Source organism: Bradyrhizobium sp. CCBAU 11357 (assembly GCF_028128865.1).
Lineage (GTDB): Bacteria > Pseudomonadota > Alphaproteobacteria > Rhizobiales > Xanthobacteraceae > Bradyrhizobium.
The window spans coordinates 171,567-229,237 of sequence record NZ_LBJW01000113.1 but is presented as its reverse complement, the minus strand read 5'-3'; the positions used below and the strand labels follow the sequence as shown (position 1 = coordinate 229,237).

General features: G+C 65.1%; 45 protein-coding genes (3 of these 45 running past the window's edge). 16 read left to right on the top strand and 29 right to left on the bottom strand.

All coding sequences use genetic code 11. From position 1 onward, the window contains the following. Positions 1-1,238, bottom strand: the 5' portion of a protein-coding gene (locus tag XI05_RS36910) for an efflux RND transporter periplasmic adaptor subunit (RefSeq protein WP_212259666.1). Its footprint begins 13 nt before the window's first position; the window shows 1,238 of its 1,251 coding nt (coding positions 1-1,238); its start codon is at positions 1,236-1,238; its stop codon lies off the left edge, out of view. Between the two features lie 145 nt (positions 1,239-1,383). After that, positions 1,384-2,784, bottom strand: a complete 1,401-nt coding sequence (locus tag XI05_RS36905; RefSeq protein ID WP_271510893.1) for a CoA transferase — start codon at positions 2,782-2,784, stop codon at positions 1,384-1,386. A gap of 53 nt (positions 2,785-2,837) precedes the next feature. Between XI05_RS36905 and XI05_RS36900 the strand changes: the two genes are divergently transcribed. Next, positions 2,838-3,125 carry a hypothetical protein gene (locus XI05_RS36900; protein WP_212251384.1) on the top strand — a complete coding sequence of 96 codons (288 nt, stop codon included), beginning with the start codon at positions 2,838-2,840 and terminating at the stop codon, positions 3,123-3,125. A gap of 165 nt (positions 3,126-3,290) precedes the next feature. After that, the gene (locus tag XI05_RS36895) at positions 3,291-4,061 is read left to right on the top strand and encodes an SDR family NAD(P)-dependent oxidoreductase (RefSeq protein ID WP_271510891.1); all 771 of its coding nucleotides are present in this window, start codon (positions 3,291-3,293) and stop codon (positions 4,059-4,061) included. Between the two features lie 254 nt (positions 4,062-4,315). Here the strand turns inward: XI05_RS36895 and XI05_RS36890 are convergent, their stop codons facing one another. Genes XI05_RS36890 through XI05_RS36880 form a run of 3 tightly spaced genes read right to left on the bottom strand, consistent with a single transcriptional unit; the run spans position 4,316 to position 10,054 of the window. Continuing rightward, positions 4,316-7,777, bottom strand: a complete 3,462-nt coding sequence (locus XI05_RS36890) for an error-prone DNA polymerase (protein ID WP_271510889.1) — start codon at positions 7,775-7,777, stop codon at positions 4,316-4,318. Continuing rightward, positions 7,774-9,369 (bottom strand): Y-family DNA polymerase, encoded by a 1,596-nt coding sequence (locus XI05_RS36885; RefSeq protein WP_271510888.1) that lies wholly within the window; start codon positions 9,367-9,369, stop codon positions 7,774-7,776. The genes XI05_RS36890 and XI05_RS36885 overlap by 4 nt, the downstream gene beginning before the upstream one ends. Next, entirely contained in the window at positions 9,266-10,054 is a 789-nt protein-coding gene (locus XI05_RS36880; RefSeq protein WP_271510886.1) for an ImuA family protein, read from the bottom strand. The genes XI05_RS36885 and XI05_RS36880 overlap by 104 nt, the downstream gene beginning before the upstream one ends. A 162-nt stretch (positions 10,055-10,216) precedes the next feature. On the opposite strand from XI05_RS36880, the gene XI05_RS36875 reads away from it, so the two are divergent. The 3 genes from XI05_RS36875 (at position 10,217) to XI05_RS36865 (ending at position 14,640) form a co-directional block, all read left to right on the top strand. Beyond that, positions 10,217-11,452 (top strand): putative DNA modification/repair radical SAM protein, encoded by a 1,236-nt coding sequence (locus tag XI05_RS36875; protein WP_271510885.1) that lies wholly within the window; start codon positions 10,217-10,219, stop codon positions 11,450-11,452. Then, complete coding sequence (locus tag XI05_RS36870) at positions 11,452-12,894, top strand: UdgX family uracil-DNA binding protein (protein WP_271510883.1); 1,443 nt, start codon at positions 11,452-11,454, stop codon at positions 12,892-12,894. Before XI05_RS36875 ends, XI05_RS36870 begins: the two co-directional genes overlap by 1 nt. Positions 12,895-13,011: 117 nt before the next feature. Next, positions 13,012-14,640 (top strand): inorganic phosphate transporter, encoded by a 1,629-nt coding sequence (locus XI05_RS36865; protein WP_271510882.1) that lies wholly within the window; start codon positions 13,012-13,014, stop codon positions 14,638-14,640. 150 nt (positions 14,641-14,790) lie between these two features. On the opposite strand, the gene XI05_RS36860 is transcribed toward XI05_RS36865, so the two are convergent. After that, positions 14,791-15,963 carry a M20 aminoacylase family protein gene (locus XI05_RS36860; RefSeq protein WP_271510881.1) on the bottom strand — a complete coding sequence of 391 codons (1,173 nt, stop codon included), beginning with the start codon at positions 15,961-15,963 and terminating at the stop codon, positions 14,791-14,793. Between the two features lie 172 nt (positions 15,964-16,135). Here XI05_RS36860 and XI05_RS36855 point away from each other — a divergent pair, with 172 nt between their 5' ends. The 5 genes from XI05_RS36855 (at position 16,136) to XI05_RS36835 (ending at position 20,697) form a co-directional block, all read left to right on the top strand. Next, on the top strand, positions 16,136-17,755 hold the full coding sequence (locus XI05_RS36855; protein ID WP_271510879.1) for a GMC family oxidoreductase: 1,620 nt from the start codon (positions 16,136-16,138) through the stop codon (positions 17,753-17,755). Between the two features lie 223 nt (positions 17,756-17,978). After that, the gene (locus tag XI05_RS36850; RefSeq protein ID WP_271510877.1) at positions 17,979-18,923 is read left to right on the top strand and encodes a metallophosphoesterase family protein; all 945 of its coding nucleotides are present in this window, start codon (positions 17,979-17,981) and stop codon (positions 18,921-18,923) included. 19 nt (positions 18,924-18,942) lie between these two features. Next, on the top strand, positions 18,943-19,278 hold the full coding sequence (locus tag XI05_RS36845) for a cupredoxin domain-containing protein (protein ID WP_271510875.1): 336 nt from the start codon (positions 18,943-18,945) through the stop codon (positions 19,276-19,278). Between the two features lie 109 nt (positions 19,279-19,387). Next, positions 19,388-19,933 (top strand): sigma-70 family RNA polymerase sigma factor, encoded by a 546-nt coding sequence (locus XI05_RS36840; protein ID WP_271510873.1) that lies wholly within the window; start codon positions 19,388-19,390, stop codon positions 19,931-19,933. Then, positions 19,930-20,697 (top strand): anti-sigma factor family protein, encoded by a 768-nt coding sequence (locus tag XI05_RS36835; protein WP_271510872.1) that lies wholly within the window; start codon positions 19,930-19,932, stop codon positions 20,695-20,697. Before XI05_RS36840 ends, XI05_RS36835 begins: the two co-directional genes overlap by 4 nt. A gap of 110 nt (positions 20,698-20,807) precedes the next feature. On the opposite strand, the gene hpnO is transcribed toward XI05_RS36835, so the two are convergent. Further along, complete coding sequence (gene hpnO / locus XI05_RS36830; RefSeq protein ID WP_271510870.1) at positions 20,808-22,199, bottom strand: aminobacteriohopanetriol synthase HpnO; 1,392 nt, start codon at positions 22,197-22,199, stop codon at positions 20,808-20,810. Between the two features lie 141 nt (positions 22,200-22,340). Here hpnO and XI05_RS36825 point away from each other — a divergent pair, with 141 nt between their 5' ends. Beyond that, positions 22,341-22,994, top strand: coding sequence for a DUF2147 domain-containing protein (locus tag XI05_RS36825; protein WP_271510868.1), 654 nt, complete (start codon positions 22,341-22,343; stop codon positions 22,992-22,994). Here the strand turns inward: XI05_RS36825 and XI05_RS36820 are convergent. Beyond that, positions 22,962-25,550 (bottom strand): MMPL family transporter, encoded by a 2,589-nt coding sequence (locus XI05_RS36820; protein ID WP_271510866.1) that lies wholly within the window; start codon positions 25,548-25,550, stop codon positions 22,962-22,964. The two genes, XI05_RS36825 and XI05_RS36820, sit on opposite strands and share 33 nt — an antisense overlap. A gap of 454 nt (positions 25,551-26,004) precedes the next feature. On the opposite strand from XI05_RS36820, the gene ispH reads away from it, so the two are divergent. Together ispH and hpnH are read left to right on the top strand one after the other, a co-directional pair. Next, complete coding sequence (gene ispH / locus XI05_RS36815) at positions 26,005-26,931, top strand: 4-hydroxy-3-methylbut-2-enyl diphosphate reductase (RefSeq protein ID WP_271510865.1); 927 nt, start codon at positions 26,005-26,007, stop codon at positions 26,929-26,931. A gap of 36 nt (positions 26,932-26,967) precedes the next feature. Continuing rightward, positions 26,968-28,128: an adenosyl-hopene transferase HpnH gene (hpnH, locus tag XI05_RS36810; protein ID WP_036006086.1), complete on the top strand. Its 1,161-nt coding sequence runs from the start codon at positions 26,968-26,970 to the stop codon at positions 28,126-28,128. A 1,031-nt stretch (positions 28,129-29,159) separates the two neighbouring features. On the opposite strand, the gene XI05_RS36805 is transcribed toward hpnH, so the two are convergent. The 6 genes from XI05_RS36805 to XI05_RS36780 all read right to left on the bottom strand — a co-directional run bounded on the left by XI05_RS36805 (position 29,160) and on the right by XI05_RS36780 (position 35,319). Further along, on the bottom strand, positions 29,160-29,909 hold the full coding sequence (locus tag XI05_RS36805; RefSeq protein ID WP_271510864.1) for a phosphorylase: 750 nt from the start codon (positions 29,907-29,909) through the stop codon (positions 29,160-29,162). After that, complete coding sequence (shc, locus tag XI05_RS36800; RefSeq protein ID WP_271510863.1) at positions 29,906-31,858, bottom strand: squalene--hopene cyclase; 1,953 nt, start codon at positions 31,856-31,858, stop codon at positions 29,906-29,908. The genes XI05_RS36805 and shc overlap by 4 nt, the downstream gene beginning before the upstream one ends. Before the next feature lie 64 nt (positions 31,859-31,922). After that, positions 31,923-33,179, bottom strand: a complete 1,257-nt coding sequence (hpnE, locus tag XI05_RS36795; protein WP_271510862.1) for a hydroxysqualene dehydroxylase HpnE — start codon at positions 33,177-33,179, stop codon at positions 31,923-31,925. Next, on the bottom strand, positions 33,179-34,018 hold the full coding sequence (hpnD, locus tag XI05_RS36790; RefSeq protein WP_271510861.1) for a presqualene diphosphate synthase HpnD: 840 nt from the start codon (positions 34,016-34,018) through the stop codon (positions 33,179-33,181). Before hpnD ends, hpnE begins: the two co-directional genes overlap by 1 nt. Beyond that, the gene (gene hpnC, locus XI05_RS36785) at positions 34,008-34,892 is read right to left on the bottom strand and encodes a squalene synthase HpnC (protein ID WP_271510860.1); all 885 of its coding nucleotides are present in this window, start codon (positions 34,890-34,892) and stop codon (positions 34,008-34,010) included. Before hpnC ends, hpnD begins: the two co-directional genes overlap by 11 nt. A 193-nt stretch (positions 34,893-35,085) precedes the next feature. Continuing rightward, positions 35,086-35,319, bottom strand: coding sequence for a hypothetical protein (locus XI05_RS36780; RefSeq protein ID WP_025035011.1), 234 nt, complete (start codon positions 35,317-35,319; stop codon positions 35,086-35,088). A gap of 455 nt (positions 35,320-35,774) precedes the next feature. Between XI05_RS36780 and XI05_RS36775 the strand changes: the two genes are divergently transcribed. Beyond that, positions 35,775-36,272: a hypothetical protein gene (locus XI05_RS36775; protein ID WP_271510859.1), complete on the top strand. Its 498-nt coding sequence runs from the start codon at positions 35,775-35,777 to the stop codon at positions 36,270-36,272. A 93-nt stretch (positions 36,273-36,365) separates the two neighbouring features. Next, positions 36,366-37,199 (top strand): hypothetical protein, encoded by an 834-nt coding sequence (locus XI05_RS36770; RefSeq protein WP_442869348.1) that lies wholly within the window; start codon positions 36,366-36,368, stop codon positions 37,197-37,199. A 28-nt stretch (positions 37,200-37,227) separates the two neighbouring features. On the opposite strand, the gene XI05_RS36765 is transcribed toward XI05_RS36770, so the two are convergent. The 4 genes from XI05_RS36765 to XI05_RS36750 all read right to left on the bottom strand — a co-directional run bounded on the left by XI05_RS36765 (position 37,228) and on the right by XI05_RS36750 (position 43,716). Continuing rightward, positions 37,228-39,594: an efflux RND transporter permease subunit gene (locus XI05_RS36765; RefSeq protein ID WP_271510856.1), complete on the bottom strand. Its 2,367-nt coding sequence runs from the start codon at positions 39,592-39,594 to the stop codon at positions 37,228-37,230. A gap of 206 nt (positions 39,595-39,800) precedes the next feature. Then, positions 39,801-40,586, bottom strand: coding sequence for an ethanolamine ammonia-lyase subunit EutC (gene eutC / locus XI05_RS36760; protein WP_271510855.1), 786 nt, complete (start codon positions 40,584-40,586; stop codon positions 39,801-39,803). Between the two features lie 6 nt (positions 40,587-40,592). After that, positions 40,593-42,179, bottom strand: coding sequence for a B12-binding domain-containing radical SAM protein (locus XI05_RS36755; protein WP_271510854.1), 1,587 nt, complete (start codon positions 42,177-42,179; stop codon positions 40,593-40,595). Between the two features lie 154 nt (positions 42,180-42,333). Beyond that, positions 42,334-43,716, bottom strand: coding sequence for an ethanolamine ammonia-lyase subunit EutB (locus XI05_RS36750; protein ID WP_271510852.1), 1,383 nt, complete (start codon positions 43,714-43,716; stop codon positions 42,334-42,336). A gap of 236 nt (positions 43,717-43,952) precedes the next feature. Here XI05_RS36750 and XI05_RS36745 point away from each other — a divergent pair, with 236 nt between their 5' ends. After that, a complete protein-coding gene (locus XI05_RS36745) occupies positions 43,953-45,692 on the top strand; it encodes a methyl-accepting chemotaxis protein (protein WP_271510851.1) in 1,740 nt (579 codons plus the stop codon). Positions 45,693-45,913: 221 nt separating this feature from the next. On the opposite strand, the gene XI05_RS36740 is transcribed toward XI05_RS36745, so the two are convergent. Next, positions 45,914-47,371 carry a hypothetical protein gene (locus XI05_RS36740; protein WP_271510850.1) on the bottom strand — a complete coding sequence of 486 codons (1,458 nt, stop codon included), beginning with the start codon at positions 47,369-47,371 and terminating at the stop codon, positions 45,914-45,916. 348 nt (positions 47,372-47,719) lie between these two features. Continuing rightward, entirely contained in the window at positions 47,720-48,691 is a 972-nt protein-coding gene (locus tag XI05_RS36735; protein WP_271510848.1) for an ABC transporter substrate-binding protein, read from the bottom strand. A 213-nt stretch (positions 48,692-48,904) separates the two neighbouring features. After that, entirely contained in the window at positions 48,905-50,122 is a 1,218-nt protein-coding gene (locus tag XI05_RS36730; protein WP_271510846.1) for an acyl-CoA dehydrogenase family protein, read from the bottom strand. A gap of 200 nt (positions 50,123-50,322) precedes the next feature. Next, positions 50,323-51,534 (bottom strand): ABC transporter substrate-binding protein, encoded by a 1,212-nt coding sequence (locus XI05_RS36725; RefSeq protein WP_271510845.1) that lies wholly within the window; start codon positions 51,532-51,534, stop codon positions 50,323-50,325. Between the two features lie 123 nt (positions 51,535-51,657). Beyond that, positions 51,658-52,233: an HdeD family acid-resistance protein gene (locus XI05_RS36720; RefSeq protein ID WP_271510842.1), complete on the bottom strand. Its 576-nt coding sequence runs from the start codon at positions 52,231-52,233 to the stop codon at positions 51,658-51,660. 127 nt (positions 52,234-52,360) lie between these two features. Further along, a complete protein-coding gene (locus XI05_RS36715; protein ID WP_271510840.1) occupies positions 52,361-53,884 on the bottom strand; it encodes an FAD-dependent oxidoreductase in 1,524 nt (507 codons plus the stop codon). A gap of 27 nt (positions 53,885-53,911) precedes the next feature. Then, the gene (folE, locus tag XI05_RS36710) at positions 53,912-54,538 is read right to left on the bottom strand and encodes a GTP cyclohydrolase I FolE (RefSeq protein WP_271510838.1); all 627 of its coding nucleotides are present in this window, start codon (positions 54,536-54,538) and stop codon (positions 53,912-53,914) included. A gap of 169 nt (positions 54,539-54,707) precedes the next feature. Next, entirely contained in the window at positions 54,708-55,601 is an 894-nt protein-coding gene (locus XI05_RS36705; RefSeq protein WP_271510836.1) for an alpha/beta fold hydrolase, read from the bottom strand. A 112-nt stretch (positions 55,602-55,713) separates the two neighbouring features. Continuing rightward, entirely contained in the window at positions 55,714-56,541 is an 828-nt protein-coding gene (locus XI05_RS36700; RefSeq protein ID WP_172784107.1) for an HD domain-containing protein, read from the bottom strand. A 252-nt stretch (positions 56,542-56,793) separates the two neighbouring features. Further along, a protein-coding gene (locus tag XI05_RS36695; protein ID WP_271510835.1) for a transglutaminase family protein crosses the window boundary here: on the bottom strand, positions 56,794-57,671 show its 3' portion. It continues 1 nt past the right edge of the window; only the last 878 of its 879 coding nucleotides appear in the window; its start codon straddles the right edge of the window (only 2 of its three bases are visible, at positions 57,670-57,671); it ends in the stop codon at positions 56,794-56,796. Next, positions 57,669-57,671, bottom strand: partial view of a circularly permuted type 2 ATP-grasp protein gene (locus tag XI05_RS36690; RefSeq protein WP_271510833.1) — the end only. 2,523 nt of this gene lie beyond the right edge of the window; only the last 3 of its 2,526 coding nucleotides appear in the window; its start codon lies beyond the right edge, outside the window; its stop codon occupies positions 57,669-57,671. The genes XI05_RS36695 and XI05_RS36690 overlap by 4 nt, the downstream gene beginning before the upstream one ends.

Here is a 57,671-nt window from a genome sequence, read left to right as displayed (position 1 = left end):
GCCGCACGGTCGATGAACAGACTGCCTTTGGTGACGATCTGCTCGCCGGGCTTCAGATTGCTGGTGACCTCGACGAGATTGCCGTTGATGAGACCGGTCTTGATCTGGCGCAGCTCGACCGACTTGTCCTCACGCGCGACCCAGAGGCGGACCTTGTCGGCCTCGTAGATCAGCGCCTGCTTCGGCACCGCCGGCGCGGCGCGGTCGCCGGCCGAATAGATCGTGACGTTCGCGAACATTTCCGGCTTGAGCAGCCCGTCCTTGTTGTCGATCGTGGCGCGGACCAACAGGCGGCGGGTGGCGGGGTCGATCGCGGCGGCAACGTAGTTGATCTTGGCGCTGAACGGACGGCCCGGCAGTGCCATCACGTTGACGGTGATGTCCTGCCCGATGCACACCGCGGCCGCATCGCTCTCGCGCACGAAGGCGGTGAGCCAGACCGTGGAGAGGTCGCCGACCACGAAGACCGGATCGCTCGCGCCGGAATTGACGTATTGGCCCGGGCCGATCTTGCGCTGCACGACCGTGCCGGAGATCGGCGAATAGATCGTGATCTCCCGGTCGATGACGCCTTTTTCCTGGAACGTCCTGATCGCCTCGTCGGTGAAGCCGAGGATGCGCAGCTTGTTGCGCGCGGCTTCCAGCGCCGTCACAGAAGAGCGCATGTCGTTGCGCGCCTGCACCTGGGCCGCTTCCGCCTGCTGGTAATCCTTCAGCGGAATGGCATGGCCCTCGTAGAGGTCCTTGGCGCGCTTGAACTGGATGTCGGAAAGCTCGAGCGCCGACTTCGCCTTGTTCTGCGAAGTCATCGCCGCTATGAAATCGTTCTGGGCCTGCACGGTGTCGGCGGCCTCGATCGTAAACAGCGGTTGACCTTGCTTCAGCGTCTCGCCCGGCTTTGCGAGCAGCTTGGTGACACGGCCTGCGTAGGGCGAGAACACCGGCGTCGAGCGGTCCTCGTCGACTGCGACCTTGCCCTCGGTGACATACTCGGCGCGGAAGCTCCTGGCGGCGACCGGCTCGATCGTCAGCGTCGCCCATTCGGACGGCGTCGGCGTGAAGGTCTGCGCATTCCTGCGCGACTGGCTGGAGATTTCGGAGTGCTTCTTTTCCTTCGCCCCCGAAGAGAAGAAGCCGTACGCTCCGGCACCGGCGCCGGCGAGAGCTAGTAAAACTACGGATGCGATCACCCGTTGTTTTGTAAGCACCTGCAATCGCTTGGTATTCTCAACTACCATGGGGCCCGGTCGTGTCTGCGACGATCTCGGCAAATGACGGCCTGATCGGTCGCGCTAATAGTGCCGAATTGGGAGTTCAAACAACCTAAAAAACGCCTCGCCCCTTTCCGTTTGCGTTAAAATTTTGCGACACGTCAGCTTCATGTCAGCTTCGCGCCGGCCAGTGTGCCGGATGACTGCCGAGCGGCATCGCCGGACGGCTCCATTGCGCCGGCGTCTTCGACAGCAGTGCGGAATGCTGCACCGCCTTCAACGTGCCGAAGCCAGATTGCATGCGTTCTATGAACGCAGCATGTACGGCCTCGCCCGTAAGATCCGGGGTATTCAATCCGCCCTCGAGCCGGCCGAGATTCCACAGCCAGCGCCCCGTCTGCGCCAGCGACACGCGCACGTGCCAGCTGCCGCCTTCGTACGCTTGGCGTGCCTTGGCCATCATCGCGCCGAACGCCATCAGATAGCCGGTGGCGTGGTCGAGCATCTGTGCCGGCAATTCCTTGGGGCCATCGATGCCGGCGGCCTGGCCTTCGGCATGGTTGAAGCCCGTCGTGGTCTGCACCAGGGAGTCGAAGCCGCGCCGCTCGGCCCAGGGGCCGGCCTGGCCATAGGCCGACAGCGTGACATAGACGATGCCGGGATTGATCTGCGCTGCGTGCTCCGGCGCAAAGCCGAGCGCGGCGAGCGCGCGCGGACGATAGCCTTGCGAGAAGATGTCGGCGTCCTTCAACAGCCCGCGCAGCTGCGCCCTGCCGGCCTCGCTCTTCAGTGCGATGAAGGTGGTGAGCTTGCCGCGGCCGGTGTCGATGGTGAGCCAGTCGATCGCGGGCAGATCCGGGCCTGACACCAGCAGCACGTCCGCACCGTGCGCAGCGAGCGTGCGGCCGGCGACGGGGCCGGCGATGACGCGGGAGAGATCGAGCACGCGAAGACCTGAGAGCGGACGATCGCCTCTTGGCCACGGCTTTGGCGGCGCCTCGCCGATCTTCTCGATCGAGAGCAGCGGCAATTGGGCGAGCGCGCGCGCCTGCGGGTGCGCGGACCATTCGTCGTAGGAGCGCATCAAGGCGACGACGCCGCCCGCGGCATAGGCCGCGCTTTCGAAGTCCTCGCCCTTCCACTGCATCAATGCGGCCTGTACTTTCTCGCGCTCGGGCTCGCAGTCGAGCACCTTGCAGACGGCGTCGCGGTGATGCGGAAAGTTGGTGTGGCAGCGAACGAAGCGGCCATCGCCGGTTCTGTAGACGCCGGCGATGGCGTCCCAAGCCGGTGGCGGCGGCTTGTCGTCGCGGCGCAGATAACGCTCGGAACGGCATTCGGCGACGGCATGGCGCATGTCGACGGAGACGTCCTGCGCCTCGCCGCTGCGCAGCTTCCAGATCTCGGCGGCGGCAAGGCCGGCCGCCGCGATCGTGGTCTGGCCGGCGACGGCAACGCGAAACGAGGACGGGATTTGCGGCTCCTCGCCGGTCAGTTGCACGCGTTCGAGCGCGGCCGCGTCACCACCGGCAGAGGTCCAGATATCCCTAAGAATATCGGCGGGGCTTTGCATCACCCTTCTCTCCCTTTAGCCTTCAGCACCCTATTAGCACATAAGGAAATGCAATGGCCGCCATCGACCCTCTCACCGCAGGTGCCGTGTTCATCGCAACGGCGGCCACAGACGCGGTGTATGTCATGTTCACCTCGGCCGTGATCGCGCGCAAGCGCATGTCAGCGGCGAATTGGAGCGCAGTCTGGTACATGCTCTCCTCCTACGCCGTGATCAGCTACACCGAGAACCCGTTCTATGTCGCTTTCGCCGCGATCGGCTCATGGGCCGGCGCCTACGCCTCGCTGACCTTCCTGCACCGGCCGCCCGGCGGCCCGCCGGTGGGGGCTGCGCCGGAGTGAGGTCTCTCCCCGTCATTGCGAGGAGCCCTTGCGACGAAGCAATCCAGACTGTTTCCGCGGATGCATTTCTGGATTGCTTCGCTGCGCTCGCAATGACGACGTGGAGGCTTCTGGGCGTCTTGCGAAACAGCTACAGTATCTCCGACCAACAAAAAGGAGCCAACAATGGATCTCGGTCTCAAGGGCAAGAACGCCGTCGTGCTCGGCGGCACGCGCGGCATCGGGCGGGCGATTGCGGCGACGCTGGCCAGTGAAGGTGCCAATGTCGCGGTGTGCGCGCGCAACGCCGATCAGGTTGCGGCAACCGTCGCGGAGTTGAAGGCGAGCGGCATCGACGCCACCGGCGGCACGGTCGACGTCACCGACGGCGCGGCGCTGAAAAGCTGGATCGAGACGGCTGGAAAAGCGCTCGGCGGCATCGACCTGCTGTTTTCCAATGCCGGCGCAATGGCGCAAGGGCACGATCCCGCATCCTGGGAGCAGAATTTCCGGCTCGACGTGCTCGGCGCCGTGCACGCCTTCGACGCGGCACGGCCGTTTCTCGAGGCAAGCGGCGCCGAAGGCGGCGATGCGGCCTTCGTGATCGTCTCGTCGATCGCCGCGGCGCAGGCGGACACGGCGAGCTCCTACGGTCCGATCAAGGCCGCGCTGATCCACATGGCCAAGGGACTGGCGCGGCAATATGCGAAGGAGAAGATCCGGGTCAACGTGGTCTCGCCCGGCACCGTCTACTTCAAGGGCGGCGTCTGGGAGATGATCGAGAAGAACATGCCGGAGCGGTACCAGGACGCGATGAAGCGCAACCCGACCGGCCGCATGGCGACGCCGCAGGAAATCGCGAACGCGGCGGTATTCCTGGCAAGCCCGGTGTCGGGATTCACCACGGGTTCGAATCTCGTCGTGGATGGTGCGATCTCGAACCGGGTGAATTTTTGAGGGGCGGCATCATCATCGACGAACTTGTAGGGTGGGCAAAGCGAAGCGTGCCCACCGCTTTCGCGACGAGATCCCAGAAGGTGGGCACGGCGCTTACGCGCCTTTGCCCACCCTACGGCAGCTGAGAGTGTGGCGCGCGATCGCGTCAGCAAACTCGTCATTGCGAGCGTAGCGAAGCAATCCAGCATCTTTCCGCGGGGACAGTCTGGATTGCTTCGCTGCGCTCGCAATGTCGGCGTGGTGGGCAGCCCGCCTCAATGAAAATCCCGCGACGGTGGCAGGATGCGGACGTTGCGGGGGTGACGGATTTTTTGCGCTGGGCTATCCGCGAGGGCGCGGGGGTCTTCGTTGAGCGGCTCCACGACGGTGGCGCCCGCGGGCACCGGATGTTTGCGGCTTAGCGCATCGTTGGCCAATCCGACCAGATCGTGCGAGCGGTCGACCATGCGCTGGGCGATGAGATGCGTCACCTTCTCCGGGCTGCTCTGGATGTAGCCCTCGACCAGGATGAGGCGCGCGCCCATCACCTCTTTCCGGTACTGCTCCATGATCTTGGGCCACACCACGACATTGGCGATGCCGGTTTCGTCCTCCAGCGTCATGAACACGACGCCGCTGGCGCTGCCCGGCCGCTGCCGCACCAGGACCACACCGGCGCAGCGGACGCGCCGCCGCTCGTTCTCATGGCTGATCTCCTTGCAGGCGACGATGCGCTCGCGCGTCAACATCTCGCGCAGGAATTCCATCGGGTGGCCCTTCAGCGACAGCCGGATGGTCTGGTAGTCCGCGACCACCTGCTCGGCGCGCGGCATCACCGGCAGCGGTTTTGCGCCTTCGTCCGGCTGCTCGCGCGCGGTCGCCGCCTCGAACAGCGGCAGCGGCACGTCGTCGGGCAGCCGCCGCACCTGCCACAGCGCCTCTCGGCGGTCGAGCCCGAGCGAGCGGAACGCATCGGCATCCGCCAAGAGGATCAGCGCGCGCTTGGGCAGCCCGGTGTCGCGGGCGAAATCTTCCAGCGTGGTGAAGGGACGGCGGTTGCGGGCGGCGACGATGCGGTCGGCCCAATCCTGGGTCTTCTCGACATCGTCATTCCGGGGCGTCGCGTCAGCGACGAACCCGGAATCCATTTCGCCAGGCGTAAGCGGCCCGATGGATTCCGGGTTCGCGCTTTGCGCGCCCCGGAATGACGATTGGGAGCGCTTCAGCCTCTCTTCATCCTCGTCCAGCCAGTGAAATCCATCAATCTGGCGAAAGCCCAGGCGCACGGCGCAGTATTTTCCGTCAGTGTCCTCCAGCGTGTTCTGCGCAAAGCTGTAGGACACGTCGATGTCGCGCACCTCGACGCCGTTCTTGCGGGCATCGCCGACGATCTGCGCCGGCGCATAAAAGCCCATCGGCTGCGAGTTCAACAGACCGCAGCAGAAGGCGTCGGGATGATAGTGCTTCAGCCACGACGAAATGTAGACCAGCTGCGCAAAGCTCGCGGCATGGCTCTCCGGAAAGCCGTAGGAGCCAAATCCCTTGATCTGGTCAAAGCAGCTTTTAGCGAAATTGGGATCGTAGCCGCGGGCGACCATGTTGCCGATCAGCTTCTCCTCGTACTGGCCGATGGTGCCGACGTTGCGGAAGGTCGCCATCGAGCGGCGCAGGCCGTTGGCTTCCTCGGAGGTGAAATGTGCGGCCTCGATCGCAATGCGCATCGCCTGCTCCTGGAACAGCGGGACACCGAGCGTCTTGTGCAGCACCTTGTAGAGTTCGTCCTTGTCGCCATGCTCGGGCGACGGCGAGGGATAGCTCACCTTTTCCAGCCCGTTCCGCCGCCTTAAGTAGGGATGCACCATGTCGCCCTGGATCGGCCCGGGGCGCACGATCGCGACCTCGATGACGAGATCGTAGAAGGTCCGCGGTTTAAGCCGCGGCAGCATGTTCATCTGCGCGCGGCTCTCGACCTGGAACACGCCAAGCGATTCCCCGCGGCACAGCATGTCGTAGACGTTGGGATCGTCTTGGGGAACGCTCGCAAGCACAAAACGCTCGCCCTTGTGCTGGTCGATGAGATCGAAACATTTCCTGATGCAGGTCAGCATGCCCAGCGCGAGCACGTCGACCTTCATCATATGAAGCGCGTCGACGTCGTCCTTGTCCCATTCGATGAAGGTGCGGTCGTCCATCGCGGCATTGCCGATCGGCACATAGGTATCGAGCCGGTCCTGGGTCAGCACATAGCCGCCGACATGCTGGGAGAGATGGCGCGGGAATTCGATCAGCTCGGTCGCAAGCTCGACCGCGAGGTTGATCATGGGATTTTGCGGATCGAGCCCGGCCTGGCGGACCTGCATGTCGTTGAGGCCCTTGCCCCAGCTGCCCCAGACGGTGTCGGCGAGCGCGGCGGTGACGTCCTCGGTCAGGCCCAGCGCCTTGCCGACGTCACGGATGGCACTGCGCGGGCGGTAGTGGATGACGGTGGCGATGATCGCGGCGCGGTGGCGGCCGTAGCGGCGATAGACATATTGCATCACCTCCTCGCGGCGCGAATGCTCGAAATCGACGTCGATGTCGGGCGGCTCCAGCCGTTCCTTGGAAATGAAGCGTTCGAACAACAGATCGACCTTGGTCGGATCGACCGAGGTGACGCCGAGCACGTAGCAGACGGCCGAGTTCGCCGCCGAGCCGCGGCCCTGGCACAAAATGTTCTGGCTGCGCGCGTATTGGACGATGTCGTGCACGGTGAGGAAGTAATGCGCGTATTTCAGCTCGGCGATCAGCGCGAGCTCCTTGTTCAAGGTCGCGCGCAGCTTGTCGTCGATCTTGCCGCCGAAATATTTGTCGACGCCCGCCCAGGTCAGGTCCTCCAGATGCCCCTGCGCGGTCTTGCCCGGCGGTACCGGCTCGTCGGGATATTGGTACTTGAGCTGATCGAGCGAGAACTCGATTGCGTCCGCAAAGCGCATGGTCTCTGCGATCGCCTCGGGAAAATCGCGGAACAGCCGCGCCATTTCGCGCGGCGTCTTCAGGAAGCGCTCGGCATTGGCTTCGAGCTTCCGCCCAATCGCCTCGATCGTGGTCTTTTCCCGGATGCAGGTCAGCACGTCCTGAAGCGGACGGCGGCGGGGATCGTGATACAGCACCTCATTGGTCGCGAGCAGCGGCACCTTGGCCTTTGCGGCGAGATCATCGAGCCGCGAGAGGCGCCGCTTGTCGTCGCCGCGATAAAGCAGGCTCGCCGCCAGCCACACGCCTTCGGCACGGCTATCCCTAAGCTTTGCGAGAACATCCAGCGCCCGCGCCGGCTCGAAACGATGCGGCAGCGTCAGGATCAGGAGCTGGCCTTCCGAGAATTCCAGGAGATCGGCGAAGGTGAGACGGCACTCGCCTTTCTCGATCCGCGTGATGTCGTCGCCGCGCTTGCCCCTTGTGAGGAGCTGACACAGCCGGCCATAGGCGGCGCGGTCGCGTGGATAGACCAGGATGTCGGGCGTGCCGTCGATGAAGACGATGCGGGCGCCGATCAACAGTTTCGGCTTGTGCAACACCTCGTCATTGTCGAGCTCGTTCCAGGCGCGCACCACGCCGGCGAGCGTGTTGTGGTCGGCGATGCCGATCGCGGGAATCCCGAGCTTGCTCGTCTGATGCACATAGGCGCGCGGATCCGAGCCGCCGCGCAGGAACGAGAAGTTTGTGGTGATGCCGATCTCGGCATAGCCAAGCGTGTTCATGCGAAGAGACCGTGCACATACCAGCCGGGAGACGCAGGCTTGCCGTCACCGTCGAACACCTCGCCTTCATAGAGACCGTCGCGAAAGATCCAGAACCGCAGGCCTTCGGCATCCTCGATGCGGAAATAATCCCGCGTCAGCTGCTTGCCGTCCTGCCGCCACCATTCCATCGCGATGCGCTCGGGGCCCTCCACCCGCACCACCGCATGCAGCGCGCGGCGCCAGGTGAATTGATGCGGCGGGCCATCGGGCACGGTCGCGAACGGCACCTTGATCGGCTCCGGCTTGTCGAACAGCCGCAAGGGGCGCAGCGGCGGCTCGCTCTCGGCACGAACAGGCCATTCCGCCTGCATGGCGGCGGTGAGATGATGCTGCGCCGATGCGGCCAGCACCGCGCTTTCGGGGACATGGGTATCCTGCGGCAGGTGCACGACGACGCGTTTTCCCCCGATGCGCGCGGCGATGCGGTCGATCAGCGCGGCGAGCTCGTCATTGTCGTGGACATGGGCATCGAGATCGCGCTGCTCCTGCACCACGATCTCGGTGCGGCTCGCCGACAACCGCACCATGTCGAAGCCGAAGCCGGGATCGAGGGGATCTGCGAGTGCATCGAGCCGCTCGCGGAACAGGCGGTCGATCACGGCGCTTCGCGTCACCGGACGCCCGGTCTCGACCGTGATCGCGCGCACCACACCATCGGTGCGGAAGAATGCCGCTTCAAGTCGCCGTGCGCCTTTGCCCTGCTTCTCCATGGACGCGATCAACGTGTCGGCCAGCCGCGACAGCGTCATCGCGATCATGGTGTCGGTCGCGATCGGCTCGGCAAAGCGTTTTTCCACGATGTAATCGGGCAGCGGTTTTCGCGGGCTAATCGGCGCATCGCCCTGCCCCAGCGCATGGGCGAGCAGCGTGGAGAAGCGCTCGCCGAACCGCGCCGTGATTTCGGAGGCGCTGCGCGAGGCGACGTCGCCGATGCTCTTCAGCCCGGCGCGACGCAGGCCGGTGGTGATGGCTTCACCTGCACCGAGCGCGGAGACTGGAAACGACCTGATCGCCTCCGCCTCGCCGCCATCGGCAACGATGGTGCCGGATGCCTGCCGCGTCAGCGTGCGGGCGCAGATCGAGGTGCCGGCGATCGCCGCGCTGACGGCAAAGCCTTGCCGACCGAGCGCGCGGACCAGCGTCTTGAGCAGCGCGGCCTCGCCGCCGAACAGATGGGCGCAGCCGGTGATGTCCAGGAACAGCCCGTGCGGCGCATCGAGCGCCACCAGCGGCGTGAAACGGTCACACCAGTCGGCGATATCGCTGAGCGTCTTCGCATCGGCGACAGGGTCGGCGTCGAACACACGCAGGTCCGGACACATCGCCCGCGCATTGGCGAGCGGCTGGCCGATATACAGGCCGAAGCGCTCGGCTGCCTCGTCCAGCGCATGGATCACCAGCGCATTGTTGTCCTTGATGACGACGATATCAGGCTCATGATTGGTTTTACCCAGCCCGGCGCTGCCAAGGAACCGCTGGATCCTGTCGATGGGCAGGCGCGGCAGCCACAGGCTGAGGATACGTCGACGGTTCACTGAACTGGCACTCATCACAATTCCATCCCATGATCCACCGGCCGCACGGGCCATGACGATTGCGCAAGAGCTCGGCATCGAACACCGGCGCGCCCCAGGCACTCCACACCGAGCCCGGCGGCGAATGCGCCGCCCGCAGCATCCATCGTGTTTCCGCGGTCGAAGGCAGCGGCTGCGCCGCCATCCGCAGCAAGAGGCCGGTAACGCCCGAGCCTTGCGCGGCCAGCGTCAACTTGCGGCTTGCCACGAGATCGAACTGTCTGGTCTCGCCCCACAGCTCGAGCACGACGGCGCCCAGCGCATCGCAGGCGAGCGCATCGGCCGAGGTGCGCAACGCGCTCTCGACATCGGCCGCGCGCACCATCACCAGGCGGCGCGGATCGAGGCCGAGTTCGGCAAGCCCGCTCATCGACAGCGCACCGGCTTCGAGCTCTGAAAAATCCTGTCGCACCCACAGCAGCGGCCGACGCGCGCTCACGCGTCCCGCAAGCCCCATGACAAAGCCCGTCGCGGCCGCGCCCTGGCGCCCCTCGCAAAACACCTCGTGGATCGCCGCGCGCGCGAGCCCGCCCTTCAGCGCGCTGTCGGCCTCGCTGTGGCCGAGCGCGACGCGATCGTGTTGATGCACGACCTCCGCCGTCTCGATGCGCTCGATCTGGCTGCGCAAGGTCGCAAGCGCGCTGATGCGTGCGCCGCTCATGCTCGCCGCTCCTTCAGGAATTGGTGCCGTGGTCTTCAAAAGAAGAACCAACGGCTGGCTCATTTGTTCATGATATGTTCTAATATAAAGCTAACGGTGCTCGAAGAGTCAATCGAATTGGCGCGCTGTCGGATTCATGAGTTGAATCAAAGGGATTCCCAAATGGACGTGCAACGCAAACTGGAGATTCTGGCGGACGCCGCCAAATACGACGCATCCTGCGCCTCCAGCGGCACCGAGAAGCGGGATTCCAGCGACGGCAAGGGCATGGGCTCGACTGCGCCTGGCATGGGCATCTGCCATTCCTACGCGCCGGACGGACGCTGCATCTCCCTGCTCAAGGTGCTGCTGACCAACGCCTGCAATTACGATTGCCTCTATTGCGTCAACCGCGCGTCCTCGAACGTAGCACGCGCCCGCTTCACCATCGACGAACTGGTCAAGCTCACGCTCGACTTCTACCGGCGCAACTACATCGAGGGCCTGTTTCTCTCCTCCGGCATCATCCGCAGCCCCGACTACACGATGGAGCAAGTGGTGAGCGTCGCGCGCAAACTGCGCGAGGAGCATCACTTCCGCGGCTACATCCACCTGAAGACCATTCCCGAGGCCGACGATGCGCTGATCGCGGAGGCCGGCAAATATGCCGACCGCCTTTCGATCAACATCGAGATGCCTGAGGAGGCGAGCCTGCAGCAATTCGCGCCGGAGAAGGACGTGCGCGCGATCCGCCGCACCATGGGCCGGCTGCGGCTGAAGCTGGACGAGGCCGAGGAGAACCGCACAACGAAAACAAAGGCCAAGCCGCAGCGCTTCGCGCCCGCCGGACAAAGTACGCAGATGATCGTCGGCGCAGATAGCGCCTCCGATCACACCATTCTCCACACCAGCGCCAACCTTTACGGCGCCTACCGGCTGCGGCGCGTCTATTACTCCGCCTTCAGCCCGATCCCCGATGCCAGCCGCGCACTGCCCATGCGCGCGCCGCCGCTGCTGCGCGAGCACCGGCTCTACCAGGCCGACTGGCTGATGCGGTTCTACGGCTTCGATGTCGGCGAGATCGTCGACGACAGCGCGATGCTGCCGCTCGACATCGATCCCAAGCTCGCCTGGGCGCTGCGCCACCGCGATCGCTTCCCGCTCGACGTCAACCGCGCCAGCCGTGAGGAACTGCTGCGCGTTCCGGGCTTCGGCACCAGGACGGTCGACCGCATCATCGCAACAAGGCGCACCACCACGATCCGCCTCGCCGATCTCGCGCGGCTGCATGTGCCACGCAACAAGGCGCTGCCGTTCATCGTCCTCAGCGATCACCGCCCCTCATCGCATCGTCTCGATTCCGCCGGGCTGATCGAACGGTTCAAGCCGAAGGCAACGCAACTGGGATTTGGCTTCTGATGCAGTACATCACCCTCGACACCGAAACCGATTTCGACGGCTGGCGCAAGGCCGCGCGGAGCCTCGTGCTTCACCACGTGCCGCCCAGCGATATCACCTGGACCGTGCAAGGCGGCGAAGCGGAGTTGTTCGCGCCGCCCGCGCCGTCTCCGATCCTCGAGGTGAACGACGGCACCTTCAACGTATCAGGCAAATTCGTCGAGCTCGCCAAGGCGGCGATCCTGCATCGTGACGGCGAGCGCTTTGCGATCCTCTATCGCCTGCTGTTCCGGCTGAAGGACAACCACGATCTCATCGAGGTCGCGACCGACCCCGATGTCGCGCAAGTCACGGCCATGGCGAAAGCCGTCTATCGCGACGAGCACAAGATGCACGCCTTCGTGCGCTTCCGCGAGATCGGCCGGGAACGCCAGGCGCATTACGTCGCATGGTTCGAGCCGGAGCATCTCATCGTCGAACTCGCCGCGCCGTTCTTCGCCAAGCGCTTTGCCGACATGCCCTGGTCGATCCTGACCCCGGACCTCTGCGCGCATTGGGACGGCCATGCGCTCTCGTTCACGCCGGGCGTCAGCAAGAGCGAGGCGCCGGGCGAAGACCGTCTCGAGGAAACCTGGCGGCGTTACTACGCCAGCATCTTCAATCCGGCCCGGCTCAAGGTGAAGGCGATGCAGGCCGAGATGCCGAAGAAATATTGGAGGAACCTGCCCGAGGCTTCGATCATTAAGCCCTTGATCGAGGACGCCGAACGCATGACCGGTGCCATGATCGCCAATGCCGCAACCGATCCGCATAAGCCTCAGAAGCGGCCGGAGGCTCCGATGAAACGCAAGCCAGCTGCCGACGATCTCGAAACGCTCCGCGAGGAGGCCGCGCATTGCCGCGCCTGCCATCTCTACAAGGACGCGACGCAGACCGTGTTCGGCGAAGGCCCGAAGAATGCCAACATCATGCTGGTCGGCGAGCAGCCCGGCGACAAGGAAGACCTCGCCGGTCATCCCTTCGTCGGCCCGGCCGGGCAGATGCTCGACCGCGCGCTGGAGGAGGCCGGCGTCGACCGCAAGAAGGTCTATGTCACCAACGCGGTGAAGCACTTCAAATTCGTGCCGCGCGGAAAGATCCGCCTGCACCAGAAGCCGAACACCCCGGAGATCCGGGCGTGCCGGCAATGGTATGAGCGGGAAGTTTCGGCAATCCAGCCCGATCTCATCGTGGCGATGGGCGCAACTGCAGCGCAGAGCGTGTTCGGCAAGATCACTCCCATCGGCAAGAACCGCGGCCGGTTGATCGATCTTCCCGACGGGCGCAAAGCGCTCGTGACGGTGCATCCGTCCTATCTGCTGCGGCTGCCCGATCCCGAAGCCAAGGTGCTGGAGTATCGACGCTTTGTCGAGGATCTGAAGATCGCCGCCGGCTTGCAGAAGAAGGCCGCACGCGCCGCCTAAGCGCTGACAGGACAACGGCATACTTGCAGGAAAACGGCTTTCGCGCCTCGGTTGTCATCCAGGGTTCAAATCCATCGCGGACAATGCCTTGACCTGAAAGTTAAGGGGCGTCCAGACATGACCGATGTTGCATTCGACCGCGCGGTAGCAGATCCCGCGCCCGTCCAGCCGGCCTCGCGGCCAAATCTCGACAAGGGCTTCAATCCGCTGACGATGATCCTGTTCTTCGGCATCCTTGCCGCAGGCCTGCTGTTCGTCGCCTACAGCATCTATGTCGACGTCAATGCCACCGGCGCGCGGGTGACGACCTATCTGCCCTACATCCTCCTGTTCATCGCGCTCCTGATCGCGCTGGGCTTCGAATTCGTCAACGGCTTTCACGACACCGCCAATGCGGTGGCGACCGTGATCTACACCCATTCGCTGCCGGCCGAGGTCGCGGTGATGTGGTCGGGCTTCTTCAACTTCCTCGGCGTGCTCCTGTCCTCCGGCGCGGTCGCCTTCGGCATCGTCTCGCTGCTGCCGGTCGAACTGATCCTCCAGGTCGGCTCCAGCGCCGGCTTTGCCATGGTGTTCGCGCTGCTGATCGCGGCGATCCTGTGGAATCTCGGCACCTGGTTCTTCGGCCTGCCCGCCTCCTCCTCGCACACGCTGATCGGCTCGATCATCGGCGTCGGCGTCGCCAACGCCGTCATGCGCGGCCGCGACGGCACCTCGGGCGTGGACTGGACCAAGGCGACCGAGATCGGCTACGCGCTGCTGCTGTCGCCCCTGTTCGGCTTCATCTGCGCCGCCACGCTGTTGCTCCTGCTCAAGTTCATCGTGCGCAACCCGGCGCTCTATTCCGCGCCGGAAGGCAACAAGGCGCCGCCGCTGTGGATCCGCGGCCTCTTGATCGCGACCTGCACCGGCGTCAGCTTCGCGCACGGCTCGAACGACGGCCAGAAGGGCATGGGCCTGATCATGCTGATCCTGATCGGCACCGTGCCGACGGCCTACGCGCTCAACCGCGCGCTGCCGGAATCGCAGGTCGTCCAGTTCCAGAACACCTCCGATGCCGCCGCCAAGGTGATCTCGGCGAAGGGCGCCGGCCACAGCATCATCGGCGATCCCCGCCCCGCCGTGACGCAGTACATCACGCTGCGCCACATCAACGAGGGCACCTATCCCTCGCTTGCCGTGCTGGTGAAGGACGTCGGCGACCAGGTCGCCAAATATGGCACGCTGAACAAGGTGCCCGCGGAAGCCGTCGGCAACACCCGCAACGACATGTACATGACCTCCGAAGCGATCCGCTTCCTGATGAAGGACAAGGAGAACGATCTCAACAAGGAGGAGATCGCGACCCTGAACGCCTACAGGGGATCGCTCGATGCCGCCACGAAGTTCATCCCGAACTGGGTGAAGATCGCGGTCGCCATCGCGCTCGGCCTCGGCACCATGATCGGATGGAAGCGCATCGTCATCACGGTCGGCGAGAAGATCGGCAAGAGCCATCTCACCTACGCGCAAGGAGCGTCCGCCGAGCTCGTGGCCGCCGCCACGATCGGCGCGGCCGACGTGTTCGGCCTTCCGGTCTCCACCACGCATGTGCTGTCGTCGGGCGTCGCCGGCACCATGGCGGCGAACGGTTCGGGCCTGCAATGGTCGACGATCCGCAACCTGCTGATGGCCTGGGTGCTGACGCTGCCGTGCGCGATCATGCTGTCGGCGACGCTCTATGTGATCTTCTCGCGGATGTTCTGAGAGCCTCTCCCTCTCCCCGTTCTTACGGGGAGAGGGCTGGGGTGAGGGGCTCCATCCGAGAAAATAGTGACAGATGGACTCGCGGAGAGTCCCCCTCACCCGGCGCTTCGCGCCGACCTCTCCCCGCAAGCGGGGCGAGGTGACGAAAAGCTAAGACGCAGCGAGCTGCTCCTCGACCAGCTTCACCCAATAGGACGTACCGTAGACGATCGCCTCGTCGTTGAAATTGTAGGCGGGGTGATGCAGGCCGGCGCTGTCGCCGTTGCCGCAGAAGATGAAGGCGCCGGGCCGCGCTTCCAGCATGTAGGCGAAATCCTCGCCGCCCATCAGCGGCGCCATCTCGTGCACATGGGACTCGCCCGCGACCTGCGTGGCGATGCGCCGTGCCACCTCGGTTTCCGCCGCATGGTTGTTCACGACGGGATAGTTGCGCTTGTAGTGCAGGTCGATCTTGGCGCCGGTGATCTGCGCCACGCCCGCCACGACCTCATGCACGCGCTTCTCGACCAGCTTGCGCACCTCCGGCGTCAGCGTGCGGATGGTGCCTCTCAGGATCGCGGTCTGCGGAATGACGTTGCGAGCGTTGCCGGCGTGGAACTCGCAGATCGAGATCACCGCCGATTCCAGGGGATCGACGCTGCGGGAGACGATCGACTGCAGGGCCGTGATTACCTGCGCGCCGACCAGCACGGAATCGACGCATTTGTGCGGACGCGCGGCGTGGCCGCCGAGGCCTTCGATCATGATGTCGACCTCGTCGGTCGCCGCCATGATGGGGCCGGGCCGGATCGCGAACGAGCCGACCGGGATGCCCGGGCCGTTGTGCATGCCGTAGACCTGCTCGATGCCGAAGCGCTCCATCAGGCCGTCCTTGACCATGGCCGCGCCCCCGGCGCCGCCCTCCTCGGCGGGCTGGAAGATCACCACGGCATCGCCGGCAAAATTGCGCGTCTCGGCGAGATAGCGGGCCGCCCCGAGCAGCATCGCGGTGTGGCCGTCATGACCGCAGGCGTGCATCTTGCCGGGTGTCTTGGAGGCGTAAGGCAGATTGGTCTGCTCCTCGACCGGCAGCGCGTCCATGTCGGCACGCATGCCGATCACCTTGAGCCCCTCGCCGGCCGGCTTGTTGCCCTTGATCACGCCGACGACGCCGGTTTGGCCGAGGCCGGTCACGACTTCATCGCAGCCGAACTCCCGCAGGCGGTCCGCAACGAATGCTGCGGTGCGGTGGACGTCGTACAGCAGCTCGGGGTGCTGATGGATGTCCCGCCGCCAGGCCTGGATATCGGGTTGAAGGTCGGCGACGCGGTTCACGATGGGCATGGAAGGTCTCGAGCTGGTTGGAAATACAGGACTGTCTACCATGCAAGCGTCGGTCCACCCAACCGCCGGCAATCGGGGTCTAGCCCTGTTCACCCGGCATGGCCGGGCTTGTCCCGATCGGCTGCGTCGGCCTATTAGACGAACGCAAAGAGACCATTCGGGTGGAAGCAGAATGCCGAGGCGGCTTGAAGGTGAGTTTGACTACATTGTCGTCGGAGCCGGTACCGCGGGCTGCATCATCGCCAACCGGCTGTCGGCTGCCCCAAGCAACCGCGTTCTCATCCTCGAAGCCGGCGGCGACGACAATTGGATCTGGTTCCACATCCCGGTCGGCTATCTCTTCGCCATCGGCAATCCGCGTTCGGACTGGCTGTTCAAGACCGAGGCCGAGCCCGGCCTGAACGGCCGTTCGCTGGCCTATCCGCGCGGCAAGGTGATCGGCGGCTGCTCGGCGATCAACGCCATGATCTCGATGCGCGGACAGGCTGCAGACTACGACCACTGGCGCCAGCTTGGCCTGACCGGCTGGGGCTATGACGACGTGCTGCCGCTGTTCAAGCGCCTCGAGGACCACTTCCTCGGCGCCAGCGAGCATCACGGCGCCGGGGGCGGTTGGCGTATCGAGGCGCCGCGGCTGTCATGGGCCATTCTCGATGCCGTCGGTGACGCCGCCGAGGAGATGGGCATCAAGCGCATCCCGGATTTCAACACCGGCGACAACGAAGGCACCAGCTATTTCCACGTCAACCAGAAGCGCGGCCGGCGCTGGTCGTCGGCGCGCGGCTTCCTCAAGCCCGCGCTCAACCGTCCGAACCTGCGGCTCGAGAAGCACGTGCTGGTCGATCGCCTCATCATCGAGCAGGGCCGCGCCGTCGGCGTGCGCTTCATCCAGAACGGCGAGATCATCGAGGCGCGCGCGAAGCGCGAGGTGGTGCTCTCGGCAGGCTCCATCGGCTCGGTACAGGTGCTGCATCGCTCCGGCATCGGCCCTGCCGACTGGCTGTCGCCGCTCGGCATCGACATCGTCATGGACAAGCCCGGCGTCGGGCGCAATCTCCAGGACCATCTCCAGCAACGCGCGATCTACAAGGTCGAAGGCGTGCGCACGCTGAACGAGACCTATTACAATCTGTTCCGCCGCGGCCTGATGGGGATCGACTACGCCTTCCGCCGCCGCGGTCCGTTGACCATGGCACCCTCGCAGCTCGGCATCTTCACGCGCTCCGATGCGACGCGCGCCCGCGCCAACATCCAGTTCCACGTGCAGCCGCTGTCGCTCGACAAGTTCGGCGATCCCCTGCATCGCTTCCCTGCGATCACCGTCAGTGCCTGCAATCTGCAGCCGACCTCGCGCGGCACCGTGCGGCTTCGTTCGGCGAACCCTGACGAGAAGCCGATCATCGCGCCGAACTACCTGTCGACGGACGACGACCGCCAGGTCGCCGCGGACGCCATCCGCACCACGCGCCGCCTGATGCGGCAGAAGGCGCTGGCAAAATACCGGCCCAGCGAATATCTGCCGGGGCCGACGGTCGGCGATGACGACGCCTCGCTGGCAAAGTCCGCCGGCGACATCGGCACCACCATTTTCCACCCTGTCGGCACCGCGAAGATGGGCACGGCGAACGATCCGATGGCGGTGGTGGATGAGCGCCTGCGCTTCTATGGCCTTGACGGCTTGCGCATCGTCGATGCCTCGATCATGCCGACGATTACGTCGGGCAACACCAATACGCCAACGGCGATGATCGCGGAGAAGGGTGCGACCATGATCGTGGAGGATGCGAAGTAAACGCTATCGTGTCCCGGACGCGGCGCAGCGCGAAGCGGTGCGGCGCTGAGCCGGGACCCATTGCGGCCCTGGGTCCCGGCTCTGCGGCGCACCGCCAAGCGGCGCTGCGCCTTGTCCAGGACACGAGACTGCACTCACGAAATCGTCATCCCATCCGGGAATAAGTCCCTCCCGCCCCCGATCACCTCCCCGAAGCCCAATTCCGGGCGCGTGGAGAGGCGCGATGAGCGGACACAATCACGGGGACGACGGAGTCAGCCGCCGCAAGGTGCTGGAATGCATGACCTGGGCCGGCACCGGGGTGCTCTGGACCGTCACCGGCGGCGTGCCGCGCTCGCTCGGCATCATCGATTCGGCGCAAGCTGCAACCGCGGCCGCGCCCGGCATGAGCTTCCTCCAGATCAGCGACAGCCATGTTGGCTTCGACAAGCCCGCCAATCCCAACGCGCTCGGTACGCTGGAAGAGGCCGTGAACAAGATCAACGCGATGCGGGCCAAGCCATCCTTCATGATCCACACCGGCGACATCACGCATCTGTCGAAAGCCGCCGAGTTCGACAATGCCGAGCGCATCATCTCGCAGACCAAGCTCGACGTGCATTACGTGCCCGGCGAGCACGACTTCATCGATGAGGAGGTGAAGCTCTATCGCGAACGGTACGGCCGCGGCACCAAGGGTCACGGCTGGTACTCGTTCGACGCCGGCGGCGTGCACTTCATCGGCCTCGTCAACGTGGTCGACCTCAAGGCCGGCGGGCTCGGCAATCTCGGCGCCGAACAGCTCGCCTGGCTCGAGGACGATCTGCGTGGCAAGTCGAAATCGACGCCGATCGTGCTGTTCGCGCACATCCCGCTCTGGACCGTCTATCCGCAATGGGGCTGGGGAACCGAAGACGGCGGCCGCGCGCTGGAATACGTCAAGGGATTTGGTTCGGTCACCGTGCTGAACGGCCACATCCACCAGGTGATGCAGAAGGTCGAAGGCAACGTCACCTTCCACACCGCGCGCTCGACGGCCTTCCCGCAGCCGGCGCCGGGAGCCGCGCCCTCGCCCGGCCCGATGAAGGTCGAGGACGCAAGGCTGCGCTCCATGCTTGGGGTCGCCAGCATCAACTTCAAGCAGAACGAGCAGCGGCTCGCGATCATCGACACACCGCTGCAGGGCTAAGGTTGAACGGAAGCTGACAATGAAGACTCTCAATCGCCGCGACTTCGGTTTCGACCTCGGTCTCGCTTTGGCCGCGGCCATCCTGTTACCCACGACAAAAGCCCGCGCCGACGACCTGGACGTGCATATCGACAACTTCGTGTTCCAGCCGGCCGAGCTCAAGATCAAGGTCGGCACCACCGTGACCTGGACCAACCGGGACGACATCCCGCACACCATCGTGTCCGCCGGCAAGTTCAGGTCCAAGACCCTTGATACCGACGACAAGTTCTCCTTCACCTTCACCAATGCGGGCGACTACAAATATTTTTGTTCGCTGCACCCGCACATGACGGGGATGATCAAGGTTGAGTAACGTCTTCAACCAAGGCATCAACGTCCTGCCCGGCCGGTGGTCCCACGCCGGCCGGGCGCATGCGCCCGCGGTCACGGCAAAAGAAGAACCAGAGGCAAAGCGAGGAGGGATGCCCGCCACCGACGATGTGCAGAAGGCACAGCGCTTCCGCGAGGCAGCGCTGCCCTATCTCGACGACGTCTACACGCTCGCACGCTATCTGCTGCGCGATGCCTCTGACGCCGAGGACGCGGTGCAGGAGTGCTATCTGCGCGCGCTGAAGCATTTCGACAGCTACCGGGGGCCTGCGATGAAGCCCTGGCTGTTCGCGATCCTGCGCAACGTCTGCAACGCCGAATATGTGCGTCGCGCGCGCCGGCCCAGCGCGATCGAGGATACGCTAGGTGCCGCCGAGCAGACGCCGCTCTGGCAGGAGACCGAGGCGAGCCCCGAGACTGAAGTGCTGCGGAGCCGCGATGCCGGCGCAATCCGCAAGCTGATCGACGCGCTTGCCGAGCCGTTCAAGGAAACCTTCGTGCTGCGTGAGATCAACAACCTGTCCTACCGTGAAATCGCCGAGGCCGTCGGCGTCCCCGTCGGCACCGTGATGTCCCGCCTCGCCCGCGCCCGCGCCATGCTGCGCGCGGCCTGGACGGAAGAGGAGCAAGCGAAATGACCTGCGACGAAGCAAGGATCCTGCTTCACGCGCTGCTCGATGGCGAGCTCGATGCCGGCCACGCGCGCGAGGTCGAGGCCCATATCGCGAGCTGCCCGGCCTGCGCCGCGGAGTTCGCGGCGCAGCGCGAGATGCAGCGCGTGCTCGCAGGTACCAATTTGCGCTACACCGCGCCGGCAAGCCTGCGCGCTCGCATCGAAGCCTCGTTGTCTGAGCCGCAGCGCCAGCAGCCGAGCCGCCGCGCCGTGCTGCGCGGATTTGCGATGGGCTCGGCCGTCTCCGCGCTCGCCGCCACCGGAATCGTCGCGGTGGTGCTGCGCCAGGATGACCAGCAGCGCATTCTGTCTGAGGTCGTCTCCGCGCATCTGCGCTCGCTCCAGGCCGGCCATCTCACCGACGTGGTCTCGACCGACCAGCACACCGTCAAGCCCTGGTTCAACGGCAAGCTCGACGTCGCACCACCGGTGATCGACCTCACCGCGCAGGGCTTTACGCTGGTCGGCGGCCGGCTCGACTATATCGACGCCCGCGCCATCGGCGCCGTGGTCTACCGGCGCCGGCAACACGTGATCAATCTGTTCGTATCGCAAACTTCGAGCACCGAGCATCGGCCGCCGAAGACCCAGACCATGCAGGGCTTCAACTGCCGCCGCTGGGGCGGCCGCGGCCTGAACTTCTGGGCCGTCAGCGATCTCGGCGCCGACGAACTTGCCGAATTCGTCGACAAGTTCGAGGCGGCAATGAAGGCGAACGTGGAGGGGTAGCGGTCTCCGCCGTCATTGCGAGCGTAGCGAAGCAATCCAGACCGCATCCGCGGAGGGATACTGGATTGCTTCGCTACGCTCGCAATGACGATTGCTGAGATAGATCGGCCTTACGCCGACCTTCGCACCGCGTTGTCCACCAGCGTCTTGCCGAGCGACCAGATCGCGCCGGGGACCTTGTGGCTGCCGGCGATGACGTCGTCGAAGGCGCGCTCGATCCAGGCGCAGTCTTCCTCGGTGATGGTGAGCGGGGGCAGCAGCTTGATGGTGTGGCTGCCGTGGCCAGCGACTTGCGTCAGGATCTTGTGATCCTTGAACAGCGGCACGGTAATGAGCTGGCAGAACAAGCCCTTGTTGGCGGTCTCCAGCACGTTCCAGGAGGCCCGCAGGCGCAGCGACTTCGGCGGGCCGAACTCGATGCCGATCATCAGGCCCTTGCCGCGGACTTCCTTGAGCAGCTCGTAGCCGGGCACCATGCGCGTCAGCGCGAGGCGCAGCTCGGCGCCGCGCTTGGCGGCCGCATCGATCAGCTTCTCCGATTCCATGACGTCGAGCGTGGCGATGCCCGCGGCCATCGCGAGGTCGTTCTTTGAGAAGGTGGAGCCGTGCACCACCGCGCGGTCCATCTGGTTGAAGATCTTGTCGAAGATGCTCTTGCGCGTCAGCACGGCGCCGACCGGCACGTGGCCGCCCGAGAGCGACTTCGACAACAGCACCATGTCGGGCTCGACGTTCCAGTGCTCGACCGCGAGGAAACGGCCGGTGCGGCCCATGCCGGTCTGGATCTCGTCGGCGACGAACAGCGTGCCGTATTTCTTGCAGAGTGCGGCCGCCCCCGGCAGGAACTCGTCGTTGGGCATGTTGACGCCCTTGCCCTGGATCGGCTCGACGACGAAGGCCGCGACCTCGCGCGAGGCCAGCGCCTTTTCCAGCGCGGCCAGATCGTTGAACGGAATCGGGGTGCAGCCCGGCAGCAGCGGCTCGAAGCCCGTGCGGAAATTGGCATCGCCGGTCAGCGACAGCGCGCCGTAAGTCAACCCGTGATAGCCGTGGGCGCAATAGACGATGCCGGGGCGCCCCGTCGCGCCGCGCGCGAACTTGATCGCGGCCTCGACGCATTCCGCGCCGGAATTGGCGAAGAACGCCTTGTCGAGATAGGGAACGTATTTCAGGAGGCGCTCGGCCAGCACACCGGCGAGCGTCGAGACGTCGAATTGAACGAGGTTGGGCAGGTCGGCATCGAGCACGCTCTTGAGCGCCTCGCGCATGACGGGATGATTGCGCCCGATCGCAAACACGCCAAAGCCGGACAACAGGTCGAGATAGCGCGCGCCGTCGCGGTCGTAGAGGTACTGCCCCTGCCCCTTCTGGAAGCCGACATCGTAGCCGATGGTCTTGAGCACCCGAACGAACTGCTCGTTCAGATACCGGTTATGCAGGGTGCTGCGCTGGGCCTGACGGTCCGCGAATAGCTGAGACATGTCTGGATTTGGGCTGTGCATCCGCTACATACTTCGGTTGAGGGCCGTCTCGTCAACTGAAAACGGACCGTTACTGAAAACGGTCTGTGCGGCCTTTTGCCCTTTTTCGGACCATCTTCGCAAGCACAGCTTTAGACCATGTTGCACTGCCAAGGAACACACATGCGTTTGGCCCTTTACACCGGACTAATACTGGCTGGCGGTTACGCCGGCCTGACGCCCGCGCTCGCCGCGGATCCGACCGGCGACTGGCGGGTCGCCGACGGCGTTGCCAACATTCGCGTCGCCCAATGCTACGGCAGCATGTGGGGCGCGGTTTCCTGGGAAAAGCAGCCCGGCGGGCGCGACGAGAACAATCCGGATGCCTCGAAAAAGAACAGGCCGACGCTCGGCATGGCAACCCTGATCGACATGAAGAAGAAGCCCGGCGTCGATCAGTGGGAAGGGCAGGTCTACAATGCCAAGGACGGCCAGCTCTACAGTGCGACCATCACGCCGGCCGGTCCCGACCAGCTCGAGATCAAAGGCTGCGTCATGGGCTTCCTCTGCGGCGGCGAAACCTGGACCCGGGTCGGCCCGCCGATCCCTTCCAGCCCTGCCAACGCCATGGCCAAGGGCGCGGCGAAATCCAGCGGCCCTGCGCCGAAGCCGCAAGCGGGGCAAGGGGCCCAAGCAGCCCAAGCCACGGGCGGCACCACCACGCCTGCGCCCGCAGCTCCCAAGGCCGCCGGCGCAGCCAAGCCCGGTCAGAAGGGCGCCGCCGACCCGGTCGGCGACATCTGCCTACTCCCTGAGATTGCGGGGTTTGCCCATTAGGGCCGGCTGGAACAGCAGCACGGCGGCGAGCGTCGTCACCAGCGAGAGGGCCAGCAGCTTGCCCATGCTGGACGTGCCGGGATGGCTCGACAGCCACAGGCTGCCGAACGCGGTCGCCGTCGTCAGCGCACTGAAAAAGATTGCGCGCGTCAGGCTGGTCTGAAGCAGGTTCGTCCTGCCCGAGCGCCAGGCCACGACATAATAGATCTTGAAGGCGACGCCGACGCCGAGCAGCAGCGGAAACGCGACGATGTTGGCGAAGTTCAGCGGCAGGCCGATCAACACGCAGATCTCGAGCGTCACCGCGCCGGCAACCAGAAGCGGCACCAGCGTCATCAGCACGTCGACGAAGCGGCGGAGCGTGATCCACAGCAGAAGCCCGATCACCAGCAGCGCATAGATGCCGGCGTGGATGAACGCCTTCACCACGGTGTCGCCGGACTTCAGGATCGAGACCGGCCCGCCGATCGCAGTCGGCTCGGCCTGGAGCACCGCCGCTGCGAATTTGCGCAGCGTATCGTTGTCGTTGGGATCACCCTTGGGCAGCGCCTCGACGCGGATGACGCCGTCCTTGCTCTTCCAGGCGCTGACGAGATCGGGCGGCAGCGAGCTCAGGGTGACGGGACCTGCCTGCATCGCGTTCCTGAGCTGGTCGAACACGATCTTCAATGGCGCGACGAACACGTCCTGCGCCTTGTTGCGCGTGGCCTCGTCGCCATTGGCGAGCTTTTCGAGCGCGTTGGCAAGACGGCGCGAGGCGACAGCGCCCGGGCCCTTCGCGTCGCCCGCCGTCCGGCGCAGATTGTCGACCGAGGATTTCAGCGCATCGACATTCTCCTGATCCGTCGGCGCTGCGTCGATCTGATCGGGGTTGAGCGCGGGATTCAGCACCTTGGCGCCCTGCGCGAGCAGCTTCAGCTTCGGCGGCTGGTCCTGCGGCACGAAGCTGTCGAGCGACATCACCCTGAGCACCTCGGGCACCTTCTCCAGCTTCGCCTCGACCTGCCTCGCCTGCTCTTCCGACGCCGTCATCACGTTGACGGCATTGGCGCCGGTGTTCGGATCCTTGCGCAAATCGAGGAAGGTGGCGATCGACTCGGCGTGCGGATTGCGCAGGTTCATCGGGTTGAAGTCGAACTTCATGAAGTAGAGTAGCGGCAGGCCGCCGAGCGCGAGCAGCAGCGTGCCGCCGACGATCAGCACCCGATGCTTCTCCAGGAAGTGATCGAGCGGCGCCAGGAAGGCGTAGCCGACCGGCTCCGGCTCGCCGGGCGGGTTCAGCAGCTTCAGCATGGCTGGCAGAACGGTGATCGACGAGATGAACGCCACCAGCATGCCGACGCCGGCGATCTGGCCGAGCTCGGCGATGCCCTTGTAGTCGGTCGGCATGAAGCAGAGGAAACCGGCAGCCGTCGCCATCGCCGCCAGCGACAGCGGCACCGCCGAGCGCTTGGCCGCCAGCACTAGCGCACCCGCGAGATCGTTGTGCTTGTAGCGCTCCGAGCGGTAGCGGACGCTGTACTGGATGCCGAAATCGACGCCGAGGCCGACGAACAGCACAGCGAACGCGATCGACAGCAGATTGAACGATCCGACCATCATCAGGCCGGCCGCGGTCGTGATCGCGAGGCCGACGAACAGATTGACGAACACGGCGAAGATGATCTTCGACGAATGCAGCGCGAGCCACAGGATGACCAGCACGACGAGAATCGTGCCGACGCCGTTGACGACCGCGCCCTCCTGAACGGTGGCGTATTCCTCGTTGGCGATCGGCACAGGGCCGGTCAGCCGCACCCGCGCCTGGTATTTGCCAGTAAAATCCAGATCCGCAGCGGCCTTGCGGATCGCGTCGGTGGCATCCTTGCCGGGCTCCAGCGCGTTGTAGTCGAGAATCGGCTTGAACTCGATGAAGGTGCGCTTGTCCGAATCCTTGAGCGGCTCGTCGCTGACGAGCTCGCGCCATGAGAAGCTGGCGTTGCCCTTGTTGAGCACGGTCTCGACCGTCTGCGCGATCAGGTTGAAGGGCCGCTCGGTGCTGTCCAGCTTGACCTGGCCGCGCTTGACGCCGGCAAGCCCGGTCTCCAGCGCGCCGGTCAGGCCGCGGATCGAGGGATCGCCGGCCATGATCTCGATCAGGGGCGCTGCGGATTCGAACTGGCCGGTGATCTTGGCGACCTCCTCGGTCGGCAGGAACAACAGGCCGTTCTTCTCGAAGAACTCGCCGCTGCCCAGCTGTTGCAGCGACTGGAAGTTGGTCTTGTCGTCCTTCAGCCTGGCATAGAGCGCGTCTGCCGCTGCGCTCGCCATTTCAGGAGTCCGCGCCTCGACCACGGCAAGGATCGTTTCATTCTGGTCGAACGCCTTGTCGAATTGCTGGTCACGCTTGCGCCAGTCGAGATTCTGGGAAATCAGCGAGTTGATGTCGGTGTTGATGGCGAAGTGGCGTGCAGCGTAATAGCCCGCCCCCACCGACAGCAGGAGCCCGAGAACGACGACGAGGGAGGCAAACCGGGTGCAGGCCCTGACGATGGCAACGACGACGCTTTGCAGCACTTCTTTTCTTTCTGCGGTTTAACAGCTTGCCGGAAACGCCCGCTGTTTATCGGAGTTCCAGGGCGAAACCTATTGCTGTTTTGGGTGGTTCTCGCCGCCAGAAGGTTCGAGGGTAAACGGCGGGAGACCGTGGCAAAATCATGCGGGCCGCCGGTATAGCCGGGGAGTTGAGGCGGGAAAGTGACGAAGGACTACGCAGGAATGTCGCGCAAGCGGACACGTCGTATACCCTACCAAAATACCTCAGAGGCCTGCGCCCGCGGTTCCAGCTTTCCATTCTGCCGATTTTTTGACACAAAGTACTGCGTCTCCATGCGGCGGAGCCCCCAAAGGGGTGGGTGGCTACCGCAGGCGCGAACCAATGGTGCGGATATTGCAACTCATTGGTCAGTATCGGAGTGCCGCTTGGGGACTTACGAGAGCGGATGGGTGCAACTTGCGTGATGGGCGTCCCATGGAAGTTTATCTGGCGCAACCGCGCGGCTTCTGCGCGGGCGTGGTGCGTGCAATCGAGATCGTGGAACGGGCGCTGGAGAAGTACGGCCCGCCCGTCTACGTGCGCCATGAGATCGTGCACAACAAATACGTCGTCGAGAGCCTGAAGAACAAAGGGGCCATCTTCGTCGAGGAACTCTCCGAGGTGCCGCCGAAGGCGGTGACCGTGTTCAGCGCCCATGGCGTCGCCCGCAGCGTCGAGGAAGAGGCCGCCGCACGCGACCTTCCGGTGCTCAATGCCACCTGCCCGCTGGTCACGAAAGTTCACAATCAGGGGAAGCGCTACATCGGCAAGGGCCGCACCCTGATCCTGATCGGCCATGCCGGCCACCCGGAGGTCGAGGGCACGATGGGCCAGGTCCCGGGGCCGGTGCAGCTTGTCCAAAGCGTTGAAGAGGTTAACGCCCTGACCCTGCCGGCAGATACGCCAGTGGCCTACATCACCCAGACCACCCTGTCGGTCGACGACACCAAGGACATCATCGCGGCCCTTCAAGCCCGCTTTACAGACATTCAAGGTCCGGATATCCGGGATATCTGCTATGCGACACAGAACCGCCAATCTGCGGTAAGGGACTTGAGCAAGCTGGTCGACGTGATCTTGGTGGTGGGCGCTGCCAACAGCTCGAACTCGAACCGGCTCCGCGAAATCGGCACTGAGGCCGGCGTCGCGAGTTATTTGATTGCCGACGGCAGCGAGCTCAATCCGGAGTGGTTGAAGGATGCCAGGACCATCGGCGTCACGGCCGGCGCTTCGGCGCCCGAGGTACTCGTGGATGACGTGATTGAAGCGATGCGGCGGATCGGACCGGTGAAGGTCTCGGTGTTGCCGGGCCGCGAGGAAAACATCGAATTCCGGCTTCCGGCCCAACTGGCCGCGAGCTGACCCACCCGAATTGAAAAGCCCAGAAAGAAACCTGTAATGGCTATCCCGTTCTTCAAGGAAATGCGTATCGGCGGCTATTTGCTCAAGCAGAAACTGCTTGGCCGCAAGCGCTATCCGCTCGTGCTGATGCTGGAGCCGCTGTTCCGCTGCAACCTCGCCTGCGTCGGCTGCGGCAAGATCGATTATCCCGATGCCATCCTCAACCGCCGCATGACCGCGCAGGAGTGCTGGGACGCGGCCGACGAGTGCGGCGCGCCGATGGTCGCCATTCCCGGCGGCGAGCCGCTGATCCACAAGGAGATCGGCGAGATCGTCCGTGGCCTCGTGGCGCGCAAGAAGTTCGTCTCGCTCTGCACCAACGCGCTGCTGCTGGAGAAGAAGCTCGATCTGTTCGAGCCCTCGCCCTATCTGTTCTTCTCGGTGCATCTCGACGGCCTGCGCGACCACCACGACAAGGCGGTCTCGCAGAAGGGCGTATTCGACCGCGCGGTGTCGGCGATCAAGGCGGCCAAGGCGCGCGGCTTCACCGTCAACGTCAACGCCACCATCTTCGACGGCCACCCGGCCGAGGAGATCGCCAAATTCCTCGACCTCACCACCGAGCTCGGTGTCGGCGTCTCGATGTCCCCGGGCTACGCCTATGAGCGCGCGCCGGACCAGGAGCACTTCCTCAACCGCACCAAGACCAAGAAGCTGTTCCGCGACGTCTTTGCGATGGGCAAGGGCAAGAAGTGGAATTTCATGCATTCCGGCCTGTTCCTGGACTTCCTCGCCGGCAACCAGGAATACGAGTGCACGCCGTGGGGCATGCCCGCGCGCAACATCTTCGGCTGGCAGAAGCCCTGCTATTTGCTCGGTGAAGGCTACGCGAAAACCTTCAAGGAGCTGATGGAGACCACCGACTGGGATTCCTACGGTACCGGCAAATACGAGAAATGTGCCGACTGCATGGCCCATTGCGGCTACGAGCCGACCGCGGCGACCGCAGCGCTCAACAACCCGCTGAAGGCGATGTGGGTGGCGCTGCGCGGCGTGCGGACCAGCGGCCCGATGGCGCCGGAGATCGACCTCTCCAAGCAGCGCCCGGCGCAGTACATCTTCTCCGAGCAGGTCCAGAAGAAGCTGTCGGAGATCCGCAAGGACGAAGCCGCCGCCGCGCAGGCGAAGGCCGCGCAGAAGGCTTCGACGGCGGCGTAAAACGCGCACGATCAGACCTCACGACGAAAGCCCGGCCGCCAGCGCGACCGGGCTTTTTTCTTTTGCGCAGGGTCCGTGCGGCTTGGGAGCACGCTATCAGTCCCAGCGTCATTGCGAGCGCAGCGAAGCAATCCAGAATCTTTCCGCGGAGACAGTCTGGATTGCTTCGCTGCACTCGCAATGACGGAGAGTGCGGCAGCAGCTTGCTTGCCATTCGCGCTGTCCATCGCAGACACACCTTCGCATTCCCGCGATGCGTTCGCCCGGGCTATGCGTCTCGTTCGCGCCCCTTTGAAGACCAGAGGGCGCAGGGAAGGCCGGGCGCCGGCGGCACCCGCAGATCCGCGTGCATCGAAAACGCACACGGGGTGGATCACAGGTGATGCCGATCGCCCGGCCTTCCCTGCGCGGTTGGTTTTAACGGTGTCCTTCGTGCTCTCCTCGGGAGCGTTGCACTATTGCCCCGTCGTCGTCGCGGCTGATCGATGTGCACACCCGGTCGGGCCGCCGCATCACCGCAAGACTTGACGCCAGAACCCCGGGCGTCGGGACCACACGACTTCTCCGTCCGCGGACGGCCCTGCCAGAAGCATCGGGGGCTCGCGTGTGCTCGCCCCAGAGATCCAGCCTGGCCGCTTTGACGGCGCCGTGTCGTATCGCGTCGCGCATGACTCACGGTTGCCCGCCCTGTCACTGCGTTTCGCGCCGGCGCTGCCGCGTCCACCGCACCCCGGCCCGCATCTCGTGACGACCGCGAAGCGCCCCTCTGGCAGGACCGGGATGACCGTCCTATGCCACAAATCCGAAATTCGGTAAAGTGGAATTTTTTTGCAGGAAGGGATTGACGAGGTCCGCGCTGTTTTGCCCGACGGGCATTTTGACCAGCCGCGTTGAGCTCCTGCGAGCCCATCGCTGTCGTTGCGTGCTGAGTGGAAGGACGCCACTCGCCCGTGACGGGGATCGCGCAGCTCAAAACAAAAGGCCCGGTCAGACGACCGGGCTGTTTTGTCTTGCCAACTCGAAGAACCCGCTCACGCCGCCTTCGAAACCAGCGCCTCGCTCTCGACGAGCTCCGTCCCGATCAGATAATCGCGGCAGCCACGCAAAGACCGCAGCGCGCGGTTGAAGTCGATGCCGGTCGAGACCAGGGCATGGAGCGTTGCCGGATTGCGCACGATGCCGCGCAGCACGGCGGCAAGGTCGATCTGGCCGTTCGGCTTGATCGCGGCGCGGGCGAGCGCCGGCAGCGCGCGGTGGGCGGGGTCGCTGATGACGCGGACCGCGGCGAAAGGCAGCCCGGCCTCGGCGGCGTAGGCGGCCGCGATGTGGCTCTCCATGTCGACGGCCGCAGCCCCCGTCTCGGAATGCAGCGCCGCCTTGCAGGAGCGCTTCGTGACCACTTCCTCGGCCCCGGCGAGGCTGCCGCGCACGACGCGGCGGCGGCCGGAGGTCAGGCGCTCGATCAGGTCGTCGCCGAGTGACAGGCCGGCGGCCCAGCGGGCGTCGCCGGAGAGCACCTCGGTCGCCAATACGACGTCGCCGGAGCGCAAGCTCGGGTCGAGCCCGCCGGCCACGCCGAACGAGATCACGCCGCGAATCGTCTCAGGGTCCACCACCGTCAGAAGCGCCCGCAACTGGGTCGGGCTGCTGGATGAACAAATGACCGCCATGCCAGGCCCGGCCGCAATGCGGGCCTCCTGCACCAGTCCGGTCACGATCAGTATCGGCCGCGGGTCGATGGCATTACCCGCGGTAACATAGTCCCCCGTCCCCAAAGTCACATTCCGACCCCTACCACCCTGCTGTTGGTGTTCCGCAAGTTCCGATACCGCGCCAATGCCCACAGCGGAAAGAACTTTGGGTAACCATGATAACGTAGATAGAACACGCGGGGGAAGCCTGTGGCGGTGTACCGCTGCTCGTCCCACAGCCCTTTTTCGTTCTGTGTTGCAATCAGGTACTCCACCCCGCGGGCGACGGCCGGGTGATCAACCTCGCCTGCCGCCATCAGGGCAAGCAAGGCCCATGCCGTTTGCGAGGCCGTCGAGGGGGCGGCCTCCCATCCCTTGTAGTCGAGCCGGTAGCTGACGGCGTCCTCGCCCCAGCCGCCGTCGTCGTTCTGGATCGAGGCCAGCCAGGCCGCGGCCTTGGGGATCATGGGGTCCTTGTGGTCGACGCCGGCCATGTTGAGGGCGCAAAGCACCGACCAGGTTCCATAGATGAAGTTCATGCCCCAGCGGCCGTACCAGGACCCCTCCGGGTGCTGGGTCTTCCGCAAGTACGCGACGCCGGCGGCGACGTGCTTGCTGGTCTTTGCGGTCTCGCCCAGCTGGGCCAGCATCGAGATGCAGCGCGCGGTGACGTCCTCGGTCGGCGGATCGAGCAGCGCGCCATGGTCCGAGAACGGGATGTTGTTCAGGTAATATTCGAGGTTGTTGACGTCGAAGGCGGCCCAGCCGCCGTCGTCGCTCTGCATGCCCTCGATCCACTCCCGGCCGCGGGCGATCGCCTCGTCATAGCCGGCCGCACCGTGCTCCCGGCGCATGCGGTCCATCGACATCACGACCACAGCCGTGTCGTCGAGATCGGGGTAATGGGCGTTGTTGTACTGGAAGGCCCAGCCGCCCGGGCGGACGTCGGGCCGCTTCACCGCCCAGTCGCCCTTCACCTCGAGCTCCTGCCTCGGGATCAGCCAGTCGAGGCCTTGCTTCGCCGCCGGCACCGCCTTGTCGCCGCCGGCTTCCAGCAGCGCATGCGCTGTCAGCGTCGTGTCCCACACCGGCGAGACGCAGGGCTGGCAATAGGCCTCGTCGCCCTTGATCACGAGCAGCTTGTCGATGCCCCGGCGCGTGATCGCGCGCGGCGGGAAGTTCTCGTCCTTGCCGAGCGCGTCGTACATCATGACGATGTTGGCCATGGGCGGATAGATCGCGCCCATGCCGTCCTCGCCGTTGAGCCGCTCCTCGGTAAAGGCGAGCGCGGCGTCGATCGCGCGCTTGCGCAGGCTCTTCGGAAACAGCGGCTCGATCACGCGCAGGATCGCATCGAGCGAGCGGAACAGCAGGAACCAGGCCATGCTCTGATGCGGCGCCTTGGCGGTCATGCCGATCGAGCGCGGGTCCTGCAGGAACAATTCGTCGATGCCGACGCCCTTCGGATTCCTCGCGCGCGGCTTCAGCGCGGCGATCACCATCAGCGGCACCATGGTGGTGCGCGCCCAGTAGGAGATCTTGTTGAGGTGGAACGGCGACCAGAACGGCAGCAGCACGATCTCGATCGGCAGCACCGGCACCGCGCGCCAGGTCACGACGCCGAAGGTTGCGAGCAGGAAGCGGGTAAAGACGTTGCTGTTGATCGCGCCGCCGCGGGCGTGGATCGCCTCGCGCGCGCGCACCATGTGCGGCGCGTCGATGGAGTCGCCGATCATCTTCAGCGCGAAGTACGCCTTCACGCTGGCGCTCATGTCGAACTCGCCGTCATGCACCAGCGGCCAGCCGCCATGAGCGCCTTGAACGCGGCGCAGGTAGTTGCCGATCTTGGCCTCGAGCACGCTGTCGACCGGCTCGGCGAGATAGTGGCGCAGCAGGATGTACTCGGCCGGAATCGTGCAGTCGGCCTCGAGCTCGAACACCCAATGGCCGTCGGATTGCTGGAAGCCGAGGACGCCCTGGGTCGCCGACGCAATGCTCGATTCCAAAGCTTCGCGGCTGGTCGCGGTCACGGAATCCATGTCGCTCGATTGCTCCGATAGTCGATTGAAAGTTGACCGGGAGATTTGCCCGTCAGGCCGCCTTTCAGGATCCTTTGGCGGCCAGAACCAGATCGGCGGCGCGGTCACCCGACCGGACCGATCCCTCGATGGTTGCTGGCAATCCCGTAGCAGTCCAGTCGCCGGCGAGGAACAGGTTTTTCAGCGCAGTGACCGGCCCCGGACGCAGGGCATTCTGGGCCGGCGTCGCCGCAAATGTGGCGCGGCGCTCGCGCACGATCTGCCAAGGGGGCAGCTCGCCGGAGACGCTGCCCGCCTTGCAGACGTCGTTCCAGATCGCCTGCGCGAGTTCCTCGCGCGGCATGTCGACGAGCCGGTCGCCGTTGCTGATGGTCACCGAGAGCCTGTTCGGGAACGCGAACAGCCATTCCACGACGCCGCCGATCACGCCGAGGATCGGCGCCGAGCCGGGCGGCGGCTCAAAGCGGAAATGCGCATTGACGATGGCGCGAAATTCGGTCGGCGTCTTCAGCCCCGGCAACAGGCTGGCGGCCGCGCGCGGCGGCACCGCCATCACGACGACATCGCCCGCACCGAGCTGGATCACATCCTCGCCGCCGAAATTCAGCGCGCTCACCTTGCCGTCCGTGCTGACGAACGAGCGCAGCTCATGGCCGAGCTGAACGGTGTGGCCACGTTCCTGCAGAAACGTCACGGCGGGCTCGATCAGCACGGCACTGAGGCCATCGCGCGCGATCAGCGGACGACAGGCCTGCCCGCCCGCAAGCAGCGTCTCGCGCACGATCGCGCCGGCAAGCCCGGCCGAGCCTTCAGGCGGATCGACGTTGAGCGCGGCGAGCAGCAGCGGCTGCACCAGGCGCTGATAGAGGATGCCCTCGGTCGGAATCGACTTGCCGACCAGCGTCTCCTCCGACGCCCAGATCAGCGGCGCCAGCTTGAGATAGTCGGTGAGGCCCGTGTCAGGCACGCGGCGGCCTTCGTCGAGCACCCAGGTCGGCCACCGGCCCTCGCCGAGATCGATCTGCCAGCGCTGCCCGGTCTTGATGTCGACGAAGGGAAATTGCGCGCGCTCCGGGCCGACGAGGCCCGCCTCGGCGCCGATCGCGCGCGCATAGGCACGCGCATGGCTGTTGCCCGACAGCAGCAGATGATTGCCGTTGTCGATGGTGAGATTGGTCGCACCGTCGAAATAGGACCGGCAGCGGCCGCCGGCCTGGTGCGTCGCCTCGTGCACGGCGACCTTGAAGCCGGCATTGGCGAGCCGCACGGCGGCGGAGAGGCCGGAAATTCCAGCACCGATGATGTGAGCTGTGTTTTGCATCAGATGAAAGCGTAACGGAGCAGGATCAGGATCCGTGTGATCTTCGACACACGTACCGGCGCGCGTGGCGCGGAGAAGCCACGCGCGATCAGGAGGTCCAGAATGGAATGATAATATTTCGACATGATCCGCGGCGCGCGCACGGCGCGGCGCCTGTTGCGGTTCATGATCTCGTCCGACTTCTCGAAATGCACCTTGGCGCGCTGCGCCAGCGGCAGGCAGACTTTCGGCAGCGCGCGCTCGGCGATCACGCGGTGCGGATCGTTGGAGGTGATGCCGGCATGCAGCAGCGCCTCGCGCGGCAGATAAAGCCGGCCGAGGCCGGCGTCCTCGTCGATGTCGCGCAGGATGTTGGTGAGCTGCAGCGCACGGCCGAGATGGTGCGCGAGCAGAATGCCGTCTTCCTCGGGCATGCCGAACACCCGCACCGACAGCCGCCCCACGGCGCTGGCGACGCGGTCGCAATACAGATCCAGCGTCGCCATGTCGGGCGCGCGGATATCCTGCGGCACGTCCATCTCCATGCCGTCGACGATGGCGAGGAAATCCTCTCGCTTGAGCCCGAACCTCTTCACCGAGGCGACGTAGTCCTTCAGCCGCGGCGGGGGATGGCCTTGATAGAGCGCGTCGATGTCGTTGCGCCATTCCTGAAGTGCTGCGAGCCGCTCCTCGCGCGGGCCGTCGGAATCGGCGATGTCGTCGACCTGGCGGCAGAAGCTGTAGATCTGGAACATCGCGTCGCGCTGGTCACGCGGCAGGATGCGCATCGCGGCATAGAACGAGCTGCCGGATGCGGTCGACCCGTAATTGGCGCCGGGCGTGGTCGCCTCAAGCGTCATGGGCAGTCCCCGGTCTGGAAATGGCCTTGCGGCCGACCGCACGGCGGCCGACTTCGCCGATCATCCCGGCGAGGCTGAAGGCGAGCAGCTCGAACTTGTTCAGATGCACGCGCTCGCGCAGGGGGTCGCGGACCTTGAGCAGGCGCACGATGCGGTCGGCATAGGCCTGGATGACGGAGACATCGACGCCGAGACGGAAATCCCGGATTTCCGCAGCGAGCGACCTGCCCTCCTCGAGCAGCGCCTCGTTGCGCGCGGCGAGCGATTGCAGGCAGGCCAGCATCGCCGGCGGCGATTGCGCAAGGCCGAGCTGCTCGACCGAGGCGCCGTGTGCTGCCAGCGCATCGCGCGGCAGATAGACGCGGTTGAGCTCGCGGAAATCCTTGCCGCAATCCTGCAGGTGATTGTTGATCTGCAAGCCTGCGCAGAGCGCGTCCGAGGCGGCCCAGGTCGAGGTGCTCTCGCCGTGAACGTCGAGCATGAAGCGGCCGACCGGCATCGCCGAGTAGCGGCAATAATGGATGACCTCGTCCCAGGTCTCGTAGCGCAGCTTGGTCACGTCCATGCGGAACGCGATCAGCACGTCGAGCGCGTGGCGCGGCGGCATGCCGCGCTCGGCCAGCGCGCGGCGCAGGCTGACGGCCTCAGGCTGGGTGTCGCCCTTGCCGAGCAGCTCCGCCTCGAGCAGGTCGAGAAAGCTAAGCTTCTGGTCGGCGGGCAGCGTCGCGTGGTCGGCGATGTCGTCGGCGGTGCGGACGAAATTGTAATAGGCCAGGATCAGGGCGCGATGACGCGGGTGAATGATCCAGGACGCGACGGGAAAATTCTCGTCGCGGTCACCCTTGCCGGATCGCAATTCGCTCGCAGAGGTCATCGAGGGGCTGGTTTACAATCGGTTGGACAGGAAGGGCTTTTTCGCTCGCGCGGGCTCATGCCGGCGATGCCGCCGCGGCCCCCATATAGGGGAATACGGCCGCAAAACCAATCCTGTCCGTCGACGGCCGCCCCTTCGCGGATCGCGCCCGGAAAAAGCGGCCGAGGGCCGCCTTGGGGGCCAATGGCCGAGTTTATTGATTGTGGTTCTTCAGGACCTGGTCGCAGGCCTGCGAGATCTTGGCCCGGTTCTCCTTGAGGCAGGCCAGGATCGTGAAATCGCCCTGGTCGATGACCGGACGGCAGAACTTCTGCACATCGCGGGTGCAGGCCTTCTGCTCGGCGTCCGTGCCACGCCCTTGCTGGGCGAACGCCGCCGTCGAAAGGGAGGCCGACAGCAGGGTGAGAGCGACGAGAAGATTACGCATTGTATTCCTTCATTCTGACGGCAGAATCGCACCGATCCCGGACTGCACAGGGCGGATGACCGGAACGGATTGTTCTGATGGCAAGTCGCCGCTTGTAGCGGCCTCAGAGAAGGCACAAGCACTGGCAAATGCGGCCAAATTGGCGCCGCACCCGCCAAACAGGTCTTCCCCGCATTTTCAATCGCAGATGTAAGGGTTTGATACTACATCATAATTCGGAAGCGTTGCGTTTTAATGCAGACCTGTTGCCGCGCTGCATCTCTTCGCCCGCCCTTGGTCGCCGCAAACATGCCGAAACACGGCAAATCGCGGCCCTGAAGCGCGGCGGGGCTGCGTGAACCGCCGTCTCTGGCCGCCGGGCGTTGAACCTGCGACTTGCTCGGAGCACTAAACTTTCGATGTGGCGAGACGTTCTCAATGGTGAGCGAACGTCGTTCCAAAACGGGATATTTGCGATGAAATTCTTTGGGCGATCTGGACTGGCAATCACGGCGGCCGGCATCGGGGCGGCGCTGCTCTTTTCGGTTACGGCAAGCCATGCTCAGTCGTCCGGACCGTTCGCCGGTTTTGACGGCGCGTGGACCGGCACCGGCACGGTGTCGTTGTCCGACGGCTCCACCGAGCGCATCCGCTGCAAGGCGGATTACAAGGTCGCCGGCAGCGGCCTCAGTCTGAAGCAGGCGCTGCACTGCGCCTCCGACAGCTACAAGTTCGACCTCACCAGCGACGTGACGAGCCAGGGCGACCGCATCTCCGGCAATTGGAGCGAGTCCAGCCGCAACATCTTCGGCAACCTCCAGGGCACCGCCGGTGGCGGCCAGATCGAGGTCTTCGTCGAGGCCAACGGCTTTGCCGCCAATCTGTCGCTGCGCACCAACGGCACCAAGCAGACCGTGCAGATCTCGTCCAAGGGCGAAATCCGCGGCGTCAACATCACCATGACGAAGGGCTGAAGGCTCTTCGCCCGCAACGAGGAACATGCCCCCGGTTCTCGCGAGCTGGGGGCTTTTTGCTGACACCAACGTGACCGGCTGGATTTTGCTGAGGTGGACCCGATCCGCAGACATCTGCTGAAAGCCGCCGGACTCTTCGTCGCCAGCCGCGCCTTCGCCGGTGATCAAAAGGGAGCGAACATGCAGCCTTCGTCCGTGAAGCCGCGTCACGTGCTCTGCTTCCTCGGCAAGAATGAAAGCCTGCTGCATCCGCCGAAGGCGGTGGCCGAAACGATTGCCGAGTTCGGCTTCGAGATCGACCGCACCTATTCGCGAGCAAAGCCCGATCCGCGCATGGAGCGGTCGTTCGGCGTGTGCTGGGACCGCGTCTTCCCGAAGGCATGGTCCGCGTCCGACGAAGCGGCCGTGGCCAACCACAAATCGGTCCTCTATCTGCGGAGCCCGCCGATGGCTCAGCAGAAGACGGCCGCCTACTCGGCCGCCGCCCTGCAGATCGTGGACGAGATGTTCGACGCGGGAGCGGTTGCCGCAAAAGGTGAAAGCGCCGGCGTCGCCCACGGCCTCGCGCGGTGGCGAAGTCTGATGGACCAAGCGCGCAAGGGCTCCATCACCAGCCAGGGCCTGCGCATGACCCCGGCCGTCACCAAGGCGTGCCGGCTGGCGTTCGCCAAGCGCCCGCTCGCCGGCGACCGCTATTACGAGACCGTCGGCTATCACCTCGTCGGCCTGCCGGAGGTCTATGTCGCGAAATCGCCCGGCAACGAATGGTCCGCGGTGATGCTGATGGAAGAGATCGCCAACGCCATGGCCGAGCACGGCATCGATGCAACGCTGCGCGACCGCAAGCTCGCGCTATCGCGGGAGCAGGACTACGCCGAGGACGACTTCAAGTTCAACCCCTACGGAATCGTCCGCGTCGAGGCGTGAGCGCGAGACGGCGTCTGCCGCCCCGGACTCAGATCGCCGGCTTGTCCGTGCCCTGCAGCTTGTCGTGCAGGTTGATCAGCCACATCGCCGTCGGCCGGAGGATGAAGAGGTCGGCGACCAGCGCCATCACCATCGAGAAGGCGCTGAGCCAGCCGAACAGCCGCAGCGACGGCAGGTCGGAGAAGACGGTGACGACGAGGCCGCAGGCCAAGACTACCGTGGTCAAGATCAGCGCCGGTCCCACCAACACGGTCGCCCGCTCCACCGCGAGCGCGGAGCCGACGCCCGGCTTGTTCTCGAGCCTGAGGCGGTTGAGGAAGTGGATGGTGGCGGAGAGGCCAAGGCCGAACGAGACGGTGAGCGCGACGACGCTGGCGAATTGCAGTCCCTCGCCCATCGCCCACAGCACCGTGCCCGACATCACCACCGGGAAGATACCCGGCAGGATGCAGGCGAACATCACCACCCAGGAGCGGAAGGCGAGGCCAATGAAGATCGCGACCAGCGCGAACTCGACGGTGAGGCCGCGGTTCAGCTTCTCGATCATGCTGGCCGAGTTGCGCGCCGCAATCGCAGCGAGACCCGTCACCGCGACCTCGTAGCCGGGATGCTTCTTGCGGACGGCGTCGAGCTCGGTATCGAGCTTGTCGACGATCGGCAGGAGCTGGCTGGAATCCTTGTCTGGCACGCGGCCCGCCACCACGACGGCGTCCTGCTCGGCGTCGATGAAGCGACGCACCAGATGCTCCGGGATGACGCTGACATATTCCTTCAGCGTCGCGACGTCGGCACTGCCGGCCTTTTCCGCCAGCCAGCGGCGCAACGTCTCCAGCGACCAGACGTTGCCGACGCCCGCGGCCTTCTCGACCGTCGCATGGACTTCAGCGATGGTCTGGAGCGTCTGCGGTGAATAGAGCGATTCACCCTTGGGGAGCACGATCAGCACGTTGACCGGATTGGCGCCGGTGAGCTTGGCATCGAGCCGGTCGCTGGCGGCGACTGCCTGGCGCTTGTCAGGCACCTGGTCGGCGAGCCGGTAGCGCGGCTCCAGATTGGCGTAGATGACGCCGAGGCCGCCGACGAACAGCACCGCGATCAGGCTGAACAGGCCGGGCCGGCCCACCATGCGCACCGCGATCCAGTAGCAGAAATTGCGCAGCGCCTGGACGCCGGCATCGGCCCCCTGGAACTTGACCGCGAAGACCTTCTCGTTGCGCACGAACAGCACGCCGAAAACGGGCACCAGCGACAGCACCGCGACCAGCGCGATGATGGTGGCGGCAAGCCCAGCCTCGCCGAACTTGCGGATCAAATCGGAGTCGGAGAATTGCAGCGCGATGAAGGAGATGCCGGCGGTGCCGTGCGTCAGCACGCAGGCCGGCCCCACCACCAGCACCGCGTTCTTGAACGCGGTGAACTTGTCCTGGCCAGCGATCAGCCGATCGCGCGCGGCGAAGGTCAGCTGCATCGAGTCCGAGAAGCTGATGACCATGATGAGCGGCGTCATCACGTTCAGGAACATGTTGAGGTTGAAATTGGCCCAGCCGAGCGCGCCGAGCGCCAGCAGAATCGCGATCATCGGCGGGAATGCCGCCGCGATCATGAACGAGATCTTGCGGAAGAAGATGATGGCGATGATGCAGCCGGCGAGAATGCCGAGGATGTTGTAGGTGAGCCCGTCGCGCTCGACCGCGTTGCGGATCTCGAGCTGCATCACCGGCACGCCGGAGAGCTGGACGTTGAGCCCGGTGTCGCCGAGATCTTCCTTCATCAGCGCGCGGATGTCGCCGACGGTCTTGGTCAGCTTGTTGGAGCCGACCACTTCGGGATCGAGCGACAGCACGATCAGCGCCAGCGTGCCGTCCTCCGACAGCAGCTTGCCGCGGATGATCTCGTTGTTCTTGACCGTCTCGATGAACTTGTCATAGGCCGCGCCCTCGGGCAGCTCGGCCGGGAATAGGGCCGCCGGCAGCTTGCCCGGCGCCGGGGCCTGGCGCGCCGAGAACAGCGAGACCAGGCCGCGCGTGCCCTCGACCAGCTGCAGGTCGGTGACGAAGTCGCGCAGCTTCTCCAGGTTGTTCCGCTCCAGCAGGGTCTTGCCCTCGACCACGACGAGGACGTCGAACTCCTCCGCCGGGAACTTCTTGGTCACCTCTTCATACTGGCGGAATTCGCGGCTGTCGGAGCGGAACAGTTGCGACAGCGAATCGTCGATCTTGATCCGGTAGATGCCGAACACCGCGCCGACAATCAGCGCGAGCAGGACGATGCAGGAGACGATCGGGGCCCGGACGGCGATCAGCCCAAGACGCTCCAGCCCGAAGGCGATGGAGGACGCAGGTCCCTGCTCGACCTTGTCGACATGAACCTCACTCTCGCTGTGCTTTTCGAGCATGCCTTGTCCAGTTCCTAAATCGGCTCGGCCTGTGAGCTTATTGCGCCCCGCGAACGGCTTGAAAACGCCATACCAATGGGAGGCTTGCCCCTTGAAAATGCGCGGAAAATCGCCGCGAGGGGTTTAGCAGGTCAATCACCCCTCTCGCAAGCAGGCGAAGTGTGGGCAAATCGATCAAGATGCGGCGATTTCGGGTCCGGTCCCGGTCAGCCGGCCGCGAATGTGCCAATTTGGCGCGGCGCGCGGTCTGCGCTCTCGTCCTTCAACGCGACGCCGGTGACCTCCCGGGCCAGCCCCTCGCGAACCAGCCAGGCGATCTTGAAGGCGGCCTCGTGATGGCTCAACCCAGCGTGGTGGATGTTCGAGACGCAATTGCGCTCGGCATCGGTGCGGCCTGGCTGCGGCGCGAAGGTCAGATAAGCCCCGAGGCTGTCGGGCGCGGACAGGCCGGGCCGCTCGCCGATCAGCATCAGGACCATGCGCGCGCCGAGAATGGCGCCGATCTCGTCGCCGAGCGCGACGCGCGCGCCCGAGGCGACGACGACATGGCCGACCGCGGCAACATCGCCCTCGGCAAGCGATTGCAGCAGGCGCCCTACCACGATCGCCGCATGGCTGTGGACCGCCGCCGCGGACAGGCCGTCTCCGATCACGACGGCGAGCTGGCACGGCGCCGAGACGCTTCGTGCCAGACGCTGCGCCGAGTCGGGCTCGAGCCGTCGTCCCAGATCCGGCCGCCGCAGATAGTCGCTGCGATCGACCGCCCGGCTCCTCACCTCGGTCACCGCAAGACCGAGCGCGTCGAGATCGGCGATCAGACGCGGCGTATCGAAGGCCGCATGCACGGCATCGCGCGCACGGGCATGGTCCAGCGTGAAATCGAGCAGCGCCCTCGTCGGCAGGCTCGCGCCGCTGCGCCCGAGCGCGACGCGCGCGGGCGTGAACGCCCGCAGATCGAGGACGGGGCGGCGCGGCGGGGCCGGATCAGACATGTGGCATCATTCGGCGGGAACGGCGGCTTCGCGCAGCCGGATCGAATAGTTCGAAGCGTTCTGCTTGCCGCTGGAGGCCGCCCGCGCAAAGGTGATGAGGTGGTGCGCGATCAGCGTGCAGCCGATCAGGCCTTCGAGATCGCCGCGCTTGATGCGCCCCAGCGCGAACTTCCAGAACACGCGCTTGTAGTCGCCGAGCACGCCGACCTTCCAGAAGATGTTGCGCAGCATGACGAGGCCGCGCCGGATGTTACGCCAGGTCTTCATCTCATCCGGCACCGGCATCTTCAGGCGGTTCACATAGACGTTGTCGCATTGATGCTGAAAGCGCGCGTAAACCTTCTCGGGTGCGTAAGCGACCGCCATGGCGTGCTTCCAGGACGCGACGACATCGTCATAGGGCAACAGGAAGTCGACGTTGGAATCGCGGCCGTCGTCATCGACCAGGCGCCCCTCGCGCTCCAGCCGGTCCCACAACGGCGTCTTCGGCAGCGCCTGAAGCAGGTTGATGGTGAGCAGCGGAATCCGGGACTCCTCGACGAAGGCGAGCAGCGCTTCCGAGGTGTTCGGCTTGTCGGTGTCGAGGCCCATGATAATGCCCGAGACCACCTCCATGCCGTAGGAGTTGATGGTGCGCACGCCCTCCAGGATCGGGACCATCATGTTGTGGTCCTTCTGCATCGCCTTCAGCGCGTCAGGATCGGGCGTCTCGATGCCGCAGAAGATGGTGATGAAATAGGCCTCGCGCATCTTCTCGAGGATCTCGGGGCGCTTGGCGATGTTGAGCGTGGCTTCGCAAGCAAGCCGGACGACATAGCCGGTCCGCTTCTGCCACTCGATCAGGTGCGGCAGCAGGTCCATAGCCGCCTTGCGGTTGCCGATGAAATTGTCGTCGACGAAATAGACCGTATCGGTCATGCCGCATTCGCGCAGGCGGTCGAGCTCGGCGATGATCTGCTGCGGCGTCTTGATGCGTGGATTGCGGCCGTAAAGGCCGGGGATGTCGCAGAACTCGCACTGATAGGGACAGCCGCTGGAATATTGGATGCTGCCGAGGAAGTATTTCTTGACCTCGGCGAGCTCATAGGCCGGGATCGGGAACTCCGTCATCGGCACGCGGTCCTTGGTGGTCAGCACCACCTGAGCCTCGGGACGCGAGGTGTCGCGCGACAGGATCTCGATCAGCTGGTTGGTGGCGTCGCCGAGCTCGCCGACATGCAGATAGTCGAAGGACGGATAATAGTCGGGGCAGGCGCTGACGGAGGGACCGCCGAGCGCGACCGGCAGGTCGAACTCATGGGCGCGGCGGCAGATGTCGTTCATCTGCTGGCGCTGGATGTGCATGCCGCTGACGAAGACGGCTTCCGCCCATTCGAACTCCTCCCGCGTGGTACGGCGGAGGTTCTCGTCGACGAATTTGACCTGCCAATCTTTCGGAAGGTAGGCGGAGATCAGCAACAGCCCCTGCGGCGGCATGAAGGCGCGGACGCCATCGGTCAGGGGATAGGAATGCTCGAACGTGCCGAAGGACGAGGTGTAGCGCGGAAACACGCAGAGAATCCGCCGGGACGTTCCGTTACTTTCAGCTCGCATCAAAGCTCCCCCGCCACGACCTGGTTGCGGAAATTGCCAGCCAGACACATAGCGTAATGCTGCCGCCGGAATTTCTCAACATTGTGGCACAAGCACAATCCCGGGCAGCGCCGACGGTTTCCCCAAAGGAGAAAGTTTGACGCTTTGTGCCGCCTCACGCGATCAGCCGCGAGGCAAAATCGGGCAGCAGGCCTGCATCGGCCGCAATCCGGAAATCGCCGCCCGTGATGCCCGACCGCGCCAGCCAGTCGTCGAATTCCGGCGCGCGGCGCAAACCAAAGACGTCCCGGACATAGAGCGCGTCGTGAAAAGAGGTCGACTGGTAGTTCAGCATGACGTCGTCGGCACCGGGAACGCCCATGATGAAGGTGACGCCGGCGGCGGCGAGCAGCGTCAGCAGATTGTCCATGTCATCCTGGTCTGCCTCGGCGTGGTTGGTGTAGCAGATGTCGACCCCGAGCGGCAGGCCGAGCAGCTTGCCGCAGAAATGATCCTCCAGCCCGGCGCGGATGATTTCCTTGCCGTCATAGAGATATTCCGGGCCGATGAAGCCGACCACGCTGTTGACCAGCAGCGGGGCGAAGGCACGGGCGACCGCATAGGCGCGTGCCTCGCAGGTCTGCTGGTCGACGCCGTGATGGGCGCCCGCCGACAGCGCCGAGCCCTGGCCGGTCTCGAAATACATCACGTTCTGCCCTTCGGTGCCGCGCCGCAGCGACAGCCCCGCCTCGTGCGCCTCCTTCAGGAGCGCAAGGTCGATGCCGAAGCTGCGGTTGGCGGTCTCGGTGCCCGCGACCGATTGGAAGACGAGGTCGACCGGCACGCCCTGCCCGATCAGCGACAACGTCGTCGTGACATGGGTCAGGACGCAGCCCTGCGTCGGGATTTGCAGCCGCGCGATGATCTCGTCGAGCAGCCGCAGCAATTGCCCGATGATTGCGGGATCGTCGCTGGCGGGATTGATGCCGATGCAGGCATCGCCTGCCCCCAACAGGATGCCGTCGAGGATCGAGGCAGTGATGCCCCTGGCATCGTCGAACGGGTGGTTCGGCTGGAGGCGTGTGCTCATCCGTCCCTTCAGGCCGATGGTGTTGCGAAAGGCGGTGGTGACCTCGCATTTCCGCGCCGCCAGGATCAGATCCTGGTTGCGCATCAGCTTCGACACCGCGGCGGCCATCTCCGGGGTGATGCCGGGCGCCAGCCGCTTCAACATGTCGGGCGTTGCGGCGTCCGACAGCAGCCAGTCGCGGAAGGCGCCGACCGTCAGCGATGCCACCGGCGCAAACGCCTTGGCGTCATGGCTGTCGATGACGAGGCGGGTGACCTCGTCGGCCTCGTAGGAAATGACGGCTTCCTGCAGGAACTGGCCGAGCGGCACATCGGCGAGCGCCATCCGTGCTGCGATCATCTGCTCGGAGCTGGCAGCGGCAATGCCGGCCAGCCGGTCGCCGGAGCGCGGGGGTGTCGCCTTGGCGAGCAGGTCGCGCAGATCAGGGAAGCTGTAGGTCGTGGCGTCGATGCTGTGGCGGTAGACCAAGGGTCTCTCCGGGGTTGCTCGGCCAACGGCCGACTCCAGGACTATCCTGAAGGACTATCCTGAACTAAACCCTGGGATCAAGACGCTGAAATGACTTGCCTTTCCTTCGGCTTGGGACAGCGATCGCCAGGCCGCGCGTTAACGCGGCGTCCATCTTCGTTCTGCATAAGTTTTGCATCGATTTTGCCTGACCCCGTTCACCGGCCGGTCAGGCCAGTCCGGGCTCCTTGAACACCATGACATCCGACCGATCTGGGAATGCCGCCAAGCTGGCAGGCCGCTTCACGCTTGCCGGCAAGCTCTACGCGATCTTCGCGCTGTTCGCGCTGCTCACGGCGGCGATCGCGATATTGTCGGACTACAACAGCCGCCGCAGCGCCGACCTCGCAGGCGCGATCGAGACCGCCAATGCCGCCGCGCTGAACGTCGAGCGGGTCAACTCGCTGGTCTATGCGGTGGTGATGGAATCGCGCGGCGTCTACATGTCGACCGAGCCGGCCGTGGTGAAGAAATACGGCGACGGCCTGCTCAAGTTCAACACCCAGATCCTCGACGTCGTGAAGCGCTGGGAGACCATCGTCAAGGCCGACGATGCCGAGCAGTTCGCCACGTTCAAGAAGCGTATCGAGCAGTTCGTCGAGTTCCGCAAGGAGCTGGTGCGCCGCGGCGTCGAGATCAACGCGGCCGCGGGCCGCGAATGGGGCGACAACGACGCCAATCGCAGCGTGCGCTCCGCGCTGAACAAGGACCTCGAGGCGCTGTCCAAGGTCTATGCCGAGCGCGGCAGGCAGATCGCGCAGCAGACCGAGACCAACCGCACATTGACGTTCATCCTCACCTGCCTCGGCGGCGTGGCGCTCGCCCTCGTCGTCGTCGGCATCGTCATCATCGCCCGCTCGATCGCCCGGCCGCTCGCCGCGATCACGGCCACCATCAAGCAGGTCGCCGACGGCGCCGAAAATGTCGTGGTGCCGCACTCCAACCGCGCCGACGAGATCGGCGCGCTGGCCCGCGCCATCCAGGTGTTCCAGGACGCGATGGGGCGCAACCGCAACCTCGCCTCGCAAGTGTCGCAAGACGCCGCCGCGCGCGAGGAGCGCGCCCGCCACGTCGAGCAGTCCGTCGAGCAATTCCGCGAGGCGATCGGCGCGATCATGCGCGGCCTCAGCGACAACGCCTCGGTCATGCGCGAGACCGCGCAGACCATCACCCGGGTCACTGCGGATGCGAGCAGCCGCGCCGGCAGCGCGGCGAACGCGACCGAGCAGGCCTCGCACAACGTCACGGCGGTCGCGGGCGCGGCCGAGGAGCTTTCGGCCTCGGTGGTGGAAATCGGCCGCCAGGTGCGGCAGAGCGCCGGCGCAGTCGAGCAGACCGGCCAGCGCACCGAGAAGTCGATCTCCGAGATCGAGAGCCTCGCTGCGGCCACCCAACGCATCGACGGCGTGCTCAATTTGATCCAGGCGATCGCCGAGCAGACCAATTTGCTCGCGCTGAACGCCACCATCGAGGCGGCGCGCGCCGGCGATGCCGGCCGCGGCTTTGCCGTCGTCGCCCACGAGGTGAAGGCGCTCGCAGGTCAGACCGCCAAGGCCACCGCCGAGATCAGCGAGAACGTCGCGATGATCCAGGCCTCGACCCGCAACGCGGTCGACGCCGTGCGCGAGATCGGCGGGGCGGTGCGCGAGATCAACGAGGTCACGTCGGCGATTGCCGGCGCCGTCAGTCAGCAGGACCAGGCCACACGCGAGATCTCCTCCAATGCGCAAAGCGCCGCGCAGGGCAACGAGACGCTGGTTGCGAACATCACCTCGCTGCGCGATGCCATCGGCGAGACCGATACGGCGGCGGCTTCGGTGCTGACAGCAGCCAGCAGCCTGACCGAGACGGCGCAGACGCTGTCGCGCGAGGTGGAGACGTTCTTCCAGAACCTGCGTGCGGGGTCGGCGGACGGCCGCATCGCCAGGGCGGGGTAGCGGCTGGACCACCGCGGCGAAACCGATCGCCCCAACAAAAACTGAAAAACAACCCCATGCACAGTAGACGGGGCCAAGCTTTTCAATGGCTTGGCAGCCGGGGCGGTGGAAGCTTGCTGTTTTTACGAATCGATTTTGACTCGTCGGGCAAAACACTGGCATGATGTCAGCATGGCGAGCGTGGCGCCGGTGCCGCTGCCGGCACACGACCGAACGGGTTGTTACCGCTCCGAACCCGATCGAGCGATCAGGATCCGGACGCGGCCGCCGGCATCTTCGACCTCGCGGTAACGGCTTAGCTCCGCCTCGATCTCGGGATCGGACCTCGCCCAGGCCAGCCAGTCGAACGGGACCGCGCTCAGCAGCTGGGTATCCACGAGGATCACATCCGGTCGACCGGCGCGCAGGTCCGCGAGCAAGTGCCGTCGCTCGAAATCGATGATGCTGTCCAGTCTTGCGCGCTCGCCTTGGGTTGGCTGCGTCGTCTTCTGGAGCATCATCGCGCCGGCCGCCAATAGCTGCACGCAGGAGCTGCCAACCCAGGTCCCGTTGACCTCACGGACGAGCGGATGCCCCAGCGCGATGTGATCGCCGATCGTGATCAGCCGCGGATGCGTTGCGAGAGCCTGGATGCGCTCCTTGAGCGGCGGAAACGGCCGGACCTGCAAGGACAGGCAGTAGGCGATGAGCGCAACGGCCGCAAGGCCGGCGATCATGACCGGCATCCGCATCGTCCTCACGCGCGCATGCAACAGCGGCGCGGCAATCGCAAAGACGCAGAGCGCAAACGCCGTGTAGGTCCAGTGCTTGCCCTGGAGAACGAAACTCGCAGCTCCGCCGAGCGCTGCGGCCAGCCACGGGGTCGCGTTGCCCCCGATCTTGAACTCGTGCGGGGCCAGCAGGCCGAGAAACACGATGGATCCGGCCATCACCGTGGCCGGGAAGGACAGCAGATCGCCCAGATTCAACCGCAGCGGCAGATAAGCGGCAGAGACCATCGGCGCATAGTCGAACAGGTAAGCGGGGAAGACGATGACGAGGATCGCTCCGTAGCCGTTGACGACAGCAGCCGCCGTCATCGCTTCCGGAGAGAACAACGGCCTGAGAGAGCGCTGGCGGAAGACCGCGAGGACGATCGGAAGTCCTACGACCAGGGCAAGGTGGGGCTTGATGCTCAAGGCCAGCCCGGCGCCAAGTCCTGCCAGGACCGCCACCGGTCCGGGGCTGAGGCCGCGCCAGCGGATCGCCGTGACGGCGACGAAAGGGGTCAGCGCAATGACGGCGATGTGCTCACGCTGTCCGAAGACGCCGCTCGGAAGTATCGCGAACAAGAACGCGAACAGGCAGGTTGCGACGACCCGCTCTTCAGTCCCCAGCCTTGCTGCCGCAGCGGCACGATCGATGATCAGAAGCGCGACGACGATTTCGACCAGGATCAGGATGATCACGATGAGCTCAGGCGCAATGCCGGTCGTTCGCGCCAGCATCGATGCCGGCATGTACAGATAGACCGACAGCGGCGGATTCAGCTCCAAAAGGTCGACGCCGGGCTTGCGCCCATCCAGGACCTGCTCGCCTTCCGTCAGCAGGCAGGCCAGATCGGGGTTCAGAACGACGGGGATCTGGACGAGCAAGGCGGCCAGGAGGAGCGCCGCAACGATCAGCCAACCCAGGCTCATGCGGAAATGGCTTGCCGGCATATCGGGGGCGCGAGCGCTTCCCGTGACGTCGGCAGCAGACGTTATCTCGCGCGAAAGCGATCTATGCTCTTTCACCTGGGTGAACCCGCCATGGCGTGCAGGGTCACTCTCGGCCAGCAGTAGTTACTATTGTACTACGGTGATCTGAAGCGCTGCATCACGGCTAAAGCGGGGGCTTCCTCTTGCATATGGTCACCGCTGCGGGAATGTTCGCCAGGAGTTGATCGCGCCGGTGTACCTGATCCCGACAATTCCGGCTCACGGCTACGGGCACGTTGCAGCACCACGCCAACTGACGCGAAGGGCCAATAAGCGACATCAGAGTGCCTACTCGATTACTGCATCGGCCCGCGTCAGCAGGGTCGGTGGCATGTTGATGTCGAGTGCCTTGGCGGTCTGGAGGTTTATAACAAGTTCGTACTTGACCGGCCGTTCAACCGGCAGATCGCCAGGTTTCGTACCCTTGAGAATCTTGTCGACAAGGATTGCAGACCGGCGAAACTGATCTGGCAAATCAGTCCCGTAGCTCAAGAGGAAGCCCGCTTCCGCGTATTCTCTCACCGCCGAGATTGCAGGCAGCCGATTTCCGACGGCCATGACGCCAACCAGACCGCGGTGGTTGAACAGTACTCCATCGCTCAACACGACGAGTACCTGAGCGCGTTCCCTCACCATTGTCGCGAACGCTCGTTCAAGCATATCCGCGCCGCGCGCCTCGGCCGGGACAAGCGTCAACCCCAGCGCTTGGGCAGCTTCCCGCAGCGATGCCAGCCGCTCCTGATTGGGCGCAAAGTCCGGATTCCACAGAACGCCCACACGCGAGAGGTTCGGCAGAGTGTCCTTCAGAAATTCGAGCCGCTTGCCGTTGATCTCATCGCCGGGCTCCGAGCTGAACCCAGTGACATTGCCACCCGGGCGCGCCAGACTGGCGACAAGTCCGGCACTGACAGGCTCAGCACTGTTGGCCATCACGATCGGGATCGTCCGGGTCGCCTTCATGGCTGCAACCGTGGTCGCATTGGTCCCGGACACGATGACGTCCACGCCGAGCCCGACCACCTCTGTGGCAAGCGCCGCCAGCCGCCCCATGTCTCCGTCGGCAAAGCGGTACTCGATGACGACATTCTCGCCAGCGCGGTAGCCAAGGCTCCGCAGACCCGCTTCGAAGGCTCCAACATTACGAAGTGTTTGCTCCCGCGACGCGCTCGCGAGATAGCCTACCCTGTAGCGCCACCTTGCCGGTTGCTGCGCACGCGCTCCGAGCGGCCACGTCGCCGCCGCGCCGCCGATCAGCCCCATGAACTCGCGTCGTCTCATCGAGCACCGCGGAGGAAAGGCCCATCCATGTCCGAAGCCTAGCACTTTGCGGCAACACGGCTAGTGAGAATGGACAACCAATCCGATGTCCGAAGCCGCGTCCCAATGTCCGAGATGGGTCGCAAGCGAAGTGTGCAATCCTTGCGCGGGTCCAATGCATCATCTATGCCCACATCCTGGCGCAGGACATCACCTCTACCGCGCCATCACCCCGCCGCGCCTGATCAGCTCCTTGCCGACCGCGGCGAGGTGCACCTGGTCCGGGCCGTCGCCGATGCGGATGAAGCGGGCGTAGACGTAAGCGCGGGCGAGGAACGTGTCCTGCGACACGCCGGCGGCGCCATGGATCTGGATGGCGCGGTCGATGACGCGGGCTGCCATGCTGGGCACCACGATCTTGGCCGCGGCGATCAGATCGTGCGCGGCCTTGTTGCCCTCGCGGTCCATCCTGTCGGCGGCCTGCAAGGTGAGCAGCCGCGCCTGTGCGATCTCGCAGAAGGAGTGCGCGATGTCCTCGCGCACCGAGCCCTGCTCCGCGAGCGGCTTGCCGAAGGCGACGCGCGAGACCGCGCGCTGGCACATCAATTCCAGCGCGCGCTGGGCGCAGCCGATCAGGCGCATGCAGTGATGAATGCGGCCGGGACCGAGCCGGCCCTGCGCGATCTCGAAGCCGCGGCCCTCGCCGAGCAAAATGTTCTCGGCGGGCACGCGGACGTCGTCATAGACGATCTCGGGATGGCCGACCGGCGCATCGTCATAGCCGTAGGTGAGCATGTCGCGGACGATGCGCACCCCACGCGTATTCTTCGGCACCAGGATCATGGATTGCTGGCGATGGCGGTCGGGATGGTCCGGAGCAGTCTTGCCCATCACGATCAGGATCTCGCAATCCTCGTTCATCGCGCCCGAGGTGAACCATTTGCGGCCGTTGATGACGTAGTCGTCGCCGTCGCGCTTGATCTCGCACTGGATGTTGGTGGCATCGCTGGAGGCGACCTGCGGCTCCGTCATCGAGAAGCCGGAGCGGATGCGCCCCTCGAGGAGCGGCGTCAGCCAGCGCTCCTGCTGCGCCTTGGTGCCGTAGTTTGCGAGCACCTCCATGTTGCCGACATCGGGCGCGGAGCAGTTGAAGATTTCGGGCGCCCAGAGGATGCGGCCCATGATCTCCTTCACCGGCGCGTATTCGAGGTTGGTCAGACCCGGCCCGTGCTCGCCGGACAGGAAGAGATTCCAGAGCCCCTGCTCACGCGCGAGTTGCTTCAAGTCCTGCAAGACGGAAGGTGTTTTGTAACGCGCGGCCTCGGGCTTCACCTGCTCGTAGTAGAGATCCTCGACAGGCTCGACGTGTGTCCGCATGAACTGGCGGACGCGCTCCTGGAGCTCCAGCGAACGGGCGGAGTGGTGGAAGTCCATTTTAATCCTCCGCTGGCCGACGCTCGCGTCAGTCCCGTAGGGTGGGCAAAGCGACTTGTCCGCCGTAGCTCGCAGAGCGAAGGCGGAAGCGTGCCCACGCATTCTCTCGACAATCATTGATAGATGGTGGGCACGGCGCAAGGGCGCCTTTGCCCACCCTACGATTCTACGATTCCGAGTTCGCGGTGAGAGCCCCCAGCTCACGTCCCGCGTAAGAGCTCGCTCGCCACCACCCAGTCGTTCCCGTCGAACTGGAGCATGTAGCCGTCCTTGATCGGGCGGAAATCCTGCGGCGTGGTGTTGAGGGTGATGCCGGGCATCAGAAGCGACAGCGGCACATTCTTCAGGTTCGCCGCCTGCGCCATGATGTTCTCGCGCGTCAGATTGTCCTTGCATTGCTTCAGCAGCACCACCAGCGCCTCGGCGACGGTGTAGCCGTAGAGGCCGGCGACGTTGTTGATGTCGGCATTGGGCAGGCGCTTCTTCATGAAGTCGATATAGGCCGCCATCGCCGGATCGTCCTTCGGTGCCTCGACGAACGGCTTCAGCGCGCCCAGCGACAGCACGCCCTTGCCGGCCTCGAGCCCCGCCGGCACCATCACGGTGGCCTTGTTGGCGCAACCGCTGGCCAGGAAGCGCGTCGGCTGCCAGCCGACCTCGTGCGCCTTGCGGATCGCCTGCGCGCAGGCGCGCGGCGTCACCGAATAGATCATGAAGACGTCGGCCTTGGTGTTGGCGAGCGTCAGCACCTGGGAATCGACGGTGGGGTCGGCGACCTCGAAGCTCGACGCCATCGCGATCGCCTTGTCGGCGTCGGCACCGAGCGCCTCCTTGACGCCGCGAAGATATTCCTTGCCGGCGTCGTCGTTCTGGTAGAGCACCGCAAAGCGCGCATTCGGGTTCTTGGCGCGGGCATAGGCGACGTCGATCGCGGCCTCGCTGGTGTAGTTCGGCGCCCAGGGCAGCGCGATCGACCAGGGCATGTTGGCCGGATCGTTCCACTTCGAGGCCGAGCTGATCAGGAAGATCTGCGGCACCTTGTTGCTGTTGAGATATTTTGCGATTGCCGAGCTCGGCGCGGTGCCCATGGTGGCGAAGATGAAGGCGACGCCGTCGCCTTCGACGAGGCGCCGCGCGGCTTCCATGGTCTTGGGCGGCGAGAACGCATCGTCGAGCGAGATCAGGTTGAGCTTGCGGCCGCCAACGCCGCCCTTCTCGTTGATCTCGTCGAAATAGGCGGAGATCACCCGTCCCGTGATGCTGAGCGGCGAGGCCGGGCCGCTATAGGGCATGGTGTTGCCGATCTTGATCTCGGTGTCGCTGACCCCGGGGCCGTAGGATTTCTGCGCCGAGACAGGGTCGGACAAGCAGGCGGCAGCCAGCGCTGCGGCCAAGGCCAAAGCGGCTTTCATGGTTTCTCCCCGGGTGAACATCGCCGCGCGAGACGGTCGCGCGGCGTGCTGCTTGTTGTCAGCACGTTCAGCTCAGCGGAGTTCCGCAAGAGGGTCTTGCGTCGAGTTGCTGATGGCGTTGCGCTAGCCGCGCCGCTTCAAGGCAAAGCCCAGGCTGATCCAGCCGGCGCCGGCCATCATCAGATCGATACCGAGAAACAGGCCGAGGATATAGACGCTGTTCACCGGCCAGCGCGCCACGATCAGGAGGCCGAGCAGCAGCGTGATGGCGCCCGAGAGCGCGACCCAGACCCACGGGCTCTCGCGCTTCATGCTGAAGGCGAGAAACAGCCGGACCACGCCCGAGGCGATCAGCGACGCGCCCAGAAACAACGTCAGCAGGACTGCCGCGAATAGCGGGTTCGCGAAGGTCAGGAAGCCGGCGACGACATAGAGCACGCCGAGCAAGGCCCAGATCAGAAACTTGCCCCAGCTCTTCATCTGGAATGCGCCGATGATCTCCGTCACGCCGGCGACGATCATCATGGCGCCGACCACGATCACGCTCGCCACCGTCGCCATGACCATGCTGCCGAGCGCGACGAAGCCGGCGATGACGTAAACGACGCCGAGCGCAACGATCCAGCCCCATTTGCCGTGTAGCGCAGAGATACCCGAGCCGAGACCGGGATGACGGGACGCATCCGAAGCACTTGTCATGGGCCACTCCTGCATGCGAAGCCCGCGGGCACGCGCCAGGATAGCACGCCCCATGCCGGGACGACAGTCAGTAGAGCAGCCCCCACCTGTGGCAACGTTGACACAAATCAAGATCGAATGCGGCGCGTCAGCCGCGTGGCCGCTCCATTTCGAGCTCGGCCTTGAGATTGTCGAGATCGCGATAAATTGAAGCGACGGCAAGCACGCGACCGCCCTTGCGGTACTTCAGCAGGCAGTCCCTTCCCGAAATACTGCCGTCGATCGCGATGTCGTCGAAGTTTTCGGCGTGACCGACATAGTTGATCGGCACGTCGTAGTGCTGGCTCCAGAAGAACGGCACCGCATCGAAGCGCTCGCGCCTGCCGAGCATGTTGCGCGCCGCGGTCTGCCCCTGCCGCTCCGCCACCACCCAATGCTCGACGCGGATGGTCTGCCGCGAGTGCGAGTCAGGCCAGCGGGCAATGTCGCCGGCCGCGAAGATGCCGGATACACTGGTCTCCAGATATTCACTCACGCTGACGCCACGATCAGCCGCCAGTCCCGCCTGCTCGGCGAGCGCAAGGCGCGGCTTGACGCCGATGCCGACGACGACGAGGTCGGCCTCGATGACGGCGCCGCTTTTCAGCGTCGCGCGCAGGCCATCGAGATGGTCGACGGTGTCCTTCAGGTGGAAGATCACGCCGTTCTCTTCGTGCAGCGACCAGATGAAGTCGCCCATCTCGGCGCCGAGCACCCTCTGCATCGGCCGCTCCTCCGGCGCGACCACGTGCACCTCGATCTTGCGCGCCCGCAAGGAGGCGGCGACTTCGAGGCCGATGAAGCTGGCGCCGATCACCAGCGCGCGCCTCGCACTCCCTGCGGCCTTGATGATGGCGCGGCTGTCGGCGACGGTCCGCAGGGTGTGAACATGCGGCTGGTCCGCGCCCGGAATCTGCAGCTTGACCGGCTCGGCGCCGGTCGCGAGCAGCAGCCGGTCGAATGGCAGCTTGTCGCCATTGCCCAGCGTCACACTGCGCGTCTTGAGACCGATGGCAGCGACGTCGGTGTTGAGCCTGAGATCGATACCGGCGTCCCGGTAATAATCCTCGCCGCGCAACGGCAACCAGTCCTCCGGCGCATTGCCAGCGAGGTAATCCTTCGAGAGGTTCGGCCGGTCGACCGGCATCGCGCCGTCATTGCTGAGCATGGTGATGGCGCCGGCAAAACCCTCACGCCGGAGCGTCTCGGCGGCAGCGAAGCCGGCAGCACCGCCGCCGACAATGACGAATTTGTCGGGCGTTGCCGCGCTGCGATGTGCAGCCGGCGGCTTCGGTGCCTCGCGCTTGCGCCGAACGACGATGTTGTCCCGATCGCGCTCGACCTCCCACACCGCCAGCGCATTCAATGCCGGCGGACGACTGGCTTCGCCCGTGCGCAAGGAGAAGCAGGCATGATGCCAGGGACAGCGGATGCTGTCGCCCACCACCAAGCCGTCCGCAAGCGGGCCATGATAATGGCTGCAGGCCGGCTCGATCGCAAAGATCTCGCCGCCGGCTTGCACCAGCAGAACGTCGTCCTCGCCGACGTGACCGAGCAATTTGCCATCCTTGAACGCGGTCAGCGACACGCCTTTGCTCAGGTCGGGTCCGCTCGGCTTGTTGTCTTCGGCCATGGCAAACGCCTCCTTGCGCGCGCGGGGTCAATCGTCCGAATTGGCGAGCCCCAGCAGTTCCTGGCGCGTCAGCGCATTGTCGCGGAACACACCCAGCATGCGGCTGGTGACGAGGTCGGTCCCGGGCTTGTGCGCACCGCGCGTGGTCATGCAGTGATGTGTCGCCTTGATGATGACCCCGACGCCTTCGGGCTTGAGCACGTCGTTGATGGTATTGGCGATCTGTGCGGTCATCTTCTCCTGGATCTGGAGCCGTTTCGCGTAGACGTCCACCACGCGCGCAAGCTTGCTGATGCCGACGACGCGCCCCTGCGGAATATAGGCGACCCAGGCGCGACCGACGATCGGCGCCATGTGGTGCTCGCAATGGCTCTCGAAGCGGACGCCGCGCAGCACGATCATCTCGTCATAGCCTTCGATCTCCTCGAAGGTCTTCTGCAGGATTTCGGTCGGGTCCTGCGCGTATCCGGAAAAATATTCCTCGAAAGCGCGTGCAACGCGATCAGGCGTCTCGCGCAAACCGTCGCGCTCGGGATCATCGCCGGCCCAGCGGATGATGGTCCGGATCGCCTGCTCGACCTCCGCCTTGTCAGGCCGATCGGACGGCGCCTGCGCCACCGCGACACGTTCCAGCTTGCGCACTGATGACTTCATCAAGATCCTCCCTGCAACGAGCCCGCCTATGGAAGCGGGCCCACAGCTTGGACGGCTGCAATCGGAAAAGGTTCCCGCAGATCAGGGAAATTTGGCGAACGGGGTCGTTGACCCGGCGCCCGCGCGCCATGGCCTCAGGTGAGGAGCGCCGAAGGCGCGTCGGCGCTGCCTATGACGCAGCCGCTTTCCGGACGTCGATCACGGCCTGCGCCCATTCGGCGGGCCGCTCCTGCGGCAGGTTGTGACCGGCATCGGTGAAGACGCGGCGCTCGAAAAACGCCTCGAACTTGCGCGCGTGGTGGGCGGTGCCGGGATTGACGCCGTCGCTGTCGCCGTCGATCGCAATCGTCGGCACACGGATCGGCGGCTGCGCGGCGAGCTTTGCCTCTATTCCCCCATAGGCGGGATCGCCTGCCACCAGCGCATAGCGGTGGCGGTAGGAGTGGATCACGACGTCGACGAAGTCAGGATTGTCGAACGACAAAGCGCTCGTCTCGAACGTCGCGTCGTCGAATGTCCATTTCGGCGACCACATCGTCCAGAGCTGACGCGCGAAGCCGCGGCGGTTGCGCTCCAGCGCGCGGCGGCCGCGCTCGTTGTGGAAGAGATATTGATACCAGAGCGCCGCCTCCTCCGGTGGCGAAGCCGGCTCCATGGATCGGGCGATGTTCTGGATGTTGTAGGAATTGCCGGAGACGAGACCGATCACGCGCTCCGGATAAAGCGCCGAGACCACGCAGGCCGCACGCCCGCCCCAATCATAGCCGCCGACGATTGCGCGCTCGATCCCGAGCGCATCCATGAAGGTCAGAAGATCGGCGCCGAGCGCCGCCTGCTCGCCGGAGCGCAGCGTCCCGGCGAAGCGAAACCGCGTCGGGCCGTAGCCGCGCAGCCAGGGCACCAGCACGCGTGCGCCGGCCGCGGCGAGGATCGGCGCGGTCTCGGCATAGGCGTTCACGTCATAGGGAAAGCCGTGCCCCATGATGCAGGGCCAGCCGCCCGGCGCACCGTATTCGCGATAAGCGATGTCGAGGATATCCGTGGTGACGGTTTTTTGTTGCATGGTTTGCTCACGGCGTTGGGGCCACGTGGATGAAGCGCAGCGCAAGCCGGGACGCCAGCATCCTCAAATCCCGGATTTCGCTTTCGCTCCATCCGGGCTACGAGAGCCCGATCTATTTCTGCGGACCGGACAGCGAGATGTCGCGTTCGGCGCGGAACACGTTGCTGTAGAGGTTGGCGATCCATTGCCGGCCAATCTCGGTCTTGTTGAGATAGCCGATCTCGGTCTGGATGTGCGGTGCGACGCTGTTCCAATAGAATTGCGGGTAGCGGTTTACGATGTCGGCGGGCGAGTCGTAGCCGAGCTGGCGGTTGATGCCGACCTCCTCGAACTCGTAATAGAGCGCATTGGCCTTGCGCAGATAATTGGGATCGCCGAGCTGGCCGATGAAGTCGGCCGCACGCAGGATCGAAGCTTCGTCGTCATAGTCCTGGCCCTGCTGAGCGGGGAACCGGGTGCCTTCGATGGCACGGGCGACGCGTTCCGGATCGAGTCCCGGAATATGCCGCAGTCGCCGCGTCACGTACAATTTCGAGCGATCGACGTGATACATCATCAGGCTGGCATCGGATGCGCCCCGCGGCAGGGAAACCTTGGTGCCGGCCGCGTCGACCAGGAAGCCGTCCTCATCGTCCTCCTCGAACAGGCCCCGCACATAGCCGATGTCGTGAGCGAGGCAGGCGATCAGGACGTGGACGTAGTCCTCGGCCGACAGATGGGTATGAAGACTTCGGCCGCGGAGGATCGCCTGGGCTGCCAGCGTCACCAGCATCGTATGCTCGATGTTGTGATAGAGCGCATCGCTGTTGCCGATACACTCCATCGCGGTGCGGGTCGCACTCTCCACGATGCTCGCGGCAGTTTCATCGAACCGGCGACGCAGGAACTTGCCGAGGAATTCCTCCAGGGATTCGGCCGCCAGTCTCGGTAAGGTTATCATGGATGCAGCCCCGTCCGCCGCTGGTGTCCCATGCCGTCTCCCGACGTCTCATTCTTGTCCTCGACGCAGCGGGGAGCATAGCCCATCTTGGGCCGGGTAACCAAACGTCGGGGACGAAAATACGAAAATACCGCGCCGTTTCGCTGCGCAACATCACGGTTGCGGCCACATTTTAACACAACCCAAAGCAGCCGGAAAGCCGCTGCCGCCGCTCGGGGCGCGGCACCGCAGGGAATTGGACGCGCGGGCCGGCTACTCCACCTGCAGCACGTCGACGGCGACGGCGAGCTTCTGCTTGGGCGAGCCGACGATGATGCCGTCGACCGGCGAGACGTCGGAAAAATCGCGCCCCATTGCGAGCACGATGTGATCGTTGCCGATGAGGAGATCGTTGGTCGGATCGAGATCGATCCAGCCAAGCTCGGCCCCGCACCACAGCGACACCCAGGCGTGGGTGGCGTCGGCACCTTGCAGCCGCGGCTGGCCCGGCGGCGGAATGGTGCGCAAATAGCCGCTGACATAGGCCGCGGGCAGGCCGAGCCCGCGCAGCCCGGCAATCATGACATGGGCAAAGTCCTGGCAGACGCCGTGACGCTTGTCGAAGACCTCGTCGAGCGGCGTCGAGATCACGGTCGCCTTGGGATCGTAACGGAATTCGCCGCGGATGCGGCGCATCAGGTCGACGGCGCCGGTGAGGATGCCCGCGCCGGGCGGAAAACTCATCCCGGCATAGGCGCTGACCGGGCGCAGCACCGGCACCAGGGGGCTGGCAAAGACATAGCCGACGGGCGAGGACGGCCCGAGGCTGGTTGCTTCGAACGCGATGTCGCGAATGCTCTCCCAGGGCGGGCTGACCGCATCGCGCGCCGGCGGCCGGCGCGAGATCGAAACCCGCGAACGCGAGTCGATGCGCAGACTGCGATGCGCGGCTTCGATCGTCACGCTCTCGGTCAGCGTGCCGAAGAAGTCGCGCCGCACGTTGCGCTCGGACGGGCGCGGATGGATCTCGATGTCGTGCGAGATCAGCTCCTGGCCACCGCCGCTGCTGGGCTCCAGCCGCAGCGTGCAGCGGGCGAAGCTGACGGAATTCTCGTACTCGTAGGTGGTGACGTGACGGATGTCGTAGATCA

What these genes read in the sequence shown, in the direction of transcription:
- XI05_RS36905 (WP_271510893.1), bottom strand. Translation starts at nt 2,784, where the DNA reads ATGCAAAGCCCCGCCGATATTCTTAGGGATATCTGGACCTCTGCCGGT.
- XI05_RS36900 (WP_212251384.1), top strand. Translation starts at nt 2,838, where the DNA reads ATGGCCGCCATCGACCCTCTCACCGCAGGTGCCGTGTTCATCGCAACG.
- XI05_RS36895 (WP_271510891.1), top strand. Translation starts at nt 3,291, where the DNA reads ATGGATCTCGGTCTCAAGGGCAAGAACGCCGTCGTGCTCGGCGGCACG.
- XI05_RS36890 (WP_271510889.1), bottom strand. Translation starts at nt 7,777, where the DNA reads ATGAACACGCTTGGCTATGCCGAGATCGGCATCACCACAAACTTCTCG.
- XI05_RS36885 (WP_271510888.1), bottom strand. Translation starts at nt 9,369, where the DNA reads ATGAGTGCCAGTTCAGTGAACCGTCGACGTATCCTCAGCCTGTGGCTG.
- XI05_RS36880 (WP_271510886.1), bottom strand. Translation starts at nt 10,054, where the DNA reads ATGAGCGGCGCACGCATCAGCGCGCTTGCGACCTTGCGCAGCCAGATC.
- XI05_RS36875 (WP_271510885.1), top strand. Translation starts at nt 10,217, where the DNA reads ATGGACGTGCAACGCAAACTGGAGATTCTGGCGGACGCCGCCAAATAC.
- XI05_RS36870 (WP_271510883.1), top strand. Translation starts at nt 11,452, where the DNA reads ATGCAGTACATCACCCTCGACACCGAAACCGATTTCGACGGCTGGCGC.
- XI05_RS36865 (WP_271510882.1), top strand. Translation starts at nt 13,012, where the DNA reads ATGACCGATGTTGCATTCGACCGCGCGGTAGCAGATCCCGCGCCCGTC.
- XI05_RS36860 (WP_271510881.1), bottom strand. Translation starts at nt 15,963, where the DNA reads ATGCCCATCGTGAACCGCGTCGCCGACCTTCAACCCGATATCCAGGCC.
- XI05_RS36855 (WP_271510879.1), top strand. Translation starts at nt 16,136, where the DNA reads ATGCCGAGGCGGCTTGAAGGTGAGTTTGACTACATTGTCGTCGGAGCC.
- XI05_RS36850 (WP_271510877.1), top strand. Translation starts at nt 17,979, where the DNA reads ATGAGCGGACACAATCACGGGGACGACGGAGTCAGCCGCCGCAAGGTG.
- XI05_RS36845 (WP_271510875.1), top strand. Translation starts at nt 18,943, where the DNA reads ATGAAGACTCTCAATCGCCGCGACTTCGGTTTCGACCTCGGTCTCGCT.
- XI05_RS36840 (WP_271510873.1), top strand. Translation starts at nt 19,388, where the DNA reads ATGCCCGCCACCGACGATGTGCAGAAGGCACAGCGCTTCCGCGAGGCA.
- XI05_RS36835 (WP_271510872.1), top strand. Translation starts at nt 19,930, where the DNA reads ATGACCTGCGACGAAGCAAGGATCCTGCTTCACGCGCTGCTCGATGGC.
- hpnO (WP_271510870.1), bottom strand. Translation starts at nt 22,199, where the DNA reads ATGCACAGCCCAAATCCAGACATGTCTCAGCTATTCGCGGACCGTCAG.
- XI05_RS36825 (WP_271510868.1), top strand. Translation starts at nt 22,341, where the DNA reads ATGCGTTTGGCCCTTTACACCGGACTAATACTGGCTGGCGGTTACGCC.
- ispH (WP_271510865.1), top strand. Translation starts at nt 26,005, where the DNA reads ATGGAAGTTTATCTGGCGCAACCGCGCGGCTTCTGCGCGGGCGTGGTG.
- hpnH (WP_036006086.1), top strand. Translation starts at nt 26,968, where the DNA reads ATGGCTATCCCGTTCTTCAAGGAAATGCGTATCGGCGGCTATTTGCTC.
- shc (WP_271510863.1), bottom strand. Translation starts at nt 31,858, where the DNA reads ATGGATTCCGTGACCGCGACCAGCCGCGAAGCTTTGGAATCGAGCATT.
- hpnE (WP_271510862.1), bottom strand. Translation starts at nt 33,179, where the DNA reads ATGCAAAACACAGCTCACATCATCGGTGCTGGAATTTCCGGCCTCTCC.
- hpnD (WP_271510861.1), bottom strand. Translation starts at nt 34,018, where the DNA reads ATGACGCTTGAGGCGACCACGCCCGGCGCCAATTACGGGTCGACCGCA.
- hpnC (WP_271510860.1), bottom strand. Translation starts at nt 34,892, where the DNA reads ATGACCTCTGCGAGCGAATTGCGATCCGGCAAGGGTGACCGCGACGAG.
- XI05_RS36780 (WP_025035011.1), bottom strand. Translation starts at nt 35,319, where the DNA reads ATGCGTAATCTTCTCGTCGCTCTCACCCTGCTGTCGGCCTCCCTTTCG.
- XI05_RS36775 (WP_271510859.1), top strand. Translation starts at nt 35,775, where the DNA reads ATGAAATTCTTTGGGCGATCTGGACTGGCAATCACGGCGGCCGGCATC.
- XI05_RS36765 (WP_271510856.1), bottom strand. Translation starts at nt 39,594, where the DNA reads ATGCTCGAAAAGCACAGCGAGAGTGAGGTTCATGTCGACAAGGTCGAG.
- eutC (WP_271510855.1), bottom strand. Translation starts at nt 40,586, where the DNA reads ATGTCTGATCCGGCCCCGCCGCGCCGCCCCGTCCTCGATCTGCGGGCG.
- XI05_RS36755 (WP_271510854.1), bottom strand. Translation starts at nt 42,179, where the DNA reads ATGCGAGCTGAAAGTAACGGAACGTCCCGGCGGATTCTCTGCGTGTTT.
- XI05_RS36745 (WP_271510851.1), top strand. Translation starts at nt 43,953, where the DNA reads ATGACATCCGACCGATCTGGGAATGCCGCCAAGCTGGCAGGCCGCTTC.
- XI05_RS36740 (WP_271510850.1), bottom strand. Translation starts at nt 47,371, where the DNA reads ATGAGCCTGGGTTGGCTGATCGTTGCGGCGCTCCTCCTGGCCGCCTTG.
- XI05_RS36735 (WP_271510848.1), bottom strand. Translation starts at nt 48,691, where the DNA reads ATGGGGCTGATCGGCGGCGCGGCGGCGACGTGGCCGCTCGGAGCGCGT.
- XI05_RS36730 (WP_271510846.1), bottom strand. Translation starts at nt 50,122, where the DNA reads ATGGACTTCCACCACTCCGCCCGTTCGCTGGAGCTCCAGGAGCGCGTC.
- XI05_RS36725 (WP_271510845.1), bottom strand. Translation starts at nt 51,534, where the DNA reads ATGAAAGCCGCTTTGGCCTTGGCCGCAGCGCTGGCTGCCGCCTGCTTG.
- XI05_RS36720 (WP_271510842.1), bottom strand. Translation starts at nt 52,233, where the DNA reads ATGACAAGTGCTTCGGATGCGTCCCGTCATCCCGGTCTCGGCTCGGGT.
- XI05_RS36715 (WP_271510840.1), bottom strand. Translation starts at nt 53,884, where the DNA reads ATGGCCGAAGACAACAAGCCGAGCGGACCCGACCTGAGCAAAGGCGTG.
- folE (WP_271510838.1), bottom strand. Translation starts at nt 54,538, where the DNA reads ATGAAGTCATCAGTGCGCAAGCTGGAACGTGTCGCGGTGGCGCAGGCG.
- XI05_RS36705 (WP_271510836.1), bottom strand. Translation starts at nt 55,601, where the DNA reads ATGCAACAAAAAACCGTCACCACGGATATCCTCGACATCGCTTATCGC.
- XI05_RS36700 (WP_172784107.1), bottom strand. Translation starts at nt 56,541, where the DNA reads ATGATAACCTTACCGAGACTGGCGGCCGAATCCCTGGAGGAATTCCTC.